This is a genomic window from Streptomyces sp. NPDC059092 (genome assembly GCF_042756365.1).
Taxonomy (GTDB): domain Bacteria; phylum Actinomycetota; class Actinomycetes; order Streptomycetales; family Streptomycetaceae; genus Streptomyces.
Window position 1 is genome coordinate 1 of sequence record NZ_JBHZEJ010000065.1, and the last position, 50,537, is coordinate 50,537.

Genomic DNA, 50,537 nt, shown 5'->3' on the forward strand with positions numbered 1-50,537 from the left:
CCGCCGAACAATTATTGTGGGAATGCCCCGCACCTTCTGGTGCGGGGCATTTCTGCGTTCCGGACCCGTTTACGCTCGACGTCATGCGCTACGAATGCAGGCGCCGGCTCGTCCGTGCGGACCGAGACCTCTTGTGGACAGCTATCGCGTCCGGATGGTCGTGCGCACCTCTGATCATCGGGTATGCTTTACCTCGTTGCCGCGCCCCAATAGCTCAGTCGGTAGAGCGTCTCCATGGTAAGGAGAAGGTCTACGGTTCGATTCCGTATTGGGGCTCAAGCAAAAGAAAGGCCCCCGCCAGTTGGCGGGGGCCTTTCTTTTGTGTCGGTTCGTGGCTGCTAGTCGGCGTGCGGCTCAGGGACGCGCATCGCGAGAATGGCCATGTCGTCCGAGGCCGGCTCGGCCGCGAAGCGTTCCACCGCACGCAGGACGCGCGCGGCGACCGCGCCCGCCGTGAGGCCCGTACACGTCGTGAGGACGTCGGCCAGGCCGTCGTCGCCCAGCATGCGCGTCCCCTCCCTGCGCTCCGTCACGCCGTCGGTGACGCAGAGGAGGACGTCTCCCGGGTCCAGGGTGACCGTCTGCTCGTACAGCTCCAGGTCCTCCATGACGCCGAGCAGCGGCTGCGGTTCCGCCGCCGGTTCGACCGTGCCGTCCTGGCGCAGGCGGAGCGGCAGGGGGTGGCCGGCGCAGACCACCTTGAGGACCGCGCTGCCGTCCTCCTGCGGCCACAGCTCGCCGTAGAGAAGCGTCAGGAAGCGGCTGCGGGCGCCCTCGTCGAGGATCGCCGCGTTCAGCCGCTCCAGCACCGCGGGGCCGCTGAAGCCCTCACGGGCCAGCAGACGCAGGGCATGGCGTGCCAGGCCGGTCACGGCCGCCGCCTCCGGGCCCGTACCGCAGACGTCGCCGATGGCGAAGCCGTAAGCACCGTCCCGGATGGGGAACAGGTCGTAGAAGTCGCCCCCGACCTCGTTGCCCTCGCCCGCCGCCCGGTAGATGACCTCCACCTCGACGCCGGGGACCTGAGGGAGGCCCGGCGGCAGCAGGCTGCGCTGGAGGGCCTGGCTGATGGCCGTGCGCTCCGAGTAGAGGCGGGCGTTGTCGAGTGCCAGGGCCGCTCGGCGGGAGAGGTCCTCCGCCAGTTCCAGGATCTCCTGGCGGAAGTGGTCGTCCGAGGGCTTGCCCAGCGTCAGCATGCCGATGACGCGGTTGCGGGCCACGAGAGGCAGGACGACGGTCTCCCCGCCCACGGCCGCGGCCGTCTCCAGCGTCGTGTCGATCCCCAAGGAGAGCGGTGGGCTGTTTCTGCCCAGGTCCTGCATGGAGGTGCGCAACGCTGCCAAGTGGACCGCCTCCGCCGGGGCGTTCCAGATACGGGCGCCCGGGGTGGGCACCGGGTCCGGTGGGGCGATCTTGGAGAGGAGGGCCTTGAGGCCGTCGATGCGGTCCTCGTCCTCGTGGAGCACGTACGAGAGGTACGGGTCGGACGCCTGATCGGCGATCGTGTAGACGGCGCACCAAGTGGCGAGCGTGGGAACGGTCATCTGGGCCATCAGCGCCAGTGTCTGGTCCCGGTCCAGAGTCCCCGCCAGCAGGTCCGACGCCTCGACGAGGAAGGAGAGCGAGCCGCGCCGCAGGCGTTCCAGCTCGCCGAGGCGGGCCGATTCGACGGCCAGGGCGATCCGGTCCGCGGCGAACTGGAGGCGCAGTGCCTCCTCGTTGGTGTAGCGCCCGGCGCCCTCCGCCGCGACGCCCAGGGAACCGGTGAGCCGGCCCTCGACCTTGAGCGGGACGGTGACGACGGAACGCATCCCCGTGCCGTTGAGGAGCGGAACGGCGCCAGGGACCGCGGCCAGGTCCTCGTGGACGGCCGGCATCCGCGCCGAGCCGAAGCGCCCCGCGCCTGCCTCCACCGGGACGCGCGCGAAGCGCTGGCGGGCGGAGGGGAGTCCGGTGGAGGCCCGTACCTCCAACTCCGTCTCGTCGTCCGTGGCGAGGAGGAGGAAGGCCGAGTCGCCGTCCAGCATGTCGCGGGCGCGCTCCACCGTGCGCTGGAGGAGCCCGTCGAGATCGTCGGGCGCCGGGGATCCGATGAACACCTCGAAGGGGTCCACGATGCGGCTCTCAGAGCCCGCCTCGGCCGCCGGGGTGCGCAGCGGCGTCTGGATCACGGCGCGTTCGTGGTCGCGTACGAGGAGACAGACCGTGGACGGCTCACCGTGGGTGTCGCGGACGCGGAGGTGGGAGGCGTAGACGGCAATGACGCGGCCGTCGGCGGCCCGGATGCCGTAACTGCCTTCCCAGCGCGAGAGCTGGAGCGCTTCGGCGATGCCCGTGCCGATACCCGGCGTGTGGGGCCAGGCGGCGATGTCCGTGAGCGGTTTTCCGACGACCTGTTCGTCCGGGTATCCGAAGATGTGCTCGGCGTCCTCGTTCCAGTTGGTGACGGCGCCCGTACGGTCGATCTGGACGACGGCGACCCGTACCCGCTCATCGGCGACGGGGAGCAGGTCGGTGGGCAGGACGGGGCCCGCGGAGCGGGTGCCCACCGGGCGCTGCGGCAATTCGAGCTGGAACCACACCCGTTTGAAGGCGGGTGAGTACTCGACGCCCCAGCGTGACGCGAGGGCGGCGCAAAGAAGCAGTCCCCTGCCGTTCTCCTGGTCCGCGTTGGCGAAGGAGCGTGAGCTGCCCTGGATGGGCACCTCGCGCTCGGGATAGCGGTCGGCGACCTCGACGCGGACGCCCTGCTCCGTACGGAGGCAGAGGACATCGGCGGACGTGCCGGCATGGATGACGGCGTTGGTGACCAGCTCGCTGGTGAGAACGACCGCGTCGTCCACGACATCCGAGTAACCCCACCCCTGGAGCGTGTCGCGGACAAAGGCACGGGCGGTCGCGACGGACCGCCCTACCGGATCGAAGGTGGCAGCCGCACGCGCGGTGATCACAGCACTCCCCATTGGTGTTTCGTCTCTCCCCAGAGTCCTGTGCCCGTTTCTTGTCGCTTCGATTCGCTTGCCAGGCTAGACGGTCGTTCTGTGCCACGTGTGACGGAGTCCCGACTCGGTGGAGCTGCTATGGTCCGGCGGCCACGTGTGCCCCGTCGGTACGCGGCAGTGGCAGAGACCGTCCTGCGGGATTCGTGGCCGTGAGGACTTCGAGGGACCTTGAGGGCGGCGGTGCGGCAAGGACGGTCCTGCCCTTGTAGGCTTCAACGATTTGACGGTCGCGCCGTCACGCCCCAAGGGTTGGTCGCGGCGGTGAGCCGCAGTGAAACACTGGGCAGGCTTTCGGGGACAGCTCGGGCAGTACGGTCAACCCCTGCGGGAGGGACACGGTGGAGTCTGGCACGGCGGCGCGTGGCACGAGCACGCGCGCGAAAGGCGGACGGACCCGCGGTAACGGGACCATCGAGGTGGACGCGGCGGAGCTCAACAGACTGCTGACGGCCTTGGTGTCGATGCGGGACGGCAACTTCCGTAAACGCCTGACGGTCTCCGGGGACGATGTGATGGCGGAGATCGCCGCCGTCTTCAACGAGGTCGCCGACCGCAACATCCATCTCACCGGGGAGCTGGCCCGCGTACGCCGCATGGTCGGGCGCGAGGGGAAGCTCACGGAGCGGCTGGAGACCGGCGCCTGTGAGGGCTCCTGGGCCGCCGCGATCGACGCGTCGAACGCGCTGGTGGACGATCTGGCCCGGCCCGTCTCCGAGGTCGGCCGGGTGCTCTCCGCGGTCGCAGAGGGAGACCTGGAGCAGCGCATGGATCTGCGCTCCCACTCCGTGGAGGGGGCGGAGCGTCCGCTGCGCGGTGAGTTCCTGAAGGTGGCCCGTACCGTCAACAACCTGGTCGACCAGCTCTCGGCGTTCACCGTCGAGGTGACGCGGGTAGCGCTGGAGGTCGGCACCGAGGGCAAGCTCGGTGGACAGGCCAAGGTGCGCGGCATGTCGGGTTCCTGGAAGGACCTGACGGACTCCGTCAACACGATGGCCTACCGGTTGACCGCCCAGGTGCGGGACATCGCCCTGGTCACCACAGCGGTAGCCAAGGGCGATCTGTCGCGCAAGGTGACGGTCCATGTGGCCGGCGAGATGCTTCAGCTCAAGAACACCGTCAACACGATGGTGGACCAGCTCTCCTCGTTCTCCTCCGAGGTCACCCGTGTGGCCCGGGAGGTCGGTACGGAAGGGGAGCTGGGCGGTCAGGCGACCGTGCCCGGAGTGGCCGGGGTGTGGAAGGACCTCACCGATTCGGTGAACACGATGGCCGGGAACCTGACCAACCAGGTGCGGGGCATCGCCGAGGTCACCACCGCCGTCGCCAGCGGGGACCTGTCCCAGAAGGTCACGGTGAGCGCGCGCGGCGAGGTGGCCCAGCTCGCCGAGACGATCAACCAGATGACCGAGACGCTCCGTACCTTCGCGGACGAAGTGACCCGGGTGGCGAGCGAGGTCGGTGCCGAGGGGCTGCTGGGCGGCCAGGCGCAGGTGCCGGGCGCGGCGGGTACGTGGAAGGACCTGACGGACTCCGTCAACACGGTCTTCCGCAACCTGACCACCCAGGTGAGGGACATCGCGCAGGTGACGACGGCGGTCGCGAACGGCGATCTGTCCCAGAAGGTCACCGTGGATGTCGCGGGCGAGATGCTGGAGTTGAAGAACACCGTCAACACGATGGTGGGGCAGTTGAAGTCGTTCGGCTCCGAGGTGACGCGCGTCGCCCGGGAGGTCGGCGTCGAGGGCCGGCTCGGTGGCCAGGCCGAGGTGCCGGGCGCGGCGGGTACGTGGAAGGACCTCACGGACTCCGTCAACACGGCGTTCCGTAACCTCACCGGCCAGGTGAGGGACATCGCGCAGGTGACGACGGCGGTCGCCAACGGGGACCTGACACAGAAGGTCACGGTCGACGTGGCCGGCGAGATGCTGGAGCTGAAGAACACCGTCAACACGATGGTGGCGCAGCTCTCCTCGTTCGCCGATCAGGTCACGGTGATGGCCCGCGACGTGGGGACGGAAGGCCGTCTCGGCGGCCAGGCGCGGGTGGACGGCGTCAGCGGTACGTGGAAGGAGCTGACCGACTCCGTCAACTCCATGGCCGGGAATCTGACCGATCAGGTGCGGCAGATCGCCCAGGTGACCACGGCGGTGGCGCGCGGAGACCTGTCGCAGAAGATCGACGTGGACGCCCGGGGCGAGATCCTGGAGCTGAAGAACACGATCAACACGATGGTCGACCAGCTCTCCGCCTTCGCCGACCAGGTCACCAGGGTCGCGCGTGAGGTGGGTACGGACGGCCGGCTGGGCGGTCAGGCGCAGGTGCCCGGTGTGGCCGGGGTATGGCGGGACCTGACGGACTCCGTGAACGGCATGGCGGGGAACCTGACGGCGCAGGTCCGCAACATCGCCGGCGTCGCCACGGCGGTGGCGCGCGGAGACCTGTCGCAGAAGATCGACGTGGACGCGCGCGGCGAGATCCTGGAGCTGAAGAACACCCTCAACACGATGGTGGACCAGCTCTCCAACTTCGCCGAGCAGGTGACGCGGGTAGCGCGCGAGGTGGGCACGGAAGGGATCCTGGGCGGTCAGGCCGAGGTCCAGGGGGTGTCCGGTACGTGGAAGGACCTCACCCAGTCCGTCAACTTCATGGCGAACAACCTCACTTCCCAGGTGCGCAACATCGCCGAGGTGACCACGGCGGTCGCCAAGGGGGATCTGTCGAAGAAGATCACGGTTGACGCGCGGGGCGAGATCCTCGATCTGGTGACGACGGTCAACACGATGGTCGACCAGCTTCTGAACTTCGCCGACGAGGTGACGCGCGTCGCCCGTGAGGTGGGTACGGAGGGCATCCTCGGTGGGCAGGCCCGGGTCCGTGGCGTCACCGGGATCTGGAAGGACCTCAGTGACAACGTCAACACCATGGCCAACAACCTGACCAGTCAGGTGCGGAACATCTCGCGGGTCTCGTCGGCGGTCGCCAACGGCGACCTGACGAAGAAGGTGACGGTGGAGGCGCGCGGCGAGGTCGCGGAGCTCGCCGACACCGTCAACACGATGGTGACGACGCTGTCGTCCTTCGCCGACGAGGTCACGCGGGTGGCGCGCGAGGTGGGCACCGAGGGCGAACTGGGGGGGCAGGCCCGCGTTCCCGGCGTCTCCGGCACCTGGAAGGACCTCACCGAGTCGGTGAACTCGATGGCGTCCAACCTGACGGGTCAGGTGCGCCAGATCGCCACGGTCACCACCGCCATCGCGAAGGGCGATCTCACCAAGAAGATCGACATCGACGCGCGCGGTGAGATCCAGGAACTGAAGAACACCATCAACACCATGGTCGACCAGCTCTCCTCCTTCGCGCAGGAGGTGACCCGGGTGGCCCGTGAGGTGGGTACGGACGGTCAGCTCGGCGGTCAGGCGCGGGTGCGGGACGTCGACGGCACCTGGCGCGACCTGACGGAGTCGGTCAACGAGATGGCCGGCAATCTGACCCGTCAGGTACGCGCGATCGCCGCCGTCGCCACCGCGGTGACCCGCGGCGATCTGAACCTCAAGATCGATGTGGACGCGGCGGGCGAGATCCAGGTCCTCCAGGACAACATCAATACGATGATCGCCAACCTGCGTGACACCACCCTCGCCAACGAGGAGCAGGACTGGCTGAAGGGCAACCTCGCCAGGATCTCCGGGCTGATGCAGGGCCGCCGTGATCTCGAGGACGTCGCGTCTCTCATCATGAGCGAGCTGACCCCGGTCGTCTCGGCGCAGCACGGCGCGTTCTTCCTGGCGATGCAGACGGGTACGGTGCCGCAGCTCGGCACGGACGTGGGCCGCGACGGTTCGTACGAGCTGTGCATGCGCGGCAGTTACGGCTACTCGGCGGGCTCCATGCCGACCGCGTTCCGCCCCGGCGAGACCCTGATCGGGACGGCGGCGGAGGAGAAGCGCACCATCCAGGTCAATGTGCCGCCGGGGTATCTGAAGATCTCGTCCGGGCTCGGGGAGGCGTCCCCGGCGCATGTGATCGTGCTGCCGGTGCTCTTCGAGGGGAAGGTGCTCGGGGTGATCGAGCTGGCGTCGTTCCAGCCGTTCACGCAGATCCAGCGGGACTTCCTCAACCAGATCGCCGAGATGATCGCGACGAGCGTCAACACGATCAGTGTGAACTCGAAGACCGAGGTGCTGCTGAAGCAGTCGCAGGAGCTGACCGAGCAGCTCAGGGAGCGCTCGGCGGAGCTGGAGAACCGGCAGAAGGCCCTTCAGGAGTCCAACGCGGAGCTGGAGGACAAGGCCGAGCTGCTGGCGCAGCAGAACCGCGACATCGAGGTGAAGAACACCGAGATCGAGGAGGCGCGGCAGGTGCTGGAGGAGCGGGCCGAGCAGCTCGCCGTCTCCATGCGCTACAAGTCGGAGTTCCTGGCGAACATGTCGCACGAGCTGCGTACGCCGCTCAACTCGCTGCTGATCCTCGCCAAGCTGCTGGCGGACAACGCGGAGTCGAACCTCTCGCCGAAGCAGGTGGAGTTCGCCGAGACGATCCATGGGGCGGGCTCCGACCTGCTCCAGCTCATCAACGACATCCTCGACCTGTCGAAGGTCGAGGCGGGCAAGATGGACGTGAGCCCGACCCGTATCGCGCTGGTGCAGCTCGTCGACTACGTGGAGGCGACGTTCCGGCCGCTGACGGCGGAGAAGGGGCTCGACTTCTCCGTACGGGTGTCGCCGGAGCTGCCCGCGACGCTGCACACCGACGAGCAGCGGCTGCTGCAGGTGCTGCGCAACCTGCTGTCGAACGCGGTGAAGTTCACCGACGGCGGGACGGTGGAGCTGGTGATCCGGCCGGCGGGCTCCGACGTTCCGGACGCCATCAGGGAGCAGCTGCTGGAGGCGGGTTCGCTGCGCGAGGTGGACGGCGATCTGATCGCCTTCTCGGTGACGGACACGGGGATCGGGATCGCGTCGAGCAAGATGCGGGTGATCTTCGAGGCGTTCAAGCAGGCGGACGGTACGACGAGCAGGAAGTACGGCGGTACGGGGCTCGGGCTCTCCATCAGCCGGGAGATCGCGCGGCTGCTGGGCGGTGAGATCCACGCGGCGAGCGAGCCGGGCCGTGGCTCGACCTTCACGCTGTATCTGCCGCTCCACCCGAGCGAGCTGCCTCCCCAAGGCTATCCGCAACTCACCCCCGCGGGCATGCAGCAACTGCCGCCCCTGGCGAGCGACAGTACGGCGGATTCGCTGGGGCAGGCGAGGCTGGAGGCCTCGACGCCGGCGGAGCTGCCCGGTCCTGCGGCGCTTTTCCGCCGCCGCCGGAAGAACGCGGACGCTCCGCCGCACGGTTTGTCGCGACCCGAGGAGACCACGGGCGGACCGGGTGGGCCCTCAGGAGCCTCTGAAGGGGTGCCTGAAGGGCCGGGCGGGTCCGGCGGGTCCCCCTCGGGGCAGCGGGAGTTCTGGGGGGCGGGTGCCGCCTCCACGGGCCGTCAGGAGGCGTCCGGGGCTCCGTCGGAGAGTCGTACGTTCTCCTTCTCCGGTGAGAAGGTACTCATCGTCGACGACGACATCCGCAACGTCTTCGCCCTGACGAGCGTGCTGGAACAGCACGGTCTGTCGGTGCTGTACGCGGAGAACGGCCGTGAGGGCATCGAAGTGCTGGAGCAGCACGACGACGTGACGCTTGTTCTGATGGACATCATGATGCCGGAGATGGACGGGTACGCGACGACGACGGCGATCCGCAGGATGCCGCAGTTCGCGGGGCTGCCCATCATCGCTCTCACGGCGAAGGCCATGAAGGGCGACCGGGAGAAGGCCATCGACTCCGGAGCTTCCGACTATGTGACCAAGCCGGTCGACCCCGATCACTTGCTGTCCGTGATGGAGCAGTGGATGCGCGAGGACTGAGCGGGATGTGAGCGAATCAGTACGTTGTGCTGACCGGCTGTGTCCAAGGGCGTGTGAGCCGCTGATATTCGGGGAACCTTCTGGTCTCCCGCCGCGTTTCTGCTTCGAGCGCAGTGACATCACGGTGACAGGGTGTGGCGACAGGCGGGGTGCGGCTACGATGACCGGCACAAGGACGGACGGCGTAAGGGAGTCGTCCCCTGGAACGGCCTCCGGTGCATCTCCGGGGCCGGTGAGCAGGGGGCGTCCCATGCCGGGGCGAGGAGGGCGGGCGGCCATGGTGCAGAAGGCCAAGATCCTCCTGGTCGATGACCGGCCGGAGAATCTGCTGGCGTTGGAGGCCATTCTCTCCGCGCTCGATCAGACGCTGGTGCGGGCATCGTCAGGGGAGGAAGCGCTCAAAGCGCTGTTGACGGACGACTTCGCGGTCATTCTGCTGGATGTCCAGATGCCGGGGATGGACGGTTTCGAGACCGCCGCCCACATCAAACGGCGTGAGCGGACGCGCGACATCCCCATCATCTTTCTCACGGCCATCAACCATGGCCCGCACCACACGTTCCGCGGTTACGCGGCGGGTGCGGTGGACTACATCTCGAAGCCGTTCGACCCGTGGGTGCTCCGTGCCAAGGTCTCCGTCTTCGTCGAGCTGTACATGAAGAACTGCCAGCTCAAGGAGCAGGCCGAGCTGCTCAGACTGCAGCTCGCCGGGGCGGGCGAGGCGCGGGAGCCCGCCGGGCTGCTGGCCGAACTCTCCGCGCGCCTCGCGGCAGTTGAGGAGCAGGCCGAAGCCCTCTCGAAGCAGCTCGACGACGACGCGGCCGACGCCTCGGCCGTGGCGACCGCCGCGCACCTGGAGCGCAAACTCACCGGACTCCGGCGGGCGCTCGACGCGCTGGAGCCGGGCACGGGGAGCGGTTCCGCCTCGCTCCCGTCGCAGAACTGACGTGCCGACCGCTGAAGCCGGTCCATTTTCCTGTGGAGTTGCGGGCGACACGAACGGGTGAAGCGGAAGGCACACGTGTCCCCGGCCGTTCACACCGGTAACCTCACCACCATGGCCTCACGTACGTCCGGCAAGGGTTCCCAGGGCACGGCGGGCGCCGCGAAGCCGCGGGCCGGCCGTACGACCGGTGCCGCGAAAGCGGCGCCCGCCAAGAAGGCGGCGGCGAAGAAGACCGCGCCCGCGAAGAAAGCACCGGCCAGGAAGGCCCCCGCCAAGAAGGCGGCGGCCAGGCCTACGCCCAAGCCCGCCCCGAACCCCACCGGGGGAGTGCTCTGGGTCGTACGCACCGTCTGGCTGGGCGCCGCGCACGGCGTCGGCGCGATGCTCCGCGGCATAGGACGCGGCGCGAAGGGGCTCGACCCCGCCCACCGCAAGGACGGCGTCGCCCTGCTCCTGCTCGGCCTGGCGCTGGTTGTCGCGGCGGGCACCTGGTCCAATCTCCGCGGCCCTGTGGGCGACCTGGTCGAGATGCTGATCACCGGCGCCTTCGGCCGGCTCGATCTCCTCGTACCGATACTGCTCGGCGCCATCGCCGTCCGGCTGATCCTCTATCCCGAGAAGCCCGAGGCCAACGGCCGGATCGTCATCGGGCTCTCCGCCCTCGTCATCGGTGTGCTCGGGCTCGTCCACGTCGCCTGCGGCGCCCCCGGGCGCAGCGACGGCGCCGAGGCGATGCACGACGCGGGCGGCCTGATCGGGTGGGCCGCCGCCACCCCCCTGATCTTCACCACCGGCGAGGTCCTGGCCGTCCCGCTGCTCCTGTTGGTCACCGTCTTCGGACTGCTGGTGGTCACCGCCACCCCCGTCAACGCGATCCCGCAGCGCCTGCGGCTGCTCGGCGTCAAGCTGGGCATCGTCGAACCGCACGACGAGGCGGAGCCCTTCGACCACGAGTACGACGCCCACCCCGGCGACGACGAGCGGTACGACGAGCAGTGGCGCGAGGCGCTGCCCTCCGGCCGGCGGCGCTCCCCCGGGCGCCGGGGCGCGGCCGGGGAGTACGACCCCGACCAGGCCGAGGTCGAGGCGCTCTCCAAGCGGCGCCGACCGCGCCGGCCCTCCGTACAGCCTGCGGCGGACCGGCGGATGGACGCCGTGGACGTGGCGGCCGCGGCGGCGGCAGCCCTGGACGGCGCGGTGCTCAACGGCATGCCGCCCTCGCCGATCGTCGCGGACCTCACGCAGGGCGTCTCCGTGGACCGTAAGCGGCGCCCCGGGGAGCGCGCGGACGAACGGCCCGCGGCCCGCCCCGGGGAGCGTACGGACGCGGCGGAGGAGAGCCCCGTGGCCGTGCCGACGGCGCGCGGGGCCGGGAGGCGGACACCGGGCGTCGCGGCCGTCGCCGATCTCACCAAGCCCACGCCCGAGCTGGACAGGCCGCTGCCGCCGCGCGCCGAGCAGCTTCAGCTCCGCGGGGACATCACGTACGCGTTGCCCTCGCTGGACCTGCTGGAGCGCGGCGGCCCCGGCAAGACGCGCAGCGCCGCCAACGACGCCGTCGTCGCCTCGCTCACCACCGTCTTCCAGGAGTTCAAGGTCGACGCGGCCGTCACCGGCTTCACCCGGGGCCCGACGGTCACGCGGTACGAGGTGGAGCTGGGCCCGGCCGTGAAGGTCGAGCGGATCACCGCGCTGACCAAGAACATCGCGTACGCCGTGGCCAGCCCCGACGTACGGATCATCTCGCCGATCCCCGGCAAGTCCGCCGTCGGCATCGAGATCCCGAACACCGACCGCGAGATGGTCAACCTCGGCGACGTACTGCGCCTCGCGGCCGCGGCCGAGGACGACCATCCGATGCTCGTCGCGCTCGGCAAGGACGTCGAGGGCGGCTACGAGATGGCCAACCTCGCGAAGATGCCGCACCTGCTCGTCGCGGGCGCCACCGGTTCGGGCAAGTCGTCCTGCATCAACTGCCTGATCACCTCGGTGATGGTGCGGGCGACCCCGGAGGACGTCCGGATGGTCCTCGTCGATCCCAAGCGGGTTGAGCTGACCGCGTACGAGGGCATCCCGCACCTGATCACACCGATCATCACCAACCCCAAGCGGGCCGCCGAGGCGCTTCAGTGGGTCGTGCGCGAGATGGACCTGCGCTACGACGATCTCGCCGCCTTCGGCTTCCGGCACATCGACGACTTCAACAAGGCGGTGCGCGCGGGAAAGGTCAAGGCGCCGGAAGGCAGCGAGCGTGAGCTGTCGCCGTACCCGTACCTGCTGGTCATCGTGGACGAGCTGGCCGACCTGATGATGGTCGCGCCGCGTGATGTCGAGGACGCCATCGTCCGGATCACTCAGCTCGCCCGTGCCGCCGGCATCCACCTCGTGCTCGCCACCCAGCGGCCCTCGGTCGACGTCGTCACTGGGCTGATCAAGGCGAACGTACCCTCGCGGCTCGCCTTCGCCACCTCCTCACTGGCGGACAGCCGGGTCATCCTCGACCAGCCGGGCGCCGAGAAGCTGATCGGCAAGGGCGACGGCCTCTTCCTGCCGATGGGGGCGAACAAGCCCACCCGTATGCAGGGCGCCTTCGTCACCGAGGACGAGATCCAGGCCGTCGTCCAGCACTGCAAGGACCAGATGGCCCCCGTCTTCCGGGACGACGTCGTGGTCGGGACGCAGAAGAAGAAGGACATCGACGAGGACATCGGTGACGACCTCGACCTGCTCTGCCAGGCGGTCGAGCTGGTCGTCTCCACCCAGTTCGGCTCGACCTCGATGCTCCAGCGCAAGCTGCGCGTCGGCTTCGCCAAGGCCGGCCGGCTGATGGACCTGATGGAGTCGCGGAACATCGTGGGGCCGAGCGAGGGCTCCAAGGCCCGCGACGTCCTGGTCAAGGCGGACGAACTGGACGGGGTCCTCGCCATCATCCGCGGGGAGTCGGCTCCGTAAGGCCTCCGACCCGGGCACGCGGGGCCGCCCCGTGCCCGTACGACGAGCTGACCGGTTGGTCCGGACGCGCAGGCACTCACCCGGATGCGCCGGGATTTCAATCTGATTTCGGGGGAAGCCGAAGGGCAACCGTTTCCCTTGCGCGTACGTCAAGTTGGGGAGGGGAAGGGCATGATGTTCCTCTCACGCGCCGTCCGGCCCTTCTGATGGCGTACAAAGTGCATCCGCCCGGTTGCCCCACCCTTTCGTACCACCCCTAGACTGAGTGTCCAGCAGGTGGCTACACGCTCGAAAGGCGCCCCCGTGTCCATCGGCAACTCTTCCGACGGCAAGTCCCCCGACGCCAACACTCCCGAGGACCGCGCCCCCGATCCCGGTGCTCCCGACGGCAACTCCCCTGAGGAACAACGGCCTTCGATCGGCCGGACACTCCAGCAGGCCCGCATCGCCGCGCACCGCACGGTCGACGAGCTGAGCGGCTCCACCCGGGTGCGCGTGCCCATCGTGCACGCGATCGAGGAGGACGACTTCTCGCGCTGCGGCGGCGACGTGTACGCCCGCGGCCACATCCGGATGCTCGCGCGCGCGGTCGGAGTGGACCCCGAGCCCCTCGTGGAACAGTTCGACGCCGAGCGCGGCGGGCGCCCCGCGCCCACGCCCGCGGCGCCGATGTTCGAGGCGGAGCGGATCCGCCCGGAGCGCCGCCGCCCCAACTGGACCGCCGCCATGGTCGCCGCGATCGTCGCGGTGGTCGGATTCGTCGGCTTCACGGCGCTCGACGGCACCGGCAAGAGCACGAAGAGCAACGACGTCGCCGAGGGCCCGACGCCCGGCACCAAGCCCAGTCCCAGCAAGAAGACCAATCCCAAGCCGGAACCCTCGGAGAGCGCCATCGCCGCCGCGCCCCGCGACAAGGTGACGGTGAAGCTGTCGGCCATAGACGACAAGAGCTGGATCTCCGCCAAGGCGCACAACGGCAAACTGCTTTTCGACGGAATCCTTCTCAAGGGTGATTCGAAGACTTTTCAGGATGACGAGCAGATCGATCTGATCCTCGGCAACGCCGGTGCGATCGAGCTGTTCGTGAACGGTAAGAAGGTCGCGGACGAGTTCGAGCCCGGCCAGGTGGAGCGGCTCTCTTACACGCAGGGTGACCCCGAGGTCGGCTGACCAACCCTGCACGGCAGGGGCGGGGCCGGGACAAAGTAGTCTTGAGCCCATGCCCGAACGCCGTACCGTCGCCCTTGTCACTCTTGGCTGCGCCCGTAACGAGGTGGACTCGGAAGAGCTCGCAGGCCGCTTGGCAGCGGATGGCTGGGAGCTCGTCCAGGACGCCTCAGGGGCGGATGTCGCCGTCGTCAACACCTGTGGATTCGTCGAGGCCGCCAAGAAGGACTCCGTCGACGCCCTGCTGGAAGCCAATGATCTGAAGGATCAGGGCAGAACCCAGGCCGTCGTCGCCGTCGGCTGCATGGCCGAGCGGTACGGCAAGGAACTCGCCGAAGCCCTGCCCGAGGCGGACGGAGTCCTCGGCTTCGACGACTACGCCGACATCTCGGACCGCCTCCAGACCATCCTCAACGGCGGCATCCACGCCTCCCACACCCCCCGCGACCGCCGCAAGCTGCTGCCGCTCAGCCCCGTGGAGCGGCAGGGCGCCGAGGTCGCGCTCCCCGGCCACTCACAGGGCGGGGACGAGATCGCACCGGCCCCCGAGGACCTGCCCGAGGGGGTCGCGCCGGCCTCCGGGCCACGGGCGCCCCTGCGCAGACGCCTCGACACCAGCCCCGTCGCCTCCGTCAAGCTCGCGTCCGGCTGCGACCGCCGCTGCTCCTTCTGCGCCATCCCGTCGTTCCGCGGCTCCTTCATCTCGCGCCGCCCCTCCGACGTGCTCGGCGAGACGCGCTGGCTGGCCGAGCAGGGTGTCAAGGAGGTCATGCTGGTCTCCGAGAACAACACGTCGTACGGCAAGGACCTCGGCGACATCCGGCTGCTGGAGACCCTGCTGCCGGAGCTGGCGGCCGTCGACGGCATCGAGCGGGTGCGGGTCAGTTACCTCCAGCCCGCCGAGATGCGACCTGGGCTGATCGACGTCCTGACCTCGACGCCCAAGGTCGCCCCGTACTTCGACCTGTCCTTCCAGCACTCCGCTCCCGGCGTGCTGCGCGCGATGCGGCGCTTCGGGGACACCGACCGCTTCCTGGAGCTGCTGGAGACCATCCGGGGCAAGGCGCCGCAGGCCGGGGTGCGCTCCAACTTCATCGTGGGCTTCCCCGGTGAGAGCGAGGCGGACTTCGCGGAGCTGGAACGCTTCCTCACCGGCGCGCGTCTCGACGCCATCGGTGTCTTCGGCTACTCGGACGAGGACGGCACCGAGGCCGCCACGTACGGCGACAAGCTGGACGCGGACATCGTCGCCGAGCGGCTGGCGCACCTCTCCCGGCTGGCCGAGGAGCTGACCGCACAGCGGGCCGAGGAGCGGCTCGGTGAGAGCCTTCAGGTGCTCGTCGAGTCGGTCGACGCGGCGGGCGACGGCGACGAGCCGGCCGTCGGCCGCGCGGCCCACCAGGCGCCGGAGACGGACGGCCAGGTGATCTTCACCTCGCGCGAGGGACTGCGCCCCGGCCGTATGGTCGAGGCGAAGGTGGTCGGGACCGAAGGCGTGGACCTGGTCGCCGAGTGCTACGAGCTTCCGGGGGACGACTCCCGAACCCCGGGTGAGGAGGCGGCCAGATGACCGGAGTCCCGGCGTCCGCGGCGGGCGGTACCGGCGCGAAGCCGGCGCCCGGCGCCAAGCTGGCGGCGGTGGTGGTCAATCAGGCCAGTCTGTGGAACATCGCCAACATCCTCACCATGGTGCGACTCGTCCTCGTGCCCTGCTTCGTGTACCTGCTGCTCCAGGACGGCGGATACGACCCCGTCTGGCGCGCCTGGGCGTGGGCCGCTTTCGCCGTCGCGATGATCACGGACATCTTCGACGGTCACTTGGCCCGTACGTACAACCTGGTCACCGACTTCGGCAAGATCGCCGACCCGATCGCGGACAAGGCGATCATGGGCGCCGCGCTGCTCTGTCTCTCCGCGCTCGGGGACCTGCCGTGGTGGGTGACGGGCGTCATCCTCTTCCGTGAGCTGGGGATCACGCTGATGCGGTTCTGGGTGATCAGACACGGGGTGATCCCGGCCAGCCGCGGCGGCAAGCTGAAGACGCTCACGCAGGGGGTGGCCGTGGGGATGTACGTCCTCGCGCTGACCGGGCCGCTGGCCACGCTGCGGTTCTGGGTGATGGCGGCGGCGGTCGTCCTGACGGTGCTCACGGGGCTCGACTACGTGCGGCAGGCGGTCGTCCTGCGCCGCCAGGGTCTGGCGGCGGAGCGCGCCGAGGAGGAGTCCGCTCGGTGAGCGGGGCGGCGACCGGGGCGGGGGCCCGTGCCGCGCGGGTGCTTGACGTGCTGGCCGGCCGCGACGCGACGCTGGCCGTGGCGGAGTCCCTGACCGGCGGTCTCGTGGCCGCGGAGCTGACCGCGGTCCCCGGGGCCTCCCGGGCCTTCCGCGGGGCTGTGACGGCCTATGCGACGGATCTCAAGCGGGACGTCCTGGGCGTGGACGAGGCCCTGCTCGACGAGAGGGGTGCCGTGGACCCCGAGGTCGCGCGTCAGATGGCGGCCGGGGTACGGCGTGCGCTGGGCGCCGACTGGGGCGTCGCGACCACGGGGGTGGCCGGCCCCGATCCGCAGGACGGCCGGCCGGTCGGAACGGTGTACGTGGCGGTGGCGGGGCCGGGAGGCGCGGGGAAAGTGGCCGCGCTGCGGTTGAACGGCGACCGGGCGGACATCCGTAAAGAGAGTGTACGGAGCGTACTGGGACTGCTCCTCGGCGAACTCTCCGGGAACGGGCGGACACAGGATACGGAAGAGAACGGGGGGATTTGATGTTTACAGCCCTGAGTGAACACGACATCGCTCCCCGCACGGCCGCCGCGCAAGGCGGTACGGTGGGGCGTGAAGGATGCGGCTACGCGGTCCGAGGAGGGAGCCACCGATGATTCTGCTCCGTCGCCTGCTGGGTGACGTGCTGCGTCGGCAGCGCCAGCGCCAGGGCCGTACTCTGCGCGAAGTCTCCTCGTCCGCCCGAGTCTCGCTCGGCTATCTTTCCGAGGTTGAGCGGGGGCAGAAGGAGGCTTCCTCCGAACTGCTCTCCGCGATCTGCGACGCGCTTGACGTACGGATGTCCGAGCTCATGCGCGAAGTGAGCGACGAACTGTCGTTGGCGGAGCTGGCTGCGTCGGCGGCGGCGAACGAGCCGGTGCCCGCGGCAGTACGACCCATGCTCAATTCCGTCTCTGTGACGTCGGTGGCCGGAGTGCCGACGGAGCGGGTGACGATCAAGGCACCCGCGGAGGTGGCGGACGTCGTCGCCGCCTGATGACACGGGTGTGAGGCTGTGACCGGGCCCCGGTCGGTAGTGATACCGGCCGGGGCCTCGGCATGTCCCGTGCGGGATGGGGCCTCGGCTCCGGCCGAGCATGACCTCTTATGCCCAAATGCCTGTTTCGTCCCTCCTGTGTCATGGTGGACACGGAGCCGGACGCGGCCGGTGAGGCCGGTCGGGCCGCTGAAGTCGGTGGAGTCGACGGAACACAGGAGGGCCCGTATGTCTGTCGTGAAGAGTTCCCTGTCCGAGGAGGACCTGAAGCTGGTCGGTGAGGCGCTGCAGGGCGCGCTTGTGGATCTGGTGGATCTCTCGCTCGTGGCGAAGCAGGTGCACTGGAACATCGTCGGGCCGCGCTTCCGCTCCGTCCATCTCCAGCTCGACGAAGTCGTGACCACGGCGCGGCAGCATTCGGACACGGTCGCCGAGCGGGCCTCCGCGATCGGCGTGACCCCCGACGGGCGGGCCGCGACGGTGGCGGGGACCAGCGCGATCGGCCCGGTCCCCAATGGCTGGATCAAGGACGGGGACGCCGTGCGAACCCTCGTGGACGCGCTCGGCGCGGTGGTCACGCGGATGCGTGAACGGGTCCAGGCGACGGACAAACCGGATCCGGTGACGCAGGACATCCTGATCCAGGTCACGGCCGATCTTGAGAAGCACGCGTGGATGTTCCAGGCGGAGAGCGCGTAGCGCGCGCGGCGCACGCCGTGGGTGTGCGCCCGATGCGCCCTCCCGGCCGGTGATCGTGCGGGTCTAGCGTCGGTCGGCGTCGAGACGGGCGCCGACCGGAGGAGGCAGCCATGGTGGGGAGATGGATCCTTCCGCCCGCCTGGGCCTTCGTCTTTGCCCTCGTCTCCGGCGGAGTGTGGTGGTGGGCCGTGCTGCGTCTCGTGCTGGTGCCGGAGCACAGCGGTGTCGTGGAGGGCACGGTGGCGGCGGGCGGCTGGGGGCTGAGCCTGCTGCCGGTGCACGCCGCCGCGTCACGGGGGAAACCGGGCGCGGGAGGCAGGCCGGCACGGAGGGGGTAGGCCGGGCGTGAGGGTGAGGTCGTCGAGGCGGGACCCGATGTCGGGGCGGAGCCCGACGGAGCGTCAAGGGGTGGGCCGGCGGGCGGTCACGAGGCAGGGCCCGACTGGCAGCGGTCACGGGGCGGGGCGGTCACGGGGTGGGGCCCGACTGGCAGCGGTCACGGGGCGGGGCGGTCACGGGGTGGGGCCCGACTGGCAGCGGGGGCACCAGTAGACGGGGCGGCCGTCCTGGTCGGCCGTACGGATCGGGGTGCCACAGCGGGGACAGGGCCGGTGGGCGCGGCCGTAGACGTACAGCTCCCGGCGGTGGCCGGGGCGCTCCCGGTTGGCTTCGAGCAGCTTCTTCGCCGCCGTCACCAGACGCTCCGGTGAGGGGAGTTCGCCGACCGGCAGCCACGGGGTCGCGCGAACGAGGAAACAGGTCTCGGACTTGAAGATGTTGCCGACCCCGGCGAGATTGCGCTGGTCGAGCAGCGCTTCCCCCACGGGGCGGCCGGGATCCGCGAGCAGACGCCGCAGGGCGGCGGCGGGGTCCCAGTCGGGCCCGAGCAGATCGGGGCCGAGATGGCCGACCACACGCTCCTCGTCGCCGGTACGGAGGAGTTCCAGGACGGGCAGCCGGTAGCCGACGGCGGTGTGCTCGGCCGTGCCGAGGATCGCCCGTATCTGATGCGCCGGGCCACCGCGCCAGCGCTCGCCCGGGGAGTAGACCTTCCACGCGCCGTCCATACGCAGATGCGAGTGGAGGGTGAGTCCACCCTCGATCCGGGTGAGCAGGTGCTTACCGCGCGGAGTGACGTCGAGGACGGTCCTGCCGGTGAGATCGGCCGTCGCGTACCGGGGGACCCGCAGGTCGGAGCGGGTCAGCAGGTGCCCGGCGAGGGCTGTGTGCAGGCGCTGGGCGGTCTGCCGGACGGTGTCTCCTTCGGGCATGTCTCCCATGATGCGCGACCGGGCGGGGACGGGCTTGGCGACCGGGACCTGGGCTGCTCGGAGGATGGGCGGGGGTCCGCCGAGCAGCCCAGGCCGGCGGCGTTCGCCGAGCAGCCCAGGCTGGCGGCGTTCGCCGAGTAGCCGCTGCCCTGGAGCGCCGACGCCCCTACGGTCAGGCGCGCAGGCGCAGGCCCCTGGGGGTGGCGTGGAAGCCCGCCGACTCCAGGGCCCGGCCCAGCGGCGACGTCAGGGCCGGTGTGCCGTTGGCCCGCTCGACCGTGACGGTGCCGAGCGCGCCCGCGCGGGCCGCGTCCGCCAGCGCCCCGGCGGCGGCCGTCAGCGCGGGGGCCTCCGGATCCGCGGCCCAGGCCAGCAGGGTCTTACCGCCGCGCTCCATGTAGAGAGTCAGCTCACCGTCGACCAGGACGACCAGGGAGCCGGCCTTGCGTCCTGGTTTGTGGCCCGCGCCGTCCGGCGGCTCCGGCCAGGGCAGCGCCGCCCCGTAGGCGTTGGCGGGATCGGCCGCGGCGAGCACCACGGCACGGGGCACGGACTGCTCGGGGGCGCGGTCGCGGGCCGCCGCCGCGGCCCGCAGCCGGTCGACCGCCCCGTCCATCGCGAACTGGGCGGCGCCCAGCCCCTCCACGACATAGCCGCGACGGGCCTGACCGCTGTCCTCGAAGGCCGACAGCACGCGGTACGTGGCGGAGAAACCGCCCGCCACGCCCTCCGCCGCGACCGCGCCCCGGGTCACCACACCATGGCGGTCGAGGAGCGTGCGGGCCAGGGCGTGCGCGCGGTGGGTGGGGTCGGGCTCAGGCTCGGGCAGGAGCGACCAGCGCCCGCTCACGGTCGGCGGGCCCGTGCGGGACGCGGGTCTGGCCGCGGCCGTGAGGGTGCCGTACCGGCCGCGGGGCACCGGGCGGCGCGCGCGGTGAGCCGTGGCGCCCGCCGTACGGCCGGAGCCGAGCAGCGAGCGCAGCGGGGCCAGCGTGTCGTTGGTGAGCCGCCCCGACCAGGCCAGGTCCCAGACGGCGTCCGCGAGTTGAGGGTCGGTCGCCTCGGGGTGGGTGGTGGCGCGGACCTGGTCGGCGATCTGCCGGAAGAACAGGCCGTAGCCGCCGGAGAGCGTGGTCAGCACCGAGGCGTGCAGAGCGGTCTGCTCCAGCGGGTGCGGGGCAGGGAGCAGCAGCGGCGCGGCGTCGGCGAGATAGAGCGAGACCCAGCCGTCCTTGCCGGGCAGGGCGCCGGCCCCGGCCCACAGGATCTCGCCGGTGGTGGTCAGTTCGTCCAGGAGCGCCGGGGTGTAGCCGGCGATCCGGGACGGCAGGATCAGCTTCTCCAGGGCGGACGCCGGGACGGGGGCGCCCTGCAACTGCTCGACGGCGCGGGCGAGCCCGTCGATACCGCGCAGGTTGTCGCCGCTCAGATGCTGCCAGTGGGGGAGGAACGTGGCGAGCGCGGCGGGCGCGACCGGCTCCAGCTCCTGGCGCAGCGCGGCCAGGGAGCGGCGGCGCAGCCTGCGGAGGACCGTGGCGTCGCACCACTCCTGACCGATGCCGGACGGATGGAACTCGCCCTGGACGACCCGGGCGCTCGCGGCGAGACGCTGGAGCGCGCCGTCCGTGACCGCCGTCCCGAGACCGAAGCGCTCGGCCGCCGAGGACGAGGTGAACGGCCCGTGCGTACGGGCATGGCGGGCGAGCAGATCGCCCAGCGGGTCCTTGACCGGTTCGGTGAACGCCTCGGGGACACCGACCGGCAGCGCTGTGCCCAGGGCGTCCCGCAGCCGGCCGGCGTCCTCGATCGCCGCCCAGTGGTCCGCCCCGGCGATACGGACCCTGACGGCGCGGCGGGCCGTGGCCAGCTCCTCCGCCCACGCCACCGGCGCGCCGCGCTCGGCCAGCTCGCCGTCGGTGAGCGGACCGAGGATCCGCAGCAGGTCGGCGACGCCCTCGACGTCCTTCAGGCGCCGGTCCTCCGTCAGCCACTGGAGCTCCCGCTCCAGTTCGGTGAGGACCTCGGGATCGAGCAGCTCCCGCAGCTCCGCCTGGCCCAGCAGCTCGGCGAGCAGCCGGGAGTCCAGCGACAGGGCGGCGGCCCGCCGCTCGGCGAGCGGCGAGTCGCCCTCGTACAGGAACTGCGCGACGTAGCCGAAGAGCAGCGACCGGGCGAACGGCGAAGGTTCGGGGGTGGTGACCTCGACGAGCCGGACCCGGCGGGCTTCGATGTCGCCCATCAGCTCGGTGAGGCCGGGGACGTCGAAGACGTCCTGGAGGCACTCCCGCACCGCCTCCAGCACGATGGGGAACGAGCCGAACTCGCTCGCCACCTGGAGAAGCTGGGCGGCGCGCTGGCGCTGCTGCCACAGGGGGGTGCGCTTGCCGGGGCTGCGGCGCGGCAGCAGCAGCGCCCGCGCGGCGCACTCCCGGAACCGGGAGGCGAACAGGGCGGAGCCGCCGACCTGTTCGGTGACGATCCCGCGGATCTCGCCCGTGTCGAAGACGACGTCCGCGGCGCCCAGCGGGGCCTGCTCGCCGTCGAAGGCGGTGCTGAGCCGGTCCGGCTCCTCGTCGAGGAGATCCAGGCCCATCAGGTCGGCGTCGGGCAGCCGCAGCACGATGCCGTCGTCGGCGTGCATGACCTGCGCGTCCATGCCGTACCGCTCGGAGAGCCGGGCTCCCAGCGCGAGCGCCCACGGGGCGTGCACCTGGGCGCCGAACGGGGAGTGGATCACCACGCGCCAGTCGCCCAGCTCGTCACGGAACCGCTCGACCAAAATCGTCCGGTCGTCGGGGACGTGCCCGCACGCGCGGCGCTGCTCGTCCAGGTACGACAGCAGATTGCCGGCCGCCCAGTCGTCCAGACCCGCAGCCATCAGGCGCAGCCGCGCGTCCTCCTCCGGGAGGGAGCCGACCTCGCGCAGGAACGCGCCGACCGCGCGGCCCAGCTCCAGCGGGCGGCCGAGCTGGTCGCCCTTCCAGAACGGCAGGCGCCCCGGGGCGCCCGGGGCGGGGGTGACCAGGACCCGGTCACGGGTGATGTCCTCGATCCGCCAGGATGTCGTCCCCAGGGTGAAGACATCACCCACCCGGGACTCGTACACCATCTCCTCGTCCAGCTCACCGACCCGGCCGCCGCCCTTCTTGGGGTCGGATCCGGCGAGGAAGACGCCGAAGAGGCCGCGGTCGGGGATCGTGCCGCCGGAGGTGACGGCGAGGCGCTGGGCACCCGGGCGGCCCGTGACCGTACCCGCGACGCGGTCCCACACCACCCGTGGCCGCAGCTCCGCGAAGGCGTCGGAGGGGTAGCGCCCGGCGAGCATGTCCAGCACGCCGTGGAACGCCGAGTCGGGCAGGGAGGCGAACGGCGCGGCCCGGCGGACCACGGCGAGCAGGTCGTCCACCTGCCGGGTGTCCAGCGCGACCATGGCGACAAGCTGCTGGGCCAGCACGTCCAGCGGATTGGCGGGCACGCGCAGCGCCTCGATGGACCCGCCGCGCATCCGTTCCGTGACCACTGCGGCCTGCACCAGATCGCCGCGGTACTTCGGGAAGACGACGCCCGTGGAGACCGCGCCGACCTGATGGCCGGCCCGGCCCACGCGCTGGAGACCGGAGGCGACCGAGGGCGGCGACTCGACCTGGACGACCAGGTCCACGGCGCCCATGTCGATGCCCAGCTCCAGACTGGAGGTGGCCACGACGGCGGGCAGCCGGCCCGCCTTGAGGTCCTCCTCGACCTGGGAGCGCTGCTCCTTGGAGACCGAGCCGTGATGCGCGCGGGCCAGCAGGGGAGGGGCGCCCTTGGCCGCGCCCGACTGGGCCATCACCTCGGCCGGTGCGTGCTCCTCGGGCATCGTCTGTCCCGTCGCGCGTTCGTACGCGATCTCGTTGAGCCGGTTGCACAGCCGCTCGGCCAGGCGGCGGGAGTTGGCGAACACGATCGTGGAGCGGTGGGCCTGGACGAGATCGGCGATCCGCTCCTCCACATGTGGCCAGATCGACGGCTTCTCCTTGCTGTCCGTCTCCGACGCGGGTGAGCCGCCCAGCTCGCCCAGGTCCTCGACCGGGACGACGACGGAGAGGTCGAACTCCTTGCCGGAGGGCGGCTGGACGATCTCCACCCGGCGCTGCGGCGAGAGATAGCGGGCCACTTCCTCCACCGGCCGTACCGTCGCGGACAGGCCGATGCGGCGGGCCGGGCGCGGCAGCAGCTCGTCGAGCCGCTCCAGGGAGAGGGCGAGATGCGCCCCGCGCTTCGTTCCGGCCACGGCGTGCACCTCGTCCAGGATCACCGTCTCGACGCCCGCGAGTGCGTCCCGCCCGGAGGACGTGAGCATCAGGAACAGCGACTCGGGCGTGGTGATCAGGATGTCCGGCGGCCTCGTCGCCATCGACCGGCGGTCGGCGGGCGGGGTGTCGCCCGACCGGATACCGACCCGCACCTGCGGCTCGGGGAGTCCGTGCCGTACGGACTCCTGCCGGATGCCCGTGAGTGGGCTGCGCAGATTGCGCTCCACGTCGACCGCGAGCGCCTTCAGCGGGGAGACGTACAGCACCCGGCACCGCTTCTTCGCCTCGGCGGGCGGCGGCGCCGAGGCGAGCTGGTCCAGCGCTGCGAGGAAGGCGGCCAGCGTCTTGCCGGAGCCCGTCGGCGCCACCACCAGCACGTCCGACCCCTCCTGGATGGCGCGCCAGGCGCCCTCCTGCGCCGCGGTGGGCGCGGAGAAGGCCCCCGTGAACCAGCCGCGGGTCGCGGGGGAGAAGGAGTCGAGTGCGGTACGTGCCATGTCCCCCATCGTGCACCTGCCCACTGACAATCGCCCGGACCTGGGGAAACGGCCCCGAGCCGTGGCCGTCGTCCGTTCTGCCGCCGTCGTCGGCGCCGGGGGCCGTGCGCGCGGTACGGAGCGCGGGCGGCGCAGAATGGGGCCATGGGGACCCGGGAGCAGGCACGGCACTGGCGCTACCCTGAGCTGCCCGACGTCGACCTGCTGCGGGCGCGCTACATCGACAAGACGTTTCTGCGGCACACGCACGAGACTTTCGTCATCGCCGCGATCACCGACGGGGTGGAGGTCTTCCACCATGGGGGCTGCGACCGGTACGCGGGCCCCGGCTCGCTCGCGCTGGTCAACCCCGAGACCCCGCACACCGGGCATGCCCAGGGCCCGGAGGGATGGCAGTACGGGGCCGTCTATCCGTCGCCGGGCGTCGTCGCCGCCATCGCGGAGGAGACCACCACGATCCGCGGCACCCCCGGTTTCGTGGCGCCCGTGATCGACGACCAGTACGCGGCAGGTCTCGTCCACCAGGTGCTGCGCGCCGCCGACGAGGGCAACGCACTCGCCGCCGACACCTTGCTGCGGGTCGTGGTGACCCGGCTGCTCCGGCTGAACGGCGGCCCGCTTCCGCAGCGCACCGTACGGGGCGCCGGGGCGCGGATCGCGGCGCGGGCGCGCGCCGTACTGGAGGAGCGGATGACGGACCCGCCGTCCCTGGACCGGCTCGCCGCGGAGCTGGGTACCAGTCCCTTCGCCCTGCTGCGGGCCTTCAGGAGCGTCTACGGGCTGCCGCCGCACACCTGGCTCACCGACGCGCGGGTACGCAGGGCACGCAGCCTCCTGGACGCCGGCACGGGGCCCGCGGAGGCTGCGTTGGCCGTCGGGTTCACCGATCAGCCCCACCTCAACCGGCACTTCAGCCGGATCGTCGGCGTGCCACCCGGCGCGTACCGCAAGGAGCGGGCCGGGCGGCACCCCCGCTGACACCGGGGCTACGGGACGGCAGGGCAGGGCCGCGGGGCGCAAGAATGTACAAGACCTGGGGGTCCCGCGCCGCGTAGCGTCCGCGACGTGGCAGAACAGACAGCGTCCGCTTCCGCGGACATACCGGCCGGCATAGCGGCGGACGACCCCGGGGGAAACACCCCGGACCCCGGCCCCCGTCCCGCCTCCGCACCCAAACCCGACTCCGCCGTGGTGCGCGACGCCCTCGGCGTCGGTATCGCCGTCGGGCTCTCGGGCTTCGCCTTCGGCGTCACCGCGGCGGGCGCGGGGCTCACCGTGGCACAGATCTGCGCGCTCAGCCTGCTGGTCTTCACCGGCGCCTCGCAGTTCGCGCTCGTCGGCGCGCTCGCGGCCGGCGGGAACCCCCTCACCGCCGCGGCGGGCGCGTTCTTCCTGGGCGTGCGCAATGCCTTCTACGGCCTCAGGCTCTCCCAGTTGCTGCGGCTGCCGGGCCCCGTGCGCCCGTTCGCCGCGCAGTGGGTGATCGACGAGACGGCCGCCGTCTCCCTCGCCCAGCCGACCCGGCGCGCCGCCAGGATCGGCTTCACGGTCACCGGGCTCACGCTCTACGCGCTGTGGAACCTGACCACCCTGGCCGGGGCGCTGGGCGCGGAGGCCCTGGGCGACACCGCCGCGTGGGGGCTCGACGCCGCGGGACCCGCCGTCTTCCTCGCCCTGCTCGCGCCGATGCTCCGTACCACCACCGAGCGGGCCGTCGCGGGCCTCGCCGTCGTCCTGGGGCTCGGGCTGCTGCCGGTGCTGCCCGGCGGGGTCCCGGTGCTCGTCGCCGCGCTTGCCGCACCCGCCGTGCTCTGGCTCAAGGGCCGCGGGCTCGGCGCCCGCCGCACGCTCTCCTCCGGCCCGCCGGAGGGCTCCGGCCGCACGAAAGGAACGGACCGATGACCGTCTGGATCGCGATCGGCGCGACCGCCGTCGGCTGCTACCTCCTCAAGCTGCTGGGACTCCTCGTGCCCGCAGGAGTGCTGGAGCGCCCGCTCGTCCAGCGGCTGTCCGCCCTGCTGCCCGTCGCCCTGCTCGCCGCGCTGACCGCGCAGCAGACCTTCAGCGCGAACGGCGCGCTCGTCCTGGACGCCCGGGGCGCGGGAGTCGCCGCGGCGGCCCTCGCGCTGGTGCTGCGCGCCCCGTTCCTGGTGGTCGTCGGGGCCGCGGTGGCCGTCACCGCGGCGGTACGGGCGGTGTCCGGCTGACCGGTCCGGCGGGCCCCCGGGGGTGGTGTGGGGCCGTGTCTCCGGCGGACACGGGATGCGTCTCGTCCAGCCCTTCGACCGTGGCCCGGCAGAAGTCGGTGGCCCGGGATGCCGGACCTCGCTGCGGTGCGACGGGCCCCGATGCCGGGGCCCGTCGCGAGCAGGTCGCCGCGTGGGTCGTCGACGGCCGGTAAGAGGGGCGCGAACGGATAGCCGCGCAGGGAGGGATGGAGTGCGGGCAGCGCGCCCTCCGGGGCCGACACGGAGGTGAGACAGCGGCAGATCCGTCCGACCAGCGGTCGGCCACAGCGGCCGATGGAGTCGAGGATCCGCAGGGCGTACGCCGTGTGGAGCGGCCGGCTGACGGAGCCCCGCGGATCGGGTTCGACGCGTAGCCGTATCCGCCGTCCTTCCCGCGGTATGCCGTGCGGCCTCGACCGCGTCCTCCCACCCGGTCCTTCGGTCCCGCCGTCCAGGAGACGGGAGGCGAACCGGCGCTGTTCGAGGACCCTCGCCGTCCACCAGACGAGATGCTCGGCGCGGACGAGAGGGGACGTGGTGGAACCTGTGGTGCCAGCCATGGTCCGCCCGCGGGGCGCGATCGGGGGCGGACAGCGGGACGGGGCCGGGCCCCACTCCGAGGAGCGGGATACTGGGCGCATGCGGTTGACGATTTTCTGGGAGCGGATGGCGGACCACTTCGGCGCCGCGTACGCGGATTCCTTCGCCCGTGACCATGTGATGGCCGAACTGGGCGGCCGTACGGTGCACGGGGCGCTCGAAGCGGGCTGGGAGGCCAAGGACGTCTGGCGCGCCGTCTGCGACGCCATGGGTGTCCCGGCCGAGAGACGCTGACCCGCTGCCCGCTGCCCGCTGCCCGCTGCCCGCTGCCCGCAGGCCGGATCCGGTGCCAAAGCCCGGACCGCGGGGCCGGTTGTCACAGCCGTAGTCCAGACTGACCCCGTGGCACCGAACGACAGCACCGCCTCGGGCGTACAACCGCCGATCCCTCCGCCGGACTCCGCGCCGGAGACCCCGCACGCCGCGCCCTCCGGGACGCCTGCGGGGCCGCTCCCACGGCCGGCCGCCGGGGACGGCGGGGGAGAACGTATGCCCCGCTGGCTGCCGCGCGCCATGGTTCTCGCACTGGGGCTCGTCGCGTGCTTCCAGCTCGGCGTCTGGGCGTTCCATCAGCTCTTCGGGCTGCTGATCAATGTGCTGATCGCCTTTTTCCTGGCGCTGGCGGTGGAGCCCGCGGTCAGCCGCATGGCGGACCGCGGGATGCGGCGCGGACTCGCCACTTTCCTCGTCTTCTTCGGGGTGCTGATCGCGAGCGCCGGCTTCGTGGTGATGCTCGGTTCCATTCTGGCGAGCCAGATCATCGACATCGTCGACTCCTTCCCCCAGTACCTCGACTCGGTGATCAAGTGGATCAACCTGACGTTCCACACCGAGCTGTCCCGGGTCGCCGTTCAGGACAGCCTGCTGCACTCCGACTGGCTCCAGAGGTACGTGCAGAACAGCGCGAGCGGCGTCCTTGACGTCTCGGCCACCGTGCTGGGCGGACTGTTCAGGCTTCTGACGATCTTCCTGTTCTCCTTCTACTTCGCCGCCGACGGGCCCCGGCTGCGCCGCGGGCTCTGCTCCGTACTGCCGCCCGCCCGGCAGGCGGAGGTGCTGCGGGCCTGGGAGATCGCGGTCGGCAAGACCGGCGGGTATCTCTACTCGCGCGGGCTGATGGCCCTGATCTCCGGAGTCGCGCACTACATCCTGCTGGAGATCCTGGGCGTTCCGTACGCGCCGGCGCTCGCGATGTGGGTGGGGCTGGTCTCCCAGTTCATTCCGACCATCGGCACGTATCTGGCGGGCGCCCTGCCCATGCTGATCGCCTTCACCGTGGACCCCTGGTACGCGGTGTGGGTCCTCGGTTTCGTCGTGATCTACCAGCAGTTCGAGAACTACATGCTCCAGCCCAAGCTCACCGCCCGGTCCGTGGACATCCACCCGGCGGTGGCTTTCGGCTCGGTCATCGCGGGTACGGCGCTGCTGGGCCCGGTCGGCGCGCTGATCTCGATCCCCGCCGTCGCGACCCTGCAGGCGTTCCTCGGCGCGTACGTGAAGCGGTACGACGTGATGGACGATCCGCGGGTGGGGGGCGGCGGGCGGCGTCGCGGCGTCCCGCTGCTGGGGCGGATACGGCGGGTGCTGCGCACAGAGGACGACGACGGCGGCCGTCCGTAGGCGTACCGCCGTCACCGTTCCCGGGCTGTTCTGTGCTCACAGGGCCTGACGAACCGATGTCCTGCGACTCCGGCCCGCACGACACGCGAGGGGGCGGGGCCCCGCCAGGGGGTCCCGCCCTGCTTCAAGGGGTTATGCGGCGATGGGCCGGGGGAACGGGCTCAGAAGCGGTCCGGGGCACGTTCCGGAAGCGGAGACCCGGGGAGCACGTTCCGCTTCTGGTTCTTCCGCGCCTCGGCGTTCGAGTCGGCCGTCGCCTCGCAGGTGACGTCCTTCGCCGGAAGCTTGCCGGTGACCAGGTAGCCGGTGACCGTGCCGTCCGTGCAGGCGTTGCCGTTCGGGTAGACGCCGTGGCCCTCGCCGCCGAGGACCGTCAGCATCTTCGAGCCCTTCAGGGCGGCGTGCAGGGCCTGACCGCTGGGCAGCGGGGTCTGCGAGTCCCACTCGTTCTGGACGACCAGGGAGCCGACCTTGTTGTTCACCTCGGTCGCCGGTTCCGCGGACTCGTCCCAGAACGCACAGGGCTTGATGCTGGACGCGAAGTCACCGAAGAGCGGGTAACGGCCCTTGTCCTCGATGGCGTCCTGCCGGTAGCTCTCAGGATCGCGGGACCACACGGCCGAGTTGTCGCCGCACACCACGGCCAGCAAGCTCGCCGTCATGTTGTCGGACGGTGTCTCGGCGGCGGCGCCTGCCGTCCCGGCCCCCTCGGATCCGGCGAACGGCGCGAGCTTCTTCGCGGCGGCGGGCTCGCCGGCCGCCGCCTTCTTCAGCTCCACGATCCCCTCGGTGGCGTACTCCGGGCTGAAGACCGCCCCGCGCATACCGCTGCGGATGTCATCACCGGTGTTCGGCCAGCCCTCTACCTCGATGGGCTTCTCGTCGGCCTGCTCGACCAGGTCCCAGAAGGTCCGGTCGACCTCCTTCGGGGTGTCACCGAGGCCGTACTTCTCCGAACGCTCGGCGGCCCACTCGGTCCACCGGTCGAACGCGGGCTCGGCGCCCTCCGCCCACCACTGGATCATCCCGCGCCAGGCGCGTGCCGGATCGATCGCGCTGTCCAGCACGAACCGGTCGGCCCGGCCAGGGAAGAGCTGGGTGTAGACGGCTCCCAGGTAGGTGCCGTACGAGTAACCCACGTACGAGATTTTCTTCTCACCGAGGATCGCCCGGATCAGATCCATGTCGCGCGCGGTGTTGCGCGTGGTGATGTGTGAGAGCGTGTCGCCCGCTTTCTCCTTGCACTTGTTCGCGACGTCGCGTGCCCAGGCGACGTCTTTGTCGAACGTCTCCTCCTTGTACGGCCGCAGCCACTCCTCCTCGTCCGGCTCCAGGCCGCAGGAGACCGGGCTGCTCTTTCCCACACCGCGCGGGTCGAAGCCGATGAGGTCGTACTTCTGCTGTGCGGACTCGGGGAGCCTCTCCTGCATTCCCATCGGCATGTAGAGCCCCTGCCCTCCCGGGCCGCCGGGGTTGGAGAACAGGACACCGTGCCGCTTGTCGGGCGCGGTGCTCTTGATCCGGGATATGGCCAGGTCGATCCGCTTGCCTCCGGGAAGCCGATAGTCGAGCGGGACGTTGATCGTCGCGCACTCCAACTCCGCCGGAGAGTCGGCATCGCAGCGCTTCCACTGCGGCTTCTGCTTCACGTACCGGTCCAGCGCGCCCTTGGCGGCCGACGGGGCGGCGGCCGACGGAGCGGCGGCCGGGGCGGCGCTCGCGGTCGAGGTGGCGAGCAGGGGAGCCAGCGTTGCCGTGACACTCACGGCCAACAGGGGCGCGAGACTTCGTCTGCGCACGATATCGATCCTTCCGGTCGTATGTTCGGACAGGAAAGATCATTCAGGAACCGGCCACGGGTGTGGATCCCTCGCCGGGCTGCACATCCCCTCCACCCTGGGGATGACGCAACAGTCGTGGGTGGTCCCCGAGTTGTACGGGGCGGACCGCCCTCGGCCACGGGCCGCACCTGCCTCGGACCAGCGGCGGACGATCATCCGTCGGTGCGCCCCTGACGCCATCGGCCTCCGTGTCGATCAAAGGCCGACGGCGCGGTGGGCGGGTGGTCCGCGGGTCCGGCGTGTGCCGCTTGACATTAAAATCGAACATCCATTCTCATGGGGGAGTCGCCGGTGTTTCCCCGGCCCGTCGGCGGGGTTGTGTGGTGGCGTGGCGGGCGGGGCGCCGGCCGGCGACCGGCCCGGCCGAGTCGTCCGCAGTTGTCCACAGGCGGGGAGGCGTCGGGGGCGCGTTGTCAGTGGCAGGAGATAGCGTCGTTGACGTGAAGCGATCGACTCAAGCAAATCGGGTGGAACCCATGGCAGGAACCGACCGCGAGAAGGCGCTCGACGCCGCTCTCGCACAAATTGAACGGCAATTCGGCAAGGGCGCAGTGATGCGCATGGGCGACAGGCCGAACGACCCCATCGAGGTCATCCCCACCGGATCGACCGCGCTCGACGTCGCGCTCGGCGTCGGCGGGCTGCCGCGTGGCCGTGTGGTGGAGGTGTACGGCCCCGAGTCCTCAGGTAAGACGACGCTGACGCTGCACGCCGTGGCGAACGCACAGCGGCTGGGCGGCGCGGTGGCCTTCGTGGACGCCGAGCACGCCCTCGACCCCGAGTACGCGAAGAAGCTCGGCGTCGACATCGACAATCTGCTCCTCTCCCAGCCGGACAACGGTGAGCAGGCCCTCGAAATCGTGGACATGCTGGTCCGCTCCGGCGCGCTCGACCTCATCGTCATCGACTCCGTCGCGGCGCTGGTGCCCCGTGCGGAGATCGAGGGTGAGATGGGTGACTCGCACGTCGGTCTCCAGGCGCGGCTGATGAGCCAGGCACTCCGGAAGATCACCAGCGCGCTCAACCAGTCCAAGACCACCGCGATCTTCATCAACCAGCTCCGCGAGAAGATCGGCGTGATGTTCGGCTCGCCGGAGACCACGACCGGTGGCCGGGCGCTCAAGTTCTACGCGTCGGTCCGGCTCGACATCCGCCGCATCGAGACGCTGAAGGACGGCACCGAGGCCGTCGGCAACCGGACCCGGGTCAAGGTCGTCAAGAACAAGGTGGCGCCGCCCTTCAAGCAGGCCGAGTTCGACATCCTCTACGGCCAGGGCATCAGCCGCGAGGGCGGTCTGATCGACATGGGCGTGGAGCACGGCTTCGTCCGAAAGGCAGGCGCCTGGTACACGTACGAGGGCGACCAGCTCGGCCAGGGCAAGGAGAACTCCCGCAACTTCCTCAAGGACAATCCCGATCTCGCCAATGAGATCGAGAAGAAGATCCTGGAGAAGCTGGGGGTCGGGGTCCAGCCGCAGGCACCGACGGCCGAGCCGGGCGCGGACGCCGCGGGCGCCCCCGCCCCTGCCTCCGGGGACGAGCCGGTGAAGCCCGCGGCCGCCGTCTCCAAGGCCAGGTCGGCCAAGTCGGCAGCGGCCAAGAGTTAGTTCGTCACCGTGCCTTATGCGAAGAGGCGACGGACCGAAAAACCGGGCGGCAGCTCCGACTCGTCGAGGGCCGAGCAGGAGCTGCCGCCCCAGGACCCGGCCGAGCGGGCGCGGGCGATCTGTCTGCGCCTGCTCACCGGTACGCCGCGCACCCGCAAGCAGCTCGCGGACGCACTGGAGAAGCGGGAGATCCCGCAGGACATCGCGGAGGAGGTGCTCTCCCGCTTCGAGGACGTGGGGCTGATCAACGACGCGGCGTTCGCCGACGCCTGGGTGGAGTCGCGGCACCACGGCCGCGGCCTGGCCCGGCGCGCGCTCGCGCGGGAGCTGCGCACGAAGGGCGTGGAGTCCGCCCTGATCGACGAGGCGGTCGGGCAGCTCGACTCCGAGCGGGAGGAGGAGACCGCCCGCGAGCTGGTCGCCCGCAAACTCCGTGCCACCCGAGGCCTGGAGCGGGACAGACGTGTGCGCCGGCTCGCGGGGATGCTGGCGCGCAAGGGGTATCCGGAGGGCATGGCGCTCCGGGTGGTCAAGCGGGCGCTGGAGGAGGAGGGCGAGGACACCGAGGGGCTGGACGAGGGCGCGTACTAGAGCGCGAACTGGAACGGGCCCTCGCCGAGCGGGCTCTCACCCGGCCTCCGCCCAGGGCGCCGGTCCCTCCCGGGCCTGGACCGGGCTTCAGCCCGGTGGACCGGTACACCCACGTACGGGTGCGGGTGCGGCGCTTGCGCCCTCACCGTGTGACAGGCAGTCCCTCGGCCTTCCACGCCTGGAACCCTCCGACGAGGTCGGTCGCGCGGTGCACTCCCAACTGCCGCAGGGAGGCCGCCGCGAGGCTGGACGCGTACCCCTCGTTGCAGACGACCACGACCCGCAGCTCATGGCTCGTAGCCTCCGGGGCGCGGTGGCTGCCCTGCGGGTCGAGCCGCCACTCCAACTCGTTGCGCTCCACGACCAGCGCCCCCGGGATCAGGCCGTCGCGCTCGCGCAGCGCCGCGTACCGGATGTCCACCAGCAGCGCGCCGTCCGCCGCGGCCTCGAAGGCCTCCCGGGGCTCCAGCCGGTCCAGGTCCGCACGGACCCGCTCCAGCAGCTCGTCTATGCCCACCCGCTCCCTCACTGCCACTCCTCGGGACGTTCGACCTGCTCAAGACGGAGCACCTGGCCCGTGCGGCTGTAGCGCCGCATCAGCGGCAGCGGCGGATAGTACGCGTGGACGGACACGGCGTGGGCGGCACCGGACTCGTTGCGCACCTCGTGCACATGGTGCCTGCCGAACGCCCGCCCCTCGCCCGCCGTCAACTGCCGTTCGCGGTCGACGCCCTCGGTCAGCTCCAGGGTCTTCCATCCCTCGGTGGGCAGCCGCGCCGCCAGCGAGTCCTCCTTGAGGGCGCCGGAAGCCGTGGCGAACGCGCCGTGCGAGCCGCCGTGGTCGTGCCAGCCGGTGCCCGTGCCGGGCGGCCAGCCGATCAGCCACGCCTCGCTGCCCCCCGGTCCGGCCAGCCGGACCCAGGTACGGCCCTCGGGGTCGAGCGGGAGGGAGGCGATCAGTGCGCTGTCGGCGGCGGTGCCGCGGACGAAGTCCAGCAGCTCGGCGGGGGTGGGACCGCCGACCGGGGCGGCTGGGGCCGCCGGCACGGACCCGCCGTCGGGTACGGGCGCGGAGGTGCCTACGGGAAGAGAGGTGCCTACGGGAAGAAGAGACATGGTGACCGTCCTGAGAGGTTCGCGAGGGTGCCCTGCCGCGGCGCGGAGCGGCGGGCGCGGGCGGAGAAGCGGCGAATCAACAGGACGGGCGACACACGCAGCCCGCATAGCGGACCAGGTCCATATGGACCCTCCGCCACAGGCGCACATCGGTGTCAGTCACGATTCGGAGTACACCATGTGAGCCCGTGGCGGTCAATTGATGTTCGCGGTGTGGTCAGGGGTTACCGGCGCGTTCGGCTTCGGGACGGTGTGCGCCGTCGGCGGATCGGCGGCGCGCGGAGCCTTGGCGCCGCCGAGGGCTCCTGCGGCGCCCGAGGGCGCGTGCGGTGCGCCGCCGCGCGCCGCGTCCGCCGCCGTGTAGAGGTCTCCGGGCCGTACCCCGCCGAAGGCCGCCACGAGGTGCCCGTCCGGCCGCACCAGCAGCACACTGTGCGCGGAGGCCCCCGGATACGCCTCCGTGACCAGCAGCTCCGCCCGTGCGGGCAGGGCGGCCACCGCGTCGGCCAGCCGCGGCATCACCCCCGCCGTCATCCAGTGCCGCCGGTCCCAGACCCCGGTGCCCGGCGCGACCAGCACCACCAGCAGCCGCCCCCGGTCCAGCCGGTCGCCGAGGCGCGTGGTCGTGCCGTCCGGCGCCGTCACCCGTACGTCGTCCACCTGCCCGCCGGGGGGCGTGCCCACCGCCGTCTGCGCCTCGGCGTACGGAGGCGCGAGGGGGGAGTGCGGGTAGGAGGGCGGTGCGCCCAGCGGACCGTTCCCGAGATGCCCGTCGGCGAGCAGGGTGTCGTGCCCCCGGGTCGCGCCCGGCATGTACGTACGCAGTCCACCGCCGCCCCGCAGTATCGGCAGCGACTGGTCGGCCGCGCGCAGCCGGGCGGCCACGGCGGTGCGCCGCTCGGCCTGGTAGCTGTCCAGGAGGGTCTCCGAGGCCCCGTGGTGCCAGTCCTCGGCGAGCTTCCAGGCAAGGTTGCCGATGTCGCGCAGCCCCTCGTCGAGCCCCTGGGTGCCGACGGCGCCCAGCAGATGCGCGGCGTCCCCCGCGAGAAAGGCGCGGCCCGCGCGCCAGCGCCGGGCGAGCCGGTGGTGCAGCGTGTAGACGCCCGTGTCGAGCAGGTCGTACGGCGGTGTCTCGCCGCACCAGCCGGCCAGGGTGTCCCGTAAACGCGCCACCAGAGCCTCGGGCGTCACCAAGTCGCCGCGTGCGGGCAGCAGCCAGTCGAGCCGCCACACGCCGTCCGCGAGCGGCCTGGCGGACACCTCCTCGCCGCCGCCCGGCCACGGCGGCCGGCGGTGCAGCAGCGCCTCGTCCGGCCACGGCAGCTCCACGCGGAGCGCGGCGACCGCGTGCCGTTCCACCGCCGTACGCCCGGGGAAGCGGATGCTGAGCAGCTTGCGGACCGTGGAGCGGGCGCCGTCGCACCCCACGAGATGGCTGCCGCGCCACCAGGTCGCCCCGGGGCCGCGGGTGTGCGCGGTGATCCCGTGGCCGTCCTGCTCCAGGGCGTCGAGCCGGCTGCCGGGGACCAGCCGGATCAGGCCCTCCTCGGCGATGGCGGCGCGCAGCCCGCGCGTCAGGGCGTGCTGCGCGATGTGCAGAGGGGGCGGTGCGCCGTCGTCGGCCCTGCCGAGCGGCAGCTCCCGCATGAGCTGCTTGCGCCGCATCAGACGCCAGCCGACCCAGTGGGTGCCCTCGTCACCGAGGGTGGTGCAGCCGAGCCGGGCCAGCAGCGCGGCGGTGTCCGGCCGCAGTACGGCGGTCCGCGCTGGGCGCGGGTCCTCCACGCCGGTGGACTCGTCGAACACGACGGAGGGGACACCCTGCGCGGCGAGGGCCAGCGAGAGCGCGAGCCCGACCGGGCCCGCGCCGACGACGATCACCGGGTCCACGGCGCGACCCTTCGGGCCCGTGCGGTCATACGGTCAAGGGCGGCGGTAGGAGCCCGGTGTGTGATCACAGAACGTATGCAACCTACTGGGGGTGCCCGCGTCAAGCGACGGGCTGAGTGACGCGTACACCCCCTGTCCCGCCCGACTCACTGGCCAGAGGCGTTGCCGCCGTCCATGGTCTGCCCAGGACCGTAGGCCAGGTGGGGCTCTCCGGCTCCGAGGACCGCTCCGGTGCTCTTCTTGCCGCGCCGCAGCCGCTGCTCCAGCCACCCGGCGAAGCTGGTGAGTGCGAAGTTCAGGGCGATGTAGATCAGGGCGATGACGACGAGCGTGGCGATGGTGTTCGCGCCGTAGTTCGCGGTGATCGTACGGTTCTGCGAGAGCAGTTCGGAGAAGCCGAGGATCGCGCCGCCGATCGCCGTGTCCTTGACGATCACCACGAGCTGGCTGACCAGGGCCGGCAGCATCGCGGTCACGGCCTGCGGCAGCAGGACGTACGACATGGTCTGGCCCTTGCGCATCCCGATCGCCTTGGCGGCGTCGGTCTGGCCGTTCGGCAGTGTGAGGATGCCGGCCCGGACGATCTCGGCGATGACCGAGGCGTTGTAGAGCACCAGGCCCGTCACGACGGCGTACAGCGGCCTCAGGTCCGAGGAGACGTCGCTGAACTGCACGTACAGCGCGGCGCCGAACACCATCATGATCAGGACCGGCAGGGAGCGGAAGAACTCCACGACCACCCCGACCGGGATCCGGACCCACGCGTGGTCGGAGAGCCGGCCGATGCCGAGCAGCGCCCCGAACGGCAGGGCGATCACGATGGAGAGGGCCGCGGCCTTCAGGGTCTCACCGAGTCCGGGCAGCAGATACGTCGTCCAGACCGCGGAGTCCGTGACGAACGGGCTCCACTTCTCGGAGGCGAGCTGCTCCTTCTCGGCCATCGTGGCCAGTACCCACCACGCGGCGAGCGCGAAGAGCACCAGGAACACGACCGTGTAGAGGATGTTGCGCCGCTTGGCGCGGGCGCCGGGGGCGTCGTACAGAACGGACGTGCCACTCATCGCTTCACCGCCACGCGCTTGCTGACCCAGCCCAGGAGCAGGCCGGTCGGGAGAGTGAGAACGACGAAGCCGAAGGCGATCACCGCGAAGACGGCGAAGAGCGCGCTGCTCTCGTTCTCGATCATGGTCTTCATCAGTGCCGAGGCTTCCGCGACCCCGATGGCCGCGGCGATCGTCGTGTTCTTCGTCAGTGCGATCAGCACGTTGGCCAGTGGCGCCACCACGGAGCGGAAGGCCTGGGGCAGCACGATCAGGGTCAGTACCTGGAAGAAGTTCAGCCCCAGCGCGCGGGCGGCCTCGGCCTGCCCGACGGGCACGGTGTTGATGCCGGAGCGCAGCGACTCGCAGACGAAGGTGCCGGTGTAGGCGACCAGACCCAGCACGGCGAGCCGGAAGCCGATGGACTCGAAGTTCTCGCCGCCGAACTTGATCTGGAGGGTCTGACCGAGCCCCAGCGAACAGCCGACGAGCACCACGGTCAGTGGGGTGTTACGGACGATGTTGACGTACGCGGTGCCGAAGGTACGCATGACTGGTACGGGACTGACACGCATCCCGGCCAGCAGCGTTCCCCATATGAGGGAACCCGCTGCGGAATAGAGGGTGAGCTGCACCGTCACCCAGAAGGCGCCGAGCAGGTCGTACTGCCCGGAATCAAGAAAGTCGAACACGATGCCCCGCGCTCTCCCCTGGTTTGCTGGTCGGTACGCGCCGCCGGCCCGGCCGGCGGCGCGTCACTGCTTCTCTCAGCTCGCGGCGTCGATCTTCGGGGCGGGCTCGTTCTTGTAGTTGGCCGGACCGAAGTTGGCGGTCACGGCCTTCTCCCAGGAACCGTCCGACTCCATCTTGGTGAGCGCGGCGTTGATCTTCTTCTGGAGCTCGGTGTCGCCCTTCTTGAGGCCGATGCCGTAGGGCTCGTCGCTGAGCTTGAGGCCCACGAGCTTGAACTTGCCCTGGTGCTCCTGCTGCGAGGCGTACCCCGCGAGAATGGAGTCGTCCGTGGTCAGGGCGTCAAAGGCCTTGTTCTCCAGACCGGTCAGGCACTCGGAGTAGCCGCCACTGGACTGGAGGTCCGCCTTGGGGGCGAGCTTGTCCTTGACGTTCTGCGCAGAGGTGGAGCCGGTGACGGAACAGAGCTTCTTGGAGTTCAGGTCCTCGGCCTTGGTGATGGAACTGTCGTCCGCGCGAACCAGCAGGTCCTGGTGGGCCAGGAAGTAGGGACCCGCGAAGTCGACCTTCTTCTTGCGCTCGTCGTTGATCGTGTAGCTGGCGGCGACGAACTTCACGTCACCGTTGGAGATCAGGTTCTCGCGCTCGGCGCTGGGCGACTCTTTCCAGATGATGTTCTTGGCGTCGTAGCCGAGTTCCTTGGCCACATACGTGGCGACATCGACGTCGAAGCCCGCGTACGTGCCGTCCGGCTTCTTCAGGCCGAGGCCGGGCTGGTCGAACTTGATACCGATGGTGATCTTGTCGCCACCGGAACCTCCCGCGCCGTTCTCCTCGCTCTTGCCGCCGCAGGCGGTGGCGGTGAGCGAGAGGATCAGGGCGGTGGCCGCGGCCGCGCTTGCCTTGTGGAGCTTCATGCGTGAACTTCCCTCAAGTGAGACGTGAACGAATCAGGTTCTGCCGAACTCGGTAGAGCCGTGGAAGAGCCGTAAGACGCTGAGAAGAGCCGTGAACTGATGATCAGTGGTGCAGGATCTTCGAGAGGAAGTCCTTGGCACGGTCGCTGCGCGGATTGCTGAAGAACTCGTCGGGCGTGGCCTGTTCGACGATCCGGCCGTCGGCCATGAAGACGACCCGGTTCGCGGCGGAGCGGGCGAAGCCCATCTCGTGCGTGACGACGACCATCGTCATGCCGTCGCGGGCCAGTTGCTGCATGACTTCGAGCACTTCATTGATCATCTCGGGGTCGAGCGCCGAGGTCGGCTCGTCGAAGAGCATGACCTTCGGGTTCATCGCCAGAGCCCGTGCGATCGCGACGCGCTGCTGCTGTCCGCCCGAGAGCTGGGCGGGGTACTTGTCGGCCTGCGAGCCGACACCCACGCGGTCGAGCAGCGTGCGCGCGGTCGCCTCGGCCTCCTTCTTGTCCGTCTTGCGGACCTTGATCTGGCCCAGCGTGACGTTCTCCAGCACCGTCTTGTGTGCGAAGAGGTTGAACGACTGGAAGACCATGCCGACATCGGCACGGAGCTTCGCCAGTTCCTTGCCCTCGTCGGGCAGGGGCTTGGCGTCGATCGAGATCGAACCCGAATCGATCGTTTCCAGGCGGTTGATGGTGCGACACAGTGTGGACTTGCCGGACCCGGAGGGTCCGATGACGACCACGACCTCGCCACGGGCGATGGTCAGGTCGATGTCCTGGAGCACATGCAGCGCGCCGAAGTGCTTGTTCACGTTGCTCAGTACGACCAGGTCGCCCGTTGCCGGCCCGGCGTCCCCGGTGTCCTTGGTCGCTGACACTCCGCTCATCGGCTTTTTGCTCCGTCCTCACTCGGTTGGGGAGGACCTTAGTCACGCACTGCGATCAGCGTCATTACATCTGAGCTGAAATTGAGCATAACGATCCGGCCGCAACCGGACACTCCGTGTCAAGGGGGCAGTGCGGGGAGTACCGGGTGGGTAACGGAAACCTCGGTGTAACGGGAAGGCTCTTGACTGTCGCGGCGCCATCGGCGTGGATGCCAGATACGTAGACACCTACATCGGACATGACTCAAGATCCCGACATTCGGGATCGCGACAGAAAAGGGGGCCCGTGAGGCTGCTGCTCGTGGAGGACGACGACCATGTCGCCGCCGCCCTGTCCGCCGTGCTCGCCAAGCACGGATTCCAGGTCGTCCATGCCCGCAGCGGCGAGGAGGCGCTGCAGGCCGTACTGCCCACCGGCGGCAGACCGCCGTTCGCCGTGGTGCTGCTCGACCTCGGACTGCCCGACCAGGACGGCTACCAGGTCTGCGGAAAGATCCGGAAGATCACCTCGACCCCGGTGATCATGGTGACGGCGCGGGCCGACGTACGCTCCCGGATCCACGGCCTCAACCTCGGGGCCGACGACTACGTGGTCAAGCCGTACGACACCGGCGAACTCCTCGCGCGTATCCACGCCGTCAGCCGGCGTGCCGTCGGCGGCGACGAGCCCGGGCACCCGGACGAGGCGGCCCAGCGGCTCGGGCGCCTCACCCTCGAACTGCCCACCCGCCGCGTCACCGTCGACGGTGTGCCCGTACAGCTCACCCGCAAGGAGTTCGACCTGCTGGCCCTCCTCGCGCAGCGCCCCGGAGTCGTCTTCGGCCGGGAACAGATCATCAGCGAGGTGTGGCGGACGAGTTGGGAGGGGACGGGGCGCACGCTGGAGGTCCATGTGGCGTCGCTGCGCTCCAAACTCGGCATGCCCGCGCTCATCGAGACCGTACGAGGGGTCGGCTACCGGCTGGTCGTTCCGGCCCCGCACCCGGGGTCGTAGCGGCCCGGTGAGTACCCGACTTCTGCCGCTGCTGATCATCCTCATGGCGGCCGTGCTCCTCGCCCTGGGGTTCCCGCTCGCCGTCAGCCGCGCCGCCGCCGAGCAGCAGGGCGTCGTCATCGACCGGATCGATGACACGGCACGGGTCGCGGCCCTCGCGCAGTTCGTCTCCGAGGGCCGCACCGCCGCGGAGGGACGCACGGGCAGCCAGGAGCGGCGCGACCTGCTGGAGGAGGAACTGACCCGCTACCACGAGGTGTACGGGATCAGGGTCGGCGTCTTCTACCGTGACGGCGAGGCCATGGCCAGCGCCCCGAAGGGCTGGCGGGTGCCCGCGGCGGGCACGGGACGCCAGTCCTTCCAGGAGGCCCTGCTGGGGCGCCGCAGCGACGACCCCGAGCAGGTGTGGCCCTGGCAGAACGGCCGGCTCATCGTGGACTCCCCGGTCGTACGGGACGGGGACGTCGTCGCCGTCGTGGTGACCGACTCGCCGACCGGCCAGATGCGTTCGCGCACCCTGCGGAACTGGCTGGTCATCGGGGTGGGCGAGGCGGTGGCCATGCTCGTCGCCGTCGGGGCCGCCATCCGGCTGACCGGGTGGGTGCTCCGGCCCGTACGGGTCCTGGACGCCGTCACCCACGACATCGCCACCGGCCGGATGAAGTCGCGCGTCGCCGCGGCGGGCGGGCCGCCGGAACTGCGGCGGCTGGCCGGCTCGTTCAACGAGATGGCCGACAATGTCGAGGACGTACTGGAGCAGCAGCGCGCCTTCGTCGCAGACGCCTCCCACCAGTTGCGCAACCCGCTCTCCGCGCTGCTGCTGCGGATCGAACTGCTCGGCCTCGAACTGCCCGAGGGGAACGAGGAGATCGCCTCCGTACGCACCGAGGGCAAGCGGCTGGCCCAGGTGCTCGACGACCTGCTGGACCTGGCGCTGGCCGAGCACACCGCCGCCGATCTGCGGGTCACCGACATCGGGGAGGTGGCCGCGGAGCGCGTCGCGGCCTGGCGGGCGCTCGCCGAGGAGAAGGGCGTACGGCTGACCGAGCACCGCGCCGCGGTGACCGGCTGGGCCGACCCCATCGCGCTCTCCAGCGCCCTGGACGCCGTGATCGACAACGCCCTCAAGTTCACCCCCGCCGGCGAGGAGGTCACGGTCACGGTCGCCCGTAACGGCACGACCTCCACCGTCGTCGTCAACGACGGCGGCCCCGGGCTCACCGACGAGGAACTGGTCCGGATCGGTGACCGCTTCTGGCGCAGCAACCGTCACCAGAACGTCAAGGGATCGGGGCTCGGCCTCTCCATCACGCGCGCGCTGCTCGCTGCGGGCGACGGCACCATCACGTACGCGCACGGCGAGCCGCACGGTCTGCGGGTCACCGTCAGCGTCCCGAGGACGGCGCCCTGACCTGAGTCACGTCGGCCCTCGGCGGCTTCATGCAGGGCTGCTCCGGGGCTACGGCTTGACCGACCGGTAGTAGCGTTTCGCGCCCTCGTGCAGCTTGAGCGGGTCCGTGTAGATGGCGGTCCGCAGATCCACCAGCTGGGCGGGGTGCACCTTGTGGCCGATGCGGTCCCGGCTCTTGATCACCGTGCGGGTGAAGCCCTCCACCAGATCCGGGTCGATCCCGTCGTTGGTCACGAGCAGATTCGCCACCGCGACCGTGGGGACGGCGGCCGTGCTCCGTATCCCGTCGTACGCGTCGGCGGGTATCTCTGCCGAGCGGTAATAGCGCGAGGCGGCCCCGCCCGAGGTGTGCAACTTCTCGACCAGCGCGGCGTCCAGCGGGACCAGCCGTATGTCGTAGCGCGCGGACAACTCCTGCACGGCGGTGGTGGGCAGCCCGCCCGACCAGAAGAAGGCGTCCAGCTTCCCCTTTTCGAGCAGGCCCGGCATGGTGTCTATCCCGGCCAGGACCGGGCTGACGTCCTTCTCGGGATCGAGCCCGGCGGCCGTCAGGATCCGCTCCGCGAGCAGCCGGACCCCCGACCCCTCCTGGCCCACGCCCACCTTCTTCCCCCGCAGTCCGGCGACTGAGCTGATGCCGGTGCTCCTGGCGGCGATGAGCTGCACGTAGTCGTCGTAGAGCCGCGCGCAGCCGCGCAGTCCGGCCGCGCCGGGGCTGCCGTCCTTCCGGTACTTGGCGACGGCGTCGGCGGTGGCGATCGTGAAGTCGGCCTCGCCCGTCGCCACCCGTGCCAGGTTCTGCTGGGAGCCCTCGCTGTCCCGCAGATCGACCGACACCCGGGGCAGGTCGCGCGCCAGATCCTCCTTGAGCAGCGTCCCGTACCGCTGATACACGCCGGTGGTCACCCCCGTACTGAAGGTGACCGAACCGCTCGGCGAGGCCGTGCCGATCGGCGCCAGCCACCACACGAGCAGCCCGAGCACCACCAGCCCGACGGCCGTGCCCTGCAGGGCACGGCCACGGCTGAGGCGGGACGGGAGGGCGAGCATGCGCCGATCCTGTCAGCTCACTCCCCGTGATGGCCAGGCCTTGTCCAGGACTCGCCACCCACCTCCGCCCTCCACCCGGCCGGGCGCCGCGAGCACGGCGGCGGGGGGCCACACGGGAGCACCTACCCTTGAGGGATGACCAGCAGCGGCGACCGGAGTCAGGCAGTGGGCGGTACGAGAAGTTACGAGGTACGCACCTACGGGTGCCAGATGAATGTCCACGACTCCGAACGGCTGTCCGGCCTCCTGGAGGGCGCGGGGTACGTCCGGGCGCCCGAGGGCTCGGACGGCGACGCGGACGTCGTCGTCTTCAACACCTGCGCCGTCCGCGAGAACGCCGACAACAAGCTGTACGGCAACCTCGGCCGGCTCGCGCCGATGAAGACCAGGCGGCCGGGCATGCAGATCGCCGTCGGTGGCTGTCTGGCACAGAAGGACCGCGACACCATCGTGCGGCGGGCCCCCTGGGTCGACGTGGTCTTCGGCACGCACAACATCGGCAAGCTGCCGGTCCTCCTGGAGCGCGCCCGTGTCCAGGAGGAGGCGCAGGTCGAGATCGCCGAGTCGCTGGAGGCGTTCCCCTCCACGCTGCCGACCCGGCGCGAGTCCGCGTACGCCGCGTGGGTCTCCATCTCGGTCGGCTGCAACAACACGTGCACCTTCTGCATCGTCCCCGCGCTGCGCGGCAAGGAGAAGGACCGCCGCCCCGGTGACATCCTGGCCGAGATCGAGGCGCTGGTCGACGAGGGCGTCTCCGAGATCACGCTGCTGGGCCAGAACGTCAACGCGTACGGTTCCGACATGGATGACCGTGAGGCGTTCTCCAAGCTGCTCCGCGCCTGCGGCGCGATCGAGGGCCTGGAGCGCGTCCGCTTCACCTCGCCCCACCCGCGCGACTTCACGGACGACGTGATCGCGGCGATGGCCGAGACGCCGAACGTGATGCCACAGCTCCACATGCCGCTCCAGTCCGGCTCGGACACGATCCTGAAGGCGATGCGCCGCTCGTACCGGCAGGACCGCTACCTCGGCATCATCGACAAGGTGCGCGCCGCCATCCCGCACGCCGCCATCTCCACCGACATCATCGTGGGCTTCCCCGGCGAGACCGAGGAGGACTTCGAGCAGACCATGCGCGTCGTGCGCGAGGCGCGCTTCGCGCAGGCGTTCACCTTCCAGTACTCCAAGCGCCCCGGCACCCCGGCCGCCGAGATGGACGGCCAGATCCCCAAGAAGGTCGTCCAGGAGCGCTACATGCGGCTGTCCGCCCTCCAGGAGGAGATCTCCTGGGAGGAGAACAAGAAGCAGGTCGGCCGGACGCTGGAGATCATGGTCGCGGAGGGGGAAGGGCGCAAGGACGGCGCCACGCACCGGCTTTCGGGGCGCGCGCCCGACAACCGGCTCGTCCACTTCACCAAGCCGGACGAAGAGGTGCGCCCGGGCGACGTGGTGACCGTCGAGATCACCTACGCCGCCCCGCACCACCTGCTCGCCGAAGGACCGACGACGCGGGTACGGCGCACCCGCGCGGGCGACGCCTGGGAGAAGCGGAACACCGACGAGGCGGCGAAGTCCGCCGGGGTCCTGCTGGGTCTTCCCACGGTCGGTGTCCCGGCCCCGCTCCCGGTCGCCACCGGCGGCTGCGCCGCCCTCTGAGCGCGGCACTAGGCTTCTGATCATGCTCGTTTCCGCTGCCGTATGTCCGAGTCCGCCGCTGTTGGTGCCCGCTGTGGCGGCCGGTGCCGCGCCCGAGCTGGACGGCGCGCGCGCCGCGTGCGCCGACGCGCTGGGTGTGCTCGCCGCCGCCCGGCCCGACCGGCTGGTCGTCGTCGGTCCCGCGGAGCGGGGGGCCGGGGGAGTGGAAGCCCATGCGCGGGGCGCCGTGGGGTCGTTCCGAGGCTTCGGCGTGGCGGTGGACGTCGTCCTCGGCGCAGTCGGACCGGGCACAGCCGGACCGGGGGGCGACGGGGGGACGGGCGACGGGGGGACGGAAGGCGCCGACCGGCGCCCCGGGTCCGAGAGAGGTGACCGGAGCCCCGGGCGCGCGCTGCCCTCCTCCCTCGCCGTCGCGGCGTGGCTGCTGGGGCATGTGCGCTGGTCCGCGGCCCCCGTGTCGGGGCTGGCGGTGGACCCAACGCTCGCCACCGACCGGTGTGTCCTGGCCGGACGGGAGATCGCGGCGGGGGCCGATCGGGTGGCGCTCCTGGTGATGGGCGACGCCAGCGCGTGCCGCACGCTCAAGGCGCCCGGCTATTTGGACGACCGGGCGGCCGGTTTCGACGCCTCGGTGGCCGCCGCGTTGGCCGCGGCGGACGTGGCGGCGCTGACGGCGCTCGACGTGGCGGCGGCGTCCGAGCTGAAGGCGGCCGGTCGGGCGCCCTGGCAGGTACTCGCGGGCGCGGCCGAGGGTGCGGGCCTGGAGAGCGCCCTGCTGTACGAGGACGCGCCGTACGGCGTCGGCTATTTCGTGGCCGCCTGGTCGTAACGGCGCGTGTAAAGCGCGTGAGCGCCCGGGAGAGACGAGTACGGGGCGGTACGGGGCGCCGGAGCCCCGTACCGCCCCCGTACTCGTGCGTCCGGAGAATCAGGAAGCGGGCGGCGGCGGGGGAGGAGTGCCGTCGTCCTTGTGGGAGAGCTTGCCAAGGGCGTCCTTGGCCTTGCCCGTACCCGTGTCGATCTTGTCGCTGTACTTGCCCTTGGTCTTCTCGTCGACCGTGCGGGCAGCCTTGTCCAGCCCCTGTTCGATCTTGTCCCCGTGCTGCTGCGCGAGGTCGGCGACCTTTTCCTTGGCCGGACCGATCTTGGCCTTCAATGAATCCAGGAAGCCCATGGGCCACCTTCCCTCGGAGGAAACAACAGCCTACTGGCGGGCGCTCTTTCCGGCCTTGTTGTCCGCCGCTGCCTCCGCCGACCGCTGCTTCGGGATCTCGACTCCCTCGGCGGCGACGGCTTCCGACCGGTCGGTTTCAGCCGGCCCGGCCTCGGTCGCGCGGTCTCCTTCGCCTCGGACGGAGCCTCGGACGAGGCCCGGACCTCCTGTTGAACCAGGAAAAAACGCCCATATCTTCTCCGTATCGTACGCGTGGGAGTGGAGATCCGCGCCGTCCTGGGCCGTCCGTCGCACCGCTCAGGGGCGCCGGTCCCGGAACACCGCGGCCGGAACCCCGCAACAGGCGACGGCCCCGGCGGTACTCCGTCACGTAACTCGTTCGGGCAGGGCCCCCTAAGTTTGCGAGACTGGGGCGGTGAGAAGCGCACCTACCGCACCGCGGGTCATCGCCGTCGTCGGTCCCACCGCGGCCGGCAAGTCCGATCTGGGCGTCCACCTCGCCCGGCAACTCGGCGGTGAGGTCGTCAACGCCGACTCCATGCAGCTCTACCGGGGGATGGACATCGGCACCGCCAAGCTGACGACCGAGGAGCGCGCCGGAGTGGCGCACCACCTCCTGGACATCTGGGAGGTCACGCAGGCGGCGAGCGTCGCCGAGTACCAGCGGTTCGCCAGAGCGGCGATCGACCGGCTGCTCGCCCAGGGCCGTACGCCCGTCCTGGTGGGCGGCTCCGGGCTGTACGTACGCGGGGCCATCGACGCCCTCGACTTCCCCGGCACCGACCCCGAGGTACGCGCCCGGCTGGAGGCCGAGCTGATGCTCCGCGGCTCCGGCGCGCTGCACGCCAGGCTCTCCGCGGCCGACCCCCCGGCGGGCCGCGCGATCCTGCCCAGCAACGGCCGCCGTATCGTCCGCGCGCTGGAAGTGATCGAGATCACCGGCAAGCCCTTCACGGCCAATCTGCCGGGCCATGACTCGGTGTACGACACCCTCCAGATCGGCGTCGACGTCGCCCGCCCCGAGCTGGACGCCCGGATCGCGCGCCGGGTCGACCGCATGTGGGACGAGGGCCTCGTGGCCGAGGTGCGCGGACTGGAGGCGCGCGGGCTGCGCGAGGGGCGTACGGCCTCCCGCGCCCTCGGCTACCAGCAGGTGCTCGCCGCACTCGCCGGTGAGTGCACCGAGGAGGAGGCGCGCGCGGAGACCGTACGCGCCACCAAACGCTTCGCGCGCCGCCAGGACTCGTGGTTCCGCCGTGACTCCCGGGTGCACTGGCTGGGCGGCGGAACGGAGCACCGGGAAGAACTCCCGCACCGGGCGCTCGCGTTGGTCGAACGGGCGGTCACAGCCTGATCACGTGATGGCATCGGGACGCTCCGCGCGTCCGTGCGGTCCTTCCGGGCGTGCCATCATCGAGCAACGGTCGACCATCGGGCATCGATCGACCAGTGGAGTCCGACTTGGGAGGGCGCGTGGCGATGGAGGCCGGCCCTCGCGACAGAGAACCCACGTCCTCGGAGACGTCGGAGGACGGCCCGAGGCTGAGTCCTGACGGTCCGGAGGACGAGACCGTCACCGACGAGGTCCAGGTCGAACTCCGGCCCCAGCGCAGGCTGCGGATCTGGCAGCTCGCCCCCATCGTGACGCTCGCCGCCGTCGGATCGCTCATGTTCGCCTTCCCCCTCGCCTTCGGCACCGGGGACGGCGGGGCGGTCGTCGCCATGCTCGGACTGCTGATCAGTTGCTGCGCCGCCGGCGCGGGCATGATGACCGCGCGCCGTGTCGGCCACACCTGGCCAGGGCTGCCGAGCCGGTCGTCGGGCGAGCGCCCCGACTGGCGCGTCCTCGCCCTGTACGTGGCAGTGGGCGCCGTCCTGGTCGCCCTCGCCGTCTGGCGGGTCGCCCGGCTGCGCTGACCGGGCCCCGGCGCGCGGCAGGGCCCGTGCGGGCCTCTTCCCGGCCGTCCCGCACGGCGATGTCCGACCCTGCTCGTACGATGGTTTCCGTGAGTACTTCGCAGACCGCCCCCTCGCAGGCCGCCCCCATCGCCTTCCTCAAGGGACACGGGACGGAGAACGACTTCGTGATCGTTCCCGACCCGGAGAACGCCCTGGAGCTGCCGCCCCGCGCCGTGGCCGCCCTCTGCGACCGCCGGGCCGGCCTCGGCGGCGACGGGCTGCTCCACGTCGTGCGGTCCGCCGCGCACCCCGAGGCGCGCTCCATGGCCGGTGAGGCCGAGTGGTTCATGGACTACCGCAACGCCGACGGATCGATCGCCGAGATGTGCGGCAACGGTGTGCGGGTCTTCGCCCGCTACCTCCAGCGCGCCGGACACGCGGAGGCGGGCGATCTGGCCGTCGCCACCCGCGGCGGCGTCAAGAAGGTGCACCTCGCCAAGGGCGGCGCGGAGGGCGGGGCCGGTGACATCACTGTCCACATGGGACGCGCCGTGCTCCCCGACGATCAGGTGGCGGTCACGGTCGGCGACCGGGAATGGCCCGCCCGTAACGTCAACATGGGCAACCCCCACGCGGTCGCGTTCGTCGAGGACCTGGCGCACGCGGGGGAGCTGCGCACCGAGCCGCCCGTCAGCCCCGCGTCCGTCTACCCGGACGGGGTGAACGTCGAATTCGTCGTCGACCGCGGCCCGCGCCATGTCGCGTTCCGTGTCCATGAGCGCGGCTCCGGCGAGACCCGCTCCTGCGGCACGGGCGCCTGCGCCGTGGCCGTCGCCGCGGCCCGCAGGGACGGCGTGGACCCTGCGGTGACGGGCGAGCCGGTCACGTACACCGTGGATCTCCCCGGCGGACGGCTCCTCATCACGGAGCGCCCGGACGGCGGGGTCGAGATGACGGGGCCCGCCGTCATTGTCGCGGAGGGTCACTTCGACGCGGTCTGGCTCGAATCCGCCTTCGGTTAAATCTTCGCTCGGATGGGTGATCCGTTTCACGTCGGGCGGGACCGGGACTGCCCGACGCGGCCGGGTCGGTAGCATCAAGCACCGGCCCGGAGGGCGTCCCCGCCCTCTCCCCGCCGGTCGAAGCTGCCCGGAGGTGCCCCATGAGCGCAGAGGCAACCAGCCCTGGTGCCCACAGCCGCAGACGCGGTCTTCCCCGGATCGACCTCCGCAGACTCGGCAGGGCCGCCTTACTCGGCCCCGCCACCAGGGACCGGCTGCCGGCCGCCATCGGCCATGTCGCGGAGGCGCACCGCGCGCACCACCCGGACGCCGACCTCGCCGTACTGCACAAGGCGTACGTCCTGGCCGAGGCCTCGCACCGCGGGCAGTACCGCAAGAGCGGCGAGCCGTACATCACGCATCCGCTCGCCGTGACCCTGATCCTGGCCGAACTGGGCGCCGAGACCACGACCTTGACCGCCTCCCTCCTCCACGACACCGTGGAGGACACCGAGGTGACGCTCGATCAGGTCCGGGCGGAGTTCGGCGAAGAGGTCTGCTACCTGGTCGACGGCGTGACCAAGCTGGAGAAGGTCGACTACGGGGCGGCGGCCGAGCCCGAGACCTTCCGCAAGATGCTCGTCGCCACCGGCAACGATGTCCGGGTGATGTCGATCAAGCTGGCGGACCGGCTGCACAACATGCGGACCCTCGGGGTGATGCGCCCCGAGAAACAGGCCCGGATCGCCAAGGTCACCCGCGACGTGCTCATCCCCCTCGCGGAACGCCTCGGCGTCCAGGCGCTCAAGACCGAGCTGGAGGACCTGGTCTTCGCCATCCTCCATCCCGAGGAGTACGCGCACACCCGCGCCCTGATCGCGGACAACGCCACCGCGGGTGACGCCCTCGCGGCCATCTCCGAGGACGTCAGGCGGGTGCTGCGCGAGGCGGGCATCACCGCCGAAGTCCTGGTGCGGCCGCGGCACTCCGTCTCCGTGCACCGGTCCGGGCTGAAACGCGGTGAACTGCGCGGCACGGACTTCGGCAGGCTGCTGGTGCTGGTCACCGAGGACGCCGACTGCTACGCGGTCCTCGGCGAGCTGCACACCTGCTTCACCCCGGTGATCTCCGAGTTCAAGGACTTCATCGCGGCGCCCAAGTTCAACCTGTACCAGTCCCTGCATACGGCGGTCGCGGGGCCGGACGGCGCCGTCGCCGAAGTCCTCATCCGCACGCACCGGATGCACAAGGTCGCCGAGGCCGGGGTGGTCGCCCTCGGCAACCCGTACGCGTCCGTCGACTCCACGGGGGCCCAGGACGCCACGGAGCGTGCCCCGGCCGCGGACCCGCAGGACGGCGAGCGCGCCGACCCGACCAGGCCGGGCTGGCTCTCGCGCCTCCTGGAGTGGCAGGAGGCCACCACCGACTCGGACGCCTTCTGGACGACGCTCCGCGCGGACCTGGCGCAGGACGCGGAGATCACCGTCTTCCGCGCCGAGGGCGGCATGCTCGGCCTGCCCGCCGGGGCGAGCTGTGTGGACGCCGCGTACGCGCAGCACGGCGAGGCCGCGCACGGCTGCCTCGGGGCGCGCGTCAACGGCCGTCTGGCGCCGCTCAGCACGGTCCTGCGGGACGGCGACACGGTCCAGTTGCTGCTGGCCCAGGACGCCGCCTCGGGGCCCTCGCCGCAGTGGCTCGACCACGCCCGTACGCCCGCCGCCCGGATCGCGATCACCGGCTGGCTGACGGCCCACCCCGAGGCGGTCGGGACGCCCGACGCCGCGCCCCGCGCGGCGCTCGCCGTCACCGCTGACCGGCGGGGCGGGACCAACGCCGTGGTGGACGTGCCGGGCGCCACCGTACGGTTGGCCGGCTGCTGTACGCCCGTACCGCCCGACGCGGTGACCGCCTTCTCCGTACGCGGCGGCGTGGTCACCGTCCACCGGCAGGAGTGCCGCGCCGTGGAGCGGATGCGCGCGCTGGACCGTCGTCCCATCCCGGTGACCTGGGGCGACGCGCCGGAGTGCCGGGTGACGCTGTACGCCGAATCGTTCGGACGGCCCCGGCTGCTCGCCGAACTCACGGAGGCCATCGCCACGGCGGGCGCGGCCATCGTGTCGGCCACGGTGGAGCCGCCCAGCGAGCAGCGCGTACGGCACACGTACACGCTGGAGCTGCCGGACGCGGCGGGCCTGCCCGGTCTGATGCGCGCCATGCGCGACGTACCGGGCGTGTACGACGTCAGCCGCGCCCAGCACCCGGCGACCGCCTGAGCACGCTCCGGGGCCGGGCAGGACGCCCGCCGTGGGCGTACGTCCTGAAGACGTACGCCC

The 50,537-nt window shown here is 71.1% G+C and carries 39 protein-coding genes and 1 tRNA gene; 26 read left to right on the forward strand and 14 right to left on the reverse strand.

The genetic code is table 11. From position 1 onward, the window contains the following. Nucleotides 1-203: 203 nt before the first annotated feature. Nucleotides 204-276: transfer RNA gene (locus ACFXPL_RS29080), tRNA-Thr, on the forward strand. 62 nt (nt 277-338) lie between these two features. On the opposite strand, the gene ACFXPL_RS29085 is transcribed toward ACFXPL_RS29080, so the two are convergent. Continuing rightward, on the reverse strand, nt 339-2,963 hold the full coding sequence (locus ACFXPL_RS29085; protein ID WP_384925149.1) for a SpoIIE family protein phosphatase: 2,625 nt from the start codon (nt 2,961-2,963) through the stop codon (nt 339-341). Nucleotides 2,964-3,340: 377 nt separating this feature from the next. On the opposite strand from ACFXPL_RS29085, the gene ACFXPL_RS29090 reads away from it, so the two are divergent. From ACFXPL_RS29090 to ACFXPL_RS29135, 10 genes are all read left to right on the forward strand, one after another. Continuing rightward, nucleotides 3,341-8,905 carry a HAMP domain-containing protein gene (locus tag ACFXPL_RS29090; protein WP_384925150.1) on the forward strand — a complete coding sequence of 1,855 codons (5,565 nt, stop codon included), beginning with the start codon at nt 3,341-3,343 and terminating at the stop codon, nt 8,903-8,905. Between the two features lie 277 nt (nt 8,906-9,182). Next, complete coding sequence (locus ACFXPL_RS29095) at nt 9,183-9,851, forward strand: response regulator (RefSeq protein WP_329822575.1); 669 nt, start codon at nt 9,183-9,185, stop codon at nt 9,849-9,851. A gap of 111 nt (nt 9,852-9,962) precedes the next feature. Then, nucleotides 9,963-12,803, forward strand: a complete 2,841-nt coding sequence (locus ACFXPL_RS29100; RefSeq protein ID WP_384925153.1) for a DNA translocase FtsK — start codon at nt 9,963-9,965, stop codon at nt 12,801-12,803. A 417-nt stretch (nt 12,804-13,220) separates the two neighbouring features. Then, nucleotides 13,221-13,973: a helix-turn-helix domain-containing protein gene (locus tag ACFXPL_RS29105; protein ID WP_384925216.1), complete on the forward strand. Its 753-nt coding sequence runs from the start codon at nt 13,221-13,223 to the stop codon at nt 13,971-13,973. A 49-nt stretch (nt 13,974-14,022) separates the two neighbouring features. Continuing rightward, nucleotides 14,023-15,540: a 30S ribosomal protein S12 methylthiotransferase RimO gene (gene rimO / locus ACFXPL_RS29110; protein ID WP_384925155.1), complete on the forward strand. Its 1,518-nt coding sequence runs from the start codon at nt 14,023-14,025 to the stop codon at nt 15,538-15,540. After that, nucleotides 15,537-16,205 carry a CDP-diacylglycerol--glycerol-3-phosphate 3-phosphatidyltransferase gene (gene pgsA, locus ACFXPL_RS29115; RefSeq protein ID WP_384925157.1) on the forward strand — a complete coding sequence of 223 codons (669 nt, stop codon included), beginning with the start codon at nt 15,537-15,539 and terminating at the stop codon, nt 16,203-16,205. Before rimO ends, pgsA begins: the two co-directional genes overlap by 4 nt. Next, complete coding sequence (locus tag ACFXPL_RS29120) at nt 16,202-16,735, forward strand: CinA family protein (protein WP_384925159.1); 534 nt, start codon at nt 16,202-16,204, stop codon at nt 16,733-16,735. The genes pgsA and ACFXPL_RS29120 overlap by 4 nt, the downstream gene beginning before the upstream one ends. Nucleotides 16,736-16,844: 109 nt before the next feature. Further along, nucleotides 16,845-17,228, forward strand: a complete 384-nt coding sequence (locus ACFXPL_RS29125; RefSeq protein WP_382893630.1) for a helix-turn-helix domain-containing protein — start codon at nt 16,845-16,847, stop codon at nt 17,226-17,228. A 228-nt stretch (nt 17,229-17,456) separates the two neighbouring features. After that, a complete protein-coding gene (locus ACFXPL_RS29130) occupies nt 17,457-17,927 on the forward strand; it encodes a Dps family protein (protein ID WP_384925161.1) in 471 nt (156 codons plus the stop codon). A 110-nt stretch (nt 17,928-18,037) separates the two neighbouring features. Then, nucleotides 18,038-18,265 (forward strand): hypothetical protein, encoded by a 228-nt coding sequence (locus tag ACFXPL_RS29135; protein WP_384925163.1) that lies wholly within the window; start codon nt 18,038-18,040, stop codon nt 18,263-18,265. Nucleotides 18,266-18,439: 174 nt separating this feature from the next. Here the strand turns inward: ACFXPL_RS29135 and ACFXPL_RS29140 are convergent, their stop codons facing one another. Both ACFXPL_RS29140 and ACFXPL_RS29145 read right to left on the reverse strand, forming a co-directional pair. Beyond that, complete coding sequence (locus tag ACFXPL_RS29140; RefSeq protein WP_384925165.1) at nt 18,440-19,198, reverse strand: Fpg/Nei family DNA glycosylase; 759 nt, start codon at nt 19,196-19,198, stop codon at nt 18,440-18,442. Nucleotides 19,199-19,370: 172 nt separating this feature from the next. After that, on the reverse strand, nt 19,371-23,990 hold the full coding sequence (locus ACFXPL_RS29145; RefSeq protein ID WP_384925167.1) for an ATP-dependent helicase: 4,620 nt from the start codon (nt 23,988-23,990) through the stop codon (nt 19,371-19,373). 144 nt (nt 23,991-24,134) lie between these two features. Here ACFXPL_RS29145 and ACFXPL_RS29150 point away from each other — a divergent pair, with 144 nt between their 5' ends. From ACFXPL_RS29150 to ACFXPL_RS29170, 5 genes are all read left to right on the forward strand, one after another. Beyond that, entirely contained in the window at nt 24,135-24,968 is an 834-nt protein-coding gene (locus tag ACFXPL_RS29150; RefSeq protein WP_384925169.1) for an AraC family transcriptional regulator, read from the forward strand. Nucleotides 24,969-25,055: 87 nt separating this feature from the next. Then, a complete protein-coding gene (locus ACFXPL_RS29155; RefSeq protein WP_384925171.1) occupies nt 25,056-25,892 on the forward strand; it encodes an AzlC family ABC transporter permease in 837 nt (278 codons plus the stop codon). After that, the gene (locus tag ACFXPL_RS29160; RefSeq protein WP_384925173.1) at nt 25,889-26,197 is read left to right on the forward strand and encodes an AzlD domain-containing protein; all 309 of its coding nucleotides are present in this window, start codon (nt 25,889-25,891) and stop codon (nt 26,195-26,197) included. The genes ACFXPL_RS29155 and ACFXPL_RS29160 overlap by 4 nt, the downstream gene beginning before the upstream one ends. A gap of 660 nt (nt 26,198-26,857) precedes the next feature. After that, nucleotides 26,858-27,052, forward strand: coding sequence for a DUF3046 domain-containing protein (locus tag ACFXPL_RS29165; protein WP_384925175.1), 195 nt, complete (start codon nt 26,858-26,860; stop codon nt 27,050-27,052). A 255-nt stretch (nt 27,053-27,307) separates the two neighbouring features. Continuing rightward, nucleotides 27,308-28,438, forward strand: a complete 1,131-nt coding sequence (locus ACFXPL_RS29170; RefSeq protein WP_384925177.1) for an AI-2E family transporter — start codon at nt 27,308-27,310, stop codon at nt 28,436-28,438. Between the two features lie 161 nt (nt 28,439-28,599). Here ACFXPL_RS29170 and ACFXPL_RS29175 read toward each other — a convergent pair whose 3' ends face one another. After that, nucleotides 28,600-30,237, reverse strand: coding sequence for an alpha/beta hydrolase (locus tag ACFXPL_RS29175; RefSeq protein WP_384925179.1), 1,638 nt, complete (start codon nt 30,235-30,237; stop codon nt 28,600-28,602). Nucleotides 30,238-30,755: 518 nt separating this feature from the next. On the opposite strand from ACFXPL_RS29175, the gene recA reads away from it, so the two are divergent. After that, nucleotides 30,756-31,886 (forward strand): recombinase RecA, encoded by a 1,131-nt coding sequence (gene recA, locus ACFXPL_RS29180; protein WP_384925181.1) that lies wholly within the window; start codon nt 30,756-30,758, stop codon nt 31,884-31,886. A 9-nt stretch (nt 31,887-31,895) separates the two neighbouring features. Continuing rightward, nucleotides 31,896-32,477 carry a recombination regulator RecX gene (recX, locus tag ACFXPL_RS29185; RefSeq protein WP_384925183.1) on the forward strand — a complete coding sequence of 194 codons (582 nt, stop codon included), beginning with the start codon at nt 31,896-31,898 and terminating at the stop codon, nt 32,475-32,477. A gap of 142 nt (nt 32,478-32,619) precedes the next feature. Here recX and ACFXPL_RS29190 read toward each other — a convergent pair whose 3' ends face one another. The 8 genes from ACFXPL_RS29190 to ACFXPL_RS29225 form a co-directional block, all read right to left on the reverse strand. Next, the gene (locus tag ACFXPL_RS29190; protein WP_384925185.1) at nt 32,620-33,012 is read right to left on the reverse strand and encodes a rhodanese-like domain-containing protein; all 393 of its coding nucleotides are present in this window, start codon (nt 33,010-33,012) and stop codon (nt 32,620-32,622) included. Then, nucleotides 33,003-33,593: a cysteine dioxygenase gene (locus ACFXPL_RS29195; protein WP_384925187.1), complete on the reverse strand. Its 591-nt coding sequence runs from the start codon at nt 33,591-33,593 to the stop codon at nt 33,003-33,005. Before ACFXPL_RS29195 ends, ACFXPL_RS29190 begins: the two co-directional genes overlap by 10 nt. 76 nt (nt 33,594-33,669) lie before the next feature. After that, on the reverse strand, nt 33,670-33,756 hold the full coding sequence (locus tag ACFXPL_RS29200; protein ID WP_311605579.1) for a putative leader peptide: 87 nt from the start codon (nt 33,754-33,756) through the stop codon (nt 33,670-33,672). A 32-nt stretch (nt 33,757-33,788) separates the two neighbouring features. Beyond that, entirely contained in the window at nt 33,789-35,483 is a 1,695-nt protein-coding gene (locus ACFXPL_RS29205) for an FAD-dependent monooxygenase (protein ID WP_384925189.1), read from the reverse strand. Nucleotides 35,484-35,629: 146 nt separating this feature from the next. Further along, nucleotides 35,630-36,544, reverse strand: a complete 915-nt coding sequence (locus ACFXPL_RS29210) for an amino acid ABC transporter permease (RefSeq protein ID WP_384925191.1) — start codon at nt 36,542-36,544, stop codon at nt 35,630-35,632. Continuing rightward, nucleotides 36,541-37,215 carry an amino acid ABC transporter permease gene (locus ACFXPL_RS29215; RefSeq protein WP_384925193.1) on the reverse strand — a complete coding sequence of 225 codons (675 nt, stop codon included), beginning with the start codon at nt 37,213-37,215 and terminating at the stop codon, nt 36,541-36,543. The genes ACFXPL_RS29210 and ACFXPL_RS29215 overlap by 4 nt, the downstream gene beginning before the upstream one ends. 75 nt (nt 37,216-37,290) lie before the next feature. Next, complete coding sequence (locus ACFXPL_RS29220) at nt 37,291-38,130, reverse strand: glutamate ABC transporter substrate-binding protein (protein ID WP_384925195.1); 840 nt, start codon at nt 38,128-38,130, stop codon at nt 37,291-37,293. 103 nt (nt 38,131-38,233) lie between these two features. Continuing rightward, nucleotides 38,234-39,019, reverse strand: coding sequence for an amino acid ABC transporter ATP-binding protein (locus ACFXPL_RS29225; RefSeq protein WP_384925197.1), 786 nt, complete (start codon nt 39,017-39,019; stop codon nt 38,234-38,236). Nucleotides 39,020-39,305: 286 nt separating this feature from the next. On the opposite strand from ACFXPL_RS29225, the gene ACFXPL_RS29230 reads away from it, so the two are divergent. Continuing rightward, nucleotides 39,306-40,013 carry a response regulator transcription factor gene (locus tag ACFXPL_RS29230; RefSeq protein WP_384925199.1) on the forward strand — a complete coding sequence of 236 codons (708 nt, stop codon included), beginning with the start codon at nt 39,306-39,308 and terminating at the stop codon, nt 40,011-40,013. Between the two features lie 7 nt (nt 40,014-40,020). Beyond that, nucleotides 40,021-41,424, forward strand: a complete 1,404-nt coding sequence (locus ACFXPL_RS29235; protein ID WP_384925200.1) for an ATP-binding protein — start codon at nt 40,021-40,023, stop codon at nt 41,422-41,424. 48 nt (nt 41,425-41,472) lie between these two features. Here ACFXPL_RS29235 and ACFXPL_RS29240 read toward each other — a convergent pair whose 3' ends face one another. After that, nucleotides 41,473-42,474 (reverse strand): TAXI family TRAP transporter solute-binding subunit, encoded by a 1,002-nt coding sequence (locus ACFXPL_RS29240; RefSeq protein ID WP_384925202.1) that lies wholly within the window; start codon nt 42,472-42,474, stop codon nt 41,473-41,475. Nucleotides 42,475-42,609: 135 nt separating this feature from the next. Here ACFXPL_RS29240 and miaB point away from each other — a divergent pair, with 135 nt between their 5' ends. Together miaB and ACFXPL_RS29250 are read left to right on the forward strand one after the other, a co-directional pair. Then, nucleotides 42,610-44,130, forward strand: a complete 1,521-nt coding sequence (gene miaB, locus ACFXPL_RS29245) for a tRNA (N6-isopentenyl adenosine(37)-C2)-methylthiotransferase MiaB (protein ID WP_384925204.1) — start codon at nt 42,610-42,612, stop codon at nt 44,128-44,130. Between the two features lie 22 nt (nt 44,131-44,152). Next, nucleotides 44,153-44,959, forward strand: a complete 807-nt coding sequence (locus tag ACFXPL_RS29250; protein WP_384925206.1) for a hypothetical protein — start codon at nt 44,153-44,155, stop codon at nt 44,957-44,959. A 99-nt stretch (nt 44,960-45,058) separates the two neighbouring features. Here the strand turns inward: ACFXPL_RS29250 and ACFXPL_RS29255 are convergent, their stop codons facing one another. Beyond that, on the reverse strand, nt 45,059-45,304 hold the full coding sequence (locus ACFXPL_RS29255; RefSeq protein ID WP_384925208.1) for an antitoxin: 246 nt from the start codon (nt 45,302-45,304) through the stop codon (nt 45,059-45,061). A 415-nt stretch (nt 45,305-45,719) separates the two neighbouring features. On the opposite strand from ACFXPL_RS29255, the gene miaA reads away from it, so the two are divergent. From miaA to ACFXPL_RS29275, 4 genes are all read left to right on the forward strand, one after another. After that, complete coding sequence (miaA, locus tag ACFXPL_RS29260) at nt 45,720-46,658, forward strand: tRNA (adenosine(37)-N6)-dimethylallyltransferase MiaA (RefSeq protein WP_384925210.1); 939 nt, start codon at nt 45,720-45,722, stop codon at nt 46,656-46,658. A 125-nt stretch (nt 46,659-46,783) separates the two neighbouring features. Continuing rightward, nucleotides 46,784-47,221, forward strand: a complete 438-nt coding sequence (locus ACFXPL_RS29265) for a hypothetical protein (RefSeq protein WP_384925218.1) — start codon at nt 46,784-46,786, stop codon at nt 47,219-47,221. Between the two features lie 80 nt (nt 47,222-47,301). After that, entirely contained in the window at nt 47,302-48,225 is a 924-nt protein-coding gene (gene dapF, locus ACFXPL_RS29270) for a diaminopimelate epimerase (RefSeq protein WP_384925212.1), read from the forward strand. A gap of 140 nt (nt 48,226-48,365) precedes the next feature. Further along, a complete protein-coding gene (locus ACFXPL_RS29275; RefSeq protein WP_384925214.1) occupies nt 48,366-50,477 on the forward strand; it encodes a RelA/SpoT family protein in 2,112 nt (703 codons plus the stop codon). Nucleotides 50,478-50,537 lie beyond the last annotated feature (60 nt).

Coding starts and splice junctions, on each gene's coding strand:
- ACFXPL_RS29085 (WP_384925149.1), bottom strand. CDS start 2,963: ATGGGGAGTGCTGTGATCACCGCGCGTGCGGCTGCCACCTTCGATCCG.
- ACFXPL_RS29095 (WP_329822575.1), top strand. CDS start 9,183: ATGGTGCAGAAGGCCAAGATCCTCCTGGTCGATGACCGGCCGGAGAAT.
- ACFXPL_RS29100 (WP_384925153.1), top strand. CDS start 9,963: ATGGCCTCACGTACGTCCGGCAAGGGTTCCCAGGGCACGGCGGGCGCC.
- rimO (WP_384925155.1), top strand. CDS start 14,023: ATGCCCGAACGCCGTACCGTCGCCCTTGTCACTCTTGGCTGCGCCCGT.
- pgsA (WP_384925157.1), top strand. CDS start 15,537: ATGACCGGAGTCCCGGCGTCCGCGGCGGGCGGTACCGGCGCGAAGCCG.
- ACFXPL_RS29125 (WP_382893630.1), top strand. CDS start 16,845: ATGATTCTGCTCCGTCGCCTGCTGGGTGACGTGCTGCGTCGGCAGCGC.
- ACFXPL_RS29130 (WP_384925161.1), top strand. CDS start 17,457: ATGTCTGTCGTGAAGAGTTCCCTGTCCGAGGAGGACCTGAAGCTGGTC.
- ACFXPL_RS29135 (WP_384925163.1), top strand. CDS start 18,038: ATGGTGGGGAGATGGATCCTTCCGCCCGCCTGGGCCTTCGTCTTTGCC.
- ACFXPL_RS29140 (WP_384925165.1), bottom strand. CDS start 19,198: ATGCCCGAAGGAGACACCGTCCGGCAGACCGCCCAGCGCCTGCACACA.
- ACFXPL_RS29145 (WP_384925167.1), bottom strand. CDS start 23,990: ATGGCACGTACCGCACTCGACTCCTTCTCCCCCGCGACCCGCGGCTGG.
- ACFXPL_RS29150 (WP_384925169.1), top strand. CDS start 24,135: ATGGGGACCCGGGAGCAGGCACGGCACTGGCGCTACCCTGAGCTGCCC.
- ACFXPL_RS29160 (WP_384925173.1), top strand. CDS start 25,889: ATGACCGTCTGGATCGCGATCGGCGCGACCGCCGTCGGCTGCTACCTC.
- ACFXPL_RS29165 (WP_384925175.1), top strand. CDS start 26,858: ATGCGGTTGACGATTTTCTGGGAGCGGATGGCGGACCACTTCGGCGCC.
- ACFXPL_RS29170 (WP_384925177.1), top strand. CDS start 27,308: ATGCCCCGCTGGCTGCCGCGCGCCATGGTTCTCGCACTGGGGCTCGTC.
- recA (WP_384925181.1), top strand. CDS start 30,756: ATGGCAGGAACCGACCGCGAGAAGGCGCTCGACGCCGCTCTCGCACAA.
- ACFXPL_RS29195 (WP_384925187.1), bottom strand. CDS start 33,593: ATGTCTCTTCTTCCCGTAGGCACCTCTCTTCCCGTAGGCACCTCCGCG.
- ACFXPL_RS29210 (WP_384925191.1), bottom strand. CDS start 36,544: ATGAGTGGCACGTCCGTTCTGTACGACGCCCCCGGCGCCCGCGCCAAG.
- ACFXPL_RS29220 (WP_384925195.1), bottom strand. CDS start 38,130: ATGAAGCTCCACAAGGCAAGCGCGGCCGCGGCCACCGCCCTGATCCTC.
- ACFXPL_RS29225 (WP_384925197.1), bottom strand. CDS start 39,019: ATGAGCGGAGTGTCAGCGACCAAGGACACCGGGGACGCCGGGCCGGCA.
- ACFXPL_RS29240 (WP_384925202.1), bottom strand. CDS start 42,474: ATGCTCGCCCTCCCGTCCCGCCTCAGCCGTGGCCGTGCCCTGCAGGGC.
- miaB (WP_384925204.1), top strand. CDS start 42,610: ATGACCAGCAGCGGCGACCGGAGTCAGGCAGTGGGCGGTACGAGAAGT.
- ACFXPL_RS29250 (WP_384925206.1), top strand. CDS start 44,153: ATGCTCGTTTCCGCTGCCGTATGTCCGAGTCCGCCGCTGTTGGTGCCC.
- ACFXPL_RS29255 (WP_384925208.1), bottom strand. CDS start 45,304: ATGGGCTTCCTGGATTCATTGAAGGCCAAGATCGGTCCGGCCAAGGAA.
- ACFXPL_RS29265 (WP_384925218.1), top strand. CDS start 46,784: ATGGAGGCCGGCCCTCGCGACAGAGAACCCACGTCCTCGGAGACGTCG.
- dapF (WP_384925212.1), top strand. CDS start 47,302: ATGGTTTCCGTGAGTACTTCGCAGACCGCCCCCTCGCAGGCCGCCCCC.
- ACFXPL_RS29275 (WP_384925214.1), top strand. CDS start 48,366: ATGAGCGCAGAGGCAACCAGCCCTGGTGCCCACAGCCGCAGACGCGGT.